Below are 55414 nucleotides of genomic sequence, written 5' to 3'. Positions count from 1 at the left end.
GGCTTTCCAATCCGATCAGAATCTGGCGACATCCGGCCGCGTACATCAGGTCCAAAAGCTCGGCGTCCTCGGCAACCGATATGTCGGTTTCGGTGAACCAGCGCAGCCCCAACGGCATCATTTTGCGTAGCAGTTCTTTGCCCCATTTTTTGTTCACGAATGTATTGTCGTCGGCGAATTCGACAAAGGGAATGTCGACCGCCTCGGTCACCCTTTTCAGCTCGTTAATCACACAATCCACCGGTTTTTGTTGAAAGCTTGATGTAATCCGCAGACTTGCGGCGCAAAACTCGCAATTGATCGGGCACCCTCGCGACGTCTGAACCGTGACCCGATTGTAAGGTCGCCCAGCCAACAAGTCGAAACGAGGCGTCACGTAGTTATCGGGCGCGAAGACACCCTTGCGCAACCCGTGATATCTGCGCTTCATTCGCCCGGCCCGAAAATCAGCGACGAGTTCGGGCCACGCGCCCTCTGCCCCGTCAACGACGATGGCATCTGCATGGTGTAGGGCTTCATCCGGCATCAGCGATACATGCAACCCGCCCAGAACCACTGGAACGCCCATGGCGCGGTATCGGTCGGCCAACCGATAGGCGGCGTCAATCCGTGCGGTGAAGGAAGAGATGCCCACCAGATCGAAATGCTCAAGCTCTGCATCATCCGATTCTGCATCATACTCGATATAGGAGACATCAATGTCGGGCGGCGTCAGCGCTGCGACGGTCAGCAGACCAAGACTTGGCAAAGAGGCAATAACCTTCCCGCGGCTGACGAATTGCGGCAGCGTCACGCCCAGCTCTGCAAGTTCGCGCGTGCGCACCCGCACGCCACTCATGGCGATCAGACCGATCCGCATCAGGCTGTCTCCTTGATGTCAGGCACTATGTGGTGCAACGCAACTTCGATCAGGTCAGCGATGGTGTTCGTATCTCCGACCTCGAAATCTTCCAGAAATGTGTCATAGATCTCCTCCAACTCAGCGATCAGTTCCAGTCGGCCCAGGCTGTCTAGGCCGACAGCCTCTGATAGATCAGCGTCGATCGGGATAGCGCTGACATCCTGAAGCGTGATTTTTGTCAAAGCATCACGGATTTCATATTCGAGTTCGTGTTTTGTCATGGGGTCCTCCCTGAAAATAACGAAGTGACGAGTACGCCATCGTGCAAAAGGCAAATGTGAGCGACAGTGCCGGAAACGCGGCCAAATATTTGAAGGGTTCCCAAAACGCCGCTGCGATCAGGATCGGCGACATGGTGATATTGCCGAAGACCATCGCGCGCAGCGCGTGTCGGTTCAGTTGCGGCGGGGCAGGAGCGGTCCGAACCTGACGCAGTACCATCAGGTGAAGCATCCCCAACGCGAAGAACGCAATATGAGCCAGCCGCAGAAAGCGGCGTGGTAACGCATCATAGGCACCGATCACTTCGGGCGCCGGGAACGGTCCACCAAAGGACCAGAGCCCCATAATCAGGCCACTAATTGCCCCCAGCGCAATTGAGGTCCATGCGACGATTGCTGAAAATGCCTCGGCCTTTGTCTGCGAACTGGTTTCGGAAGTTTGTATTGCGTCAGAACGGTCCCAATGGGTCGCGCCTAATCTAATTTCACGCAGTTTGGTGTGGGCTCTCGAGCTGGGCATGGCCTGATGGCTCCTTACAGATCGGATTCGTGTCTTTATCTGAAACATTGATGTTTAAATCGGAAATCCAAAGGCATCCGCGTTTCCTAAGCTGTAGTCGCAGCAGGCATATCGAAGCCGGTCATCGCGAAATTCGTCTCTCTTTGGATTTCCTGCCCAGCCCCCAAAACTACTGACCTGCAGACAAACCGGCGCAGAGATTGCGGTTAGCCTTCAAAATCACTTAACGCGCTGATATATAAAGGAATCTAAAGATGAAAAATGTAACCCTACTGATAACTGCATCGTGTTTCACGATTTCAGCCTGTGCAAAAGACCCAGAGAAAATCGCCGCCGTCACCATGGATGACACAAGCTATTCAGGTTATTCATGCCAACGGCTCTCCCAAGAAGAAACCCGCCAATGGCAACTGCTACAAGCCCTATCCGCCGATCAAAAGAAGGCACAGAACGGAGACGCATTAGGTGTATTCCTCTTGGGCTTGCCGATTTCCAGCATGTCAGGATCTGATAAAGAAACAGAAATCGCCGTCGCCAAAGGCAGGCTAGATGCGCTGGACCGGCGACAGGTTGCGAAAAACTGCCCTGAAACGGCCGTGGATGTTGAGCGGCGGGCCGTAGTAGTTGCAACCGCAGCGGCTGAGGACGATGATGCATAGCATAAACGTCTGTTTACTCGTCAGAACCCGGGTGCTGACAATCGGGTTCTGATACGCTCGGTTGAAAAGCTGTTAACATCGGATTGGGCTGGACTTATGTTCAGCCCAATCTCACTTGTGAACATCTGAAGGTATCGCCTCTACGCCGTCTCAAGCAGATTTGTTTGGCGCGGTGAGAGCCTTTCTTCGCTGCCCCCAAAAAGGCCATGATCTGACGTGCAGAACATTCCGTAACGGTGTTTTCACCACAAGGATCAGAAATCCGATCGACAGAAGACACCAGACCGCCGGCATCTCATTGGGGTCATTGGTTGTGAGGCTCGCCAAAAATGGCCCCATCAACAGATGGTACAGTACCAACTTCCACGACCCGATCAGGGCGGGCACAACGAACATAGCAAAGACATATGTGCCAAACCCGTGCCCAACCAGAAGTCCGATAGCCCGGTTTTCGTTAACAAACACGCTGTTGATCTCACCCAAATTGTTCAGAGGAACCTGCCAGGCGATATGCCAACTGCCGGAGACAGAACACATCTGATCTCCGCACAAAATGCGCCCGGCCAGACAGGGCCCGGTCCAATCAAACGGGTAAAGCTGTATCAGCATGAATGCTGCCGATATACCGGCAGCGGCAAAAGCAATGCTCCCCATTTTTCTGCGTCTCTCCGGCGGAATGAAATACAATGCCATCGCAACGCCGAAAAATGGCTGAAAGCAAATGTGCAGATATCCCAGCAGCGTCGCCACCTGATTTTGCGGTAATCCGCACTGATCGATGACTGTATAGGTGTATCCCTGCAAGAGCTCCATCAACGAAAAATATGCGAGAGGAGACCAAAGCAGCGGGCTTTCCTTTTTCGAGGCAGCATACACTGTGGTTCCCATCCCGACCGCGGCCAGAGTGAAAGAGGCTTCACCGCTCCAGCACATGCGGATGCTCCTCTGTTCTGTATGTTTTCAAAATGTTGTGGGGCTCGAGAGGTTCGATTCCCCAACCTAGGGTCTCTTTGCAATCGTATATGGCGTGCAACAGGAGGTGATTATGAAGTCGGAACATTTGAACGAGCCTATGAAAAAGTGCTGTTTCCTAGCCATCAAAGTTGAATAGTGTCTCAGGAAGTTCAAAGCCCTATGGATTTCAAGGAGCGTAAAAAAAACCTTATTCAGATGTACCAATTCCACTCCGTCAAACGCAGACACGCTCTTCGATCCGTACGGTGGATCATGGCCAGCGATGTGTCGCTGTCATGGAATACAAGCAAGCATTGGTGCCATTAGTAGGGCATTAGTAGGGGAGGGGCGTCAAAAGCATTCCTGCCCAATCCAACTCCTTCCAATAGAGCGTAATGATTTTGTGCTTCAATCATAAAAGGTTATCCAATATTGGATGAGCTCATCCAGTCTTGTCCAACTCACGGACCTTAAAATTCGTAAGAACAAGGTCGGGGGTTCGAGTCCCTCTTGAGGCACCATTTCTCTCAGCAAAATCAACACCACTTGATTTCTGCGGCTGGCACAAATCGCCAAGCATGCGGCTTATTGCAGGAACAGGTTAAAAACAGAACGGATTGCGCGCACAAATCCCGTACAATTGCTTCTCCTAATGTTCACCACTAGCAGATTGATCCTCAGCCCTACCAAAATCAACAGGTGCAAGACCTATGTGGATAGGGCCTTTTTAAGGAGAGGTTGATGTTCGTTCACAGTTTTTGATGTGAACGTCCGAACGAATTTTTCGAAAAACCACTGCCATTCATGTCCTTAAATCTGACGGGTAAGATTGGACATTGGACACGGTCACTTATGAGTTTCAGGCATGAGTTTCGTGGCAATACGCAACTGATCCATCTTTGATAATCATGTAATACTTCGCCACAGGCATCGGCATCTCAGCGCCGTCGCTTCAGATTAGATTTCAGGATTGTCACGATCATGACCCAAACGAACCCGCCCGCAGATGGGCCCTTATCAGGCATTCGGGTTCTGGACTTGTCCAGAATCTTGGCGGGGCCGGCTTGCACGCAGTTGCTGGGGGATTACGGGGCCGATGTCATCAAAATCGAGCGCCCGGGAACAGGCGATGACACCCGTCAATGGGGACCACCTTTTGTGATGGGAAGCGATGGAAAACCCACAAGTGAAAGCGCCTATTATCTGTCTGCCAATCGGAACAAGAGGTCCCTGGCCGCCGACATTTCAACGCAGGCAGGCGCGGATACGATCCGCGATCTGGCCCGGCATTGCGACATTATTGTTGAGAACTTCAAAGTTGGGGGGCTAAAGAAATTTGGCCTTGATTATGACAGCTTGTCGGCGATCAAACCTGACCTGATCTATTGTTCGATCTCGGGGTTTGGGCAAACCGGCCCCAATGCGCATCTGCCCGGATATGACCTGATGGCGCAGGGATATGGCGGGATCATGAGCCTGACCGGAGAGCCCGATGGTGATCCGATGAAAGTGGGCGTTGCCGTCGCCGATGTCATGTGCGGGATGTATGCCTGCACAGCAATTCTGGCCGCACTGACCCATCTGCGAGCCACAGGCGAGGGGCAGTATATCGATATTGGTCTGGTCGATACACAAATTGCCTGGTTGATGAATCAGGGCGCCAACTATTTGACATCAGGGAAAAATCCGGCCCGTCATGGAAACCAGCATCCGAATATCGCCCCGTACCAGGTGTTTGAAACCAGCGATGGCCATGTGATCGTTGCGGTGGGCAATGACGCGCAGTTTCAGCGATTTTGCGCAATCCTAGGGCAGCCGGGCATGGCAGAGGAGGCCCGGTTCGCCACCAACACAGCCCGGCTTGAAAACCGCGTGACATTGACCGACACGCTACGCGGCTTGATTTCAAACTGGACGAAAAATGATCTGTTGGCCGCCATGGAAGCAAAGAATGTTCCAGGCGGTCCGATCAACACGCTTAGTGACGTTTTTGATAGCGAACAATGTACTGCACGCGACATGAAAATCTCTGTCCCACACAGCCAATCCGCAACAGGTCAGGTTGATCTTATCGGCAACCCGGTCAAATTCAGCAAAACACCGGTCACCTACCGCAATGGTCCGCCGACCTGTGGGGAACATACACTGGAAATTCTGGAATGGCTTGGTGAGACTGAGGAATGAAAGATCGGGGATATGGAGCTGAGCCTCGCCCCTGCATCCGCTTTCCGGCGGTGCAGATGGTACGGCAGTTGGGTAAGATCGGGGCGGTAAGAGCCGCCCTGAATGCACAGATTTGGCTGTCTGTGCAACGTCGGTATTTTGTCGGTATTGCGGTGGTGGGCGAAAGGTTAAGATTACCCGATGCAGATGTGTGCCTGCCTTGAGTCTATTTCGCCAAGTGCTGCATACTGTTCAAAGGTCCGCTGCAAGCTATCGAGTTAAACTCGTTTGTGGACCAATGTTTGCGCTATGACATCTTCTTTATTTTATCGCGAAGTTCGTTTTTCCGTATTTTTCCGGTTGTTGTTTTTGGCAACTCGCCAAAGATGATTTTCTTTGGTCGCTGGAAGCCGGCCAGATTGGACCTTGCGTGGCTGAGAAGCGCCTCTTCTGTGACTGTGGCGCCATCGACGACCTCGACAAAGCCGCAGGGGACTTCGCCCCATTTCTCGTCCGGCATCGCAACGACGGCGGCGAGGCTTACGGCGGGGTGGGAATAGAGCGCTTTTTCCACCTCGATAGAGGATATGTTTTCCCCGCCGGAAATGATGATGTCTTTGGCGCGATCGCGAATTTCGATATACCCGTCGCGATGCTGCACGGCGATGTCGCCCGACCAGAACCAACCGTCCCTGAAGGCCTTATCGGTCGCTTCGGGTTGTTTCAGGTACCCTTTCATCACGATGTTGCCGCGAAACACAATCTCACCAAGTGTTTCACCGTCCCAAGGCACCGGCTGACCTGTCTCTGGGTCTAAGACCAAGACATCTTCTTCCAGCTCATAGGCGACACCCTGCCGCGCCTTAAGCTGTGCTTGTTCGTCCAATGGCAAATCCGCCCAGACAGGCTTCTCGGCACAAACGACGGCGGGCCCGTAGACTTCGGTCAGGCCGTAGACATGGGTTATGGAAATTCCCATCTTTTCCATGCCTTCAATGACCGAGGCCGGCGGCGGGGCAGCGGCCGTCATCATCCTGATGCTTTGGGGAAACTCGCGCCGTTCTTCTGTCACGGCCCCGGCGATCATCGACATGATGATCGGGGCACCACACAGATGGGTGACACCGTGATCGGCAAAGGCGTCATAGATCGCATCCGCCCTTGGAGACCTGAGAAAAACATGAGTGCCGGCCAGCAATGTAATCGTCCATGGAAAGCACCAGCCGTTGCAATGAAACAGCGGAAGCGTCCACAGATAGACGGGGTGATGCTGCATCTCCCATGTGACAACATTGTTGACCGCATTGGTCCAGGCCCCGCGGTGTGAATAGACCACACCTTTGGGACGCCCAGTTGTCCCGGACGTGTAATTCAGGGCCAGCGCATCCCATTCATCAGCCGGTAAGGTATAGGCGAAACCGGGATCGCCCTCGGCCAGTAATTCGTCATAGGTCAGTGTGCCAATCCGGGTGCCGCCGGGCCCCTCTGAATCTTCGATATCGATAATCAGAATTTCACGACCGGATTGCCTGACAGCCTCTGACGCCATTTTTGAAAACTCTGTATCGACCAGTAGAACTTTGGCTTCGCCATGGTCCAGAATGTAGGCGATCGTTGCCGCATCCAGGCGAACATTATTGGCGTTCAGCACGGCCCCCAGCATTGGGATCGCAAGTGCGCATTCCAGAGCCTCTGGAATGTTTGGCGCGATCAGGGCGACGGTATCGCCCGCACCGATACCTCTGCCAGCCAAAGCAGAGGCCAATCGCCTGCATCTTTCGGCCACTTCCCCCCAATTGCGGCGGATGGAGCCATGAATTTGCGCGGGAAGCTCTGGATGAACCCGTTCGACACGTTTGAGAATGGAAACCGGCGACAAGGCCGTGTGATTGGCTGCACATTTGCCAAGCTCAGGCCCATCGTAGATCATTCGCCTGTCCAATCCGGCATCGGTTCTTTGCGAATAAAGGCGCCAATGCCCGCATATGCATCCATCGCCATCATGTTTTCCGCCATGATACGCCCTGAATAGGCGTAGGCCTCTTCCAATGGCATTTGCGCCTGTTCGTAAAATCCGCGCTTCCCGATCTTGATGGCCGCCGGGGATTTATCGGCAATGATGCGCGCCATTTCCATCGCGGTGCTTTCCAAATCTGCACGTGGGACAACCCGATTGATCAGCCCGAGTTCGGCAACACGCGCAGCGGGCAGAAATTCCCCTAAAAGCAGCATTTCCATGGCATGTTTACGCGAAATATTTCGGCTAAGCGCGACCATCGGGGTCGAACAGAAAAGGCCGATATTCACACCGGATGTTGCAAAGCGCGCGTCGTCGGACGCGACGGCCAGATCACATGACGCGACAAGCTGGCAACCCGCCGCCGTGGCGATGCCTTTGACCTCGGCAATCACGGGCTGAGGCAGATGCACAACACGCAGCATCATGGCCGAGCATTTGGCAAACAGATTCTGAAAATATTGAAAACCGCCATCCGCGTCTTTTCGCCGTTCGGTCATTTCTTTCAGATTGTGGCCCGCGCAAAAATGATCGCCGGCGCTGCGAAGAATCACGGCCTTGACGGTTCGGTCCTCTGCAATTTCGTCAAACGCGCCGGACAGGGCCGCAAGCATGTCTTCGGACAGCGCATTGATCGACCGAGGGGCATTCAGGGTCAAGACACAGACGCCTTCGTGGTTTTCGCGCATTAACAGATCAGTATTTGACATATCACTCTCTAGGGGCAGTGGCAGGATCACCCGGGCTGAGATCCTGACGTGAAGAATTGGTCACAATGACAATACCCGAATTGATCGCCGGACCGTCAGGTTTTATCGAGCGCGCCGTCTGCTTTTTTCCAGGCGCTCACCCCGCCTGACAGGTTTAACACCGGCGACAGGCCCATTTCCATGGCCACCTGGGCAGCCATCGCCGATCTGCCACCAGATGCGCAGTAAAAAACATAGGTTTTGTCTTGATTGAATTCGGGTTTGTGGGCCGGGCTTTCCGGATCGACATGAAATTCCATCATGCCGCGCGATGATTTGACGGCCCCCGGGATGATGCCTGTAAGGGCCTGTTCTGTGCCATCTCGCAGGTCCACAAATACATGATCCGGCGAACCGACCAAAGGCAAAGCCTCCTCGACACTTATGGACGGGACGGCGGATAGGGCCGCTTTGACAATTTCGCGGGAACTTTTGGTAATGTATTGCGTCATCGGGTTTCTCCTGTTCCGGAACTCTTCCAGCTTTGCCAATATGGCGCTAATCGGCCAATCTATCGCGTTGGCGGAACACCCGCAGCCACACGCAACGGGACCACGCGCATCAGGACGGATTGATTTCATATCGTAAGGTCAAGCCGAGGTTTCCAGAAAGGCCGGAACAGCTCGATCTTGGGGCAACGGTTCATTACTACCTTCAGCCCCGCATCCTCGGCCAACTTGGCGGCAGCGTCGTCGTAAACACCGATCTGCCCCCAAAGCACTTTCGCCCCAATTGCGATGGCCTGCTCGGCAATGCCGTATAATTCTTCGGCGCGACGGAAGACCTGAACCATATCAACCGGCCGGTCAATTTCCTGAAGCGAGTGATACACTTCAATCCCGCGAATTTCAGTTAGCTCAGGGCGCGGGTTGACCGGAATCATGTCATACCCGGTTTCGTGCAGAACACGCAGCACCCCGTAGCTGAACTTTGTCTCATCGGGGCTTGCGCCTACCATGGCGATGGTTTTGACCGATTTCAGGATGTCAGCCAGATAGGCCTGATCGTAATCATAAAGGTCGTCAAGTGCAGTGACTGGCATGATCAAATGTCCTTAGGTAAGGCGATATCCGCCTTGAGTTCATGAGGTTCCAGCGGGTCGAGAAAGGGATTGCGATACAGTTTGTCATGGCTTTCAACGCCAATCTCGATCGTGCAGTCAGATACCGGCCGCGCCACACAAAGAATGACATAACCATTTTTGATCTGCCGATTGTTCAGGGCAACCTGTCTGCGCTGATCAATCTCCCCTGCTGTCAGCTTCGCCGCGCAAGTGATGCACCCGCCGTATTTACAGCCATAGGGAAGATCCAAACCATGTTCGCGCAAAGTATCCAGCAATGGCCGCCGTGCATCGACCTGATACGTCGCGCCGCCACGGTTGGCGATGGTTATGGTCCGGGTCTCTATCACAGCCAAATATCGCTGGTGCAATCGCCACCGGGATAGCGGGTTTCATGACATCGGCTGGGGCCGTTTGGTTCCTTGCCAAAATCAACGATGAAATCTTCGTTGATCTTCATGCCGCCATTTTCAACGTCACAATCGATCATCACCATCACGCCGCCCTGTTCGCGGATTTCGGGGTAGAACTGGTTGTCCCAGGTCGAGAACAGCGATGTGGTGACATAAAGCCGCTTGCCATCCAGGCTAAGCTGGAACATCTGCGGCCCACCCGCCATTTTGACCCCGTTGACCTCTGGCGCCTTGCCCAGCAAGCCACCCATAAAGACCTGGCCGGTCAGCTTTGGATTATGCGGGTCGGTGATATCATACTGGCGCATATCGCCATGCAGCCAGTTATTGAGATAGAGATATTTATCATCCATCGACACCAGAATGGCCGACATGACCCCGGGCACGGGGATTGGCCATTCGGGATGCGGTTCATTTTCCACATCGATGATTTTTTCCCATTCCCATTTTCCCGCTTCAGATTTCCAGAAATGGATGACGTTTGATGATAATGCAGCGCCACAGAACCCATGGGTGCTGTCAGGATCGTGCAGGAATTTGACCTCTAGCGGGATCAGCCCGTCCTCACCCAGATACATGGTCTCAATCGGTTTACGCTTTTCAAAATCCCAAATGTGCAGACGGCGTCCGTATTTCAGGTGCCCGACCTCTTCCAGATCAAAGCCCGGCATAAATGTGTTTGGCGCAGCCCATTCCGAACTGACCATCACATTGTGCCTTGGCTGATACCAGAAGTCGTAGCCGAACGGGATATCACCCATCGACTCTTCCCATCGTCCGATTATTTCGAAATCTTTGTTCATATGCAGGTAACCGCCGGGCGCCTCACCCTTGGCATCCCCCAGAAACGAAATGATGATTTCGGAGCCCAGACAATGAACCGTATGCGGCCCAGACAGGTTGGCTTTGGATTTTATCTCCGCGCCTTCGATGACTTTGTGCAGGCGCGGCGCGCGCGGATCCGTTGCCGTGTCCACAACGTGAATATTGTTGGAACGCACGCCAGGAACCAACAGATACTTGCGGGACATGGAACTGTCGTCATGGCAAGACGAACAGGCATTCCAACCCATATGGTGCAGCTCATCGCCGATGCCGGGCATTTCCAGCCGGTGGATGACCTGCGAATAGGTTGGGCTATCGGGATCGGCATCAACAGTGGCCAGATAGTCCGGTTTTTGAATACCCGTGCCCGTGTAAATCGCAATCGTGTAAAGCAGCTTCTCCCGAGGTGCTTTGATGGCCTCGGCTGGGCTTGCATAGCCCGGTCCGCAGCAAACTCCGTCCATCATCACGTTCCTCCCTTGCGATGAGTTAATATATCTCATATAACGATAATTGAATTATCACAAGGTAAGAATATGCATCTTGAACGCCTTACATTGATTTTAGAGATTGTCGCACAGAAAGGCGAAACGACCGTTGCGGACATTTGCAAACATTCGGACCTGCCGAAACCCTCTGCATATCGGTTGGTGCAGGATTTGGTGTGTGTTGGGTTGCTCGAACCTGTTGGGCGCGGTCGTTTTTCTGTCGGCGCACGTTTGAAAAGATTGTCGCAAACCGATCAATCCGATCTCGCTTTGGTGGAACTGATCGGCCCCATGCTGAAACAGGCCGCAATTGATCACGGGGCGACGTTCTTTCTGTCTCGGCTGCGGGGCCGCGCTGTGGAGATCATTCATGTCGAGACACCAGAAACCGGGGTCTCCTATCTTCATCCGGGTCTGGGAAGACGCCCTTTGCATGCCTGTTCTTGTTCAAAGGCGATCGTTGCGTTCAATCCAAACCTTGAGGTCATTCAAGACCTCGAAGGCCGGTTAAAGGCCTATACCGAATTTACGCTGACAAACGTCAAGGACCTTAACGAGGAGCTCAAACTCATCCGCCGGAAAGGCTACGCAGAATGTGTAGAAGAGATAGAGCGCGGCATGTGCTCTGTCGCGTCGCCCCTTGGCACTACCGGGATCGGTGCAACCCTGTCGATCGGCGCAACCGGATCCGTGCGGGTCTTTACATCAGATTTTCGGTCAAAAATCGGTGCAGAGTGCATAGATCTGGCCGAAAGAACTTTGCAGAAGCTAGGCTGGGATAAAGTCGTTGCAGATCAACGTAGATCGGTTTCATAAGCGCGTTCAGCGATTGCCTTGATAATCCCGGTGCCAGCCATCCCCACAAATCCATACGCGGGCTGTTCAAAAGCAGCCGCATTCCGTTAGCTCCGCCCATTCTGGTTCAACGTGAATCTGTTGTGTTTCAGGCTCTGGGCTCTTCATGCCTCGTCCCCTTGATACTTCCAAATTTGAAGATACGGGCGTAGAAATCACGCGGCCATTCAGTTATTTCTTTGCGCTGAAGGGCCTCCACAAACTTCTGTGGTCATAATGCGTAATGGACTGCATAGACATGCCAGTGCTGAGACCCCGCGATATCTGCCCGCGCTGCCAAACACTCTATCTTCGCTCAAGGATTAAAGTGTTGTGCTCACCTGTTGAATGTATCCCCGCGAAGTAGACACCTGGTGATCAAAACAACACCGACGTAATACTGCCAGAATACCGACGTGATACAGCCTGTCCGAATCCCGTTTACCCGGGATGTCCATTGGCATAGTTTTGCCCCATGCAAGAGTCGCAGGATTTCCATCACCTGAAAGCCATGTTGGAATGGCAGGTCGCGCTGGGCGCGGATGAGGCGATATTGGATGCGCCGGTGGATCGCTATGCGGCGGCGGTAGTGCCAAAACCCGCCAAGCAGCCCGCGGCCGAACCGGCCCAGCCGGTGGGCATGAGCATTGATCCAGTGACCCAGGCGCAGACGATGGCGGGTGCGGCAGACAGTCTGGAGGCGCTTGCCGATGCGCTCAGCCGCTATGAACATTGCGAGTTGAAGAAGGGTGCGCGCAATCTGGTCTTTGCCGATGGCCGGTCAGAGGCTCGCGTGATGATCATTGGTGAGGCCCCGGGCCGGGATGAGGATATTCAGGGTCGCCCCTTTGTCGGGCGGGCCGGGCAGTTGTTGGATCGGATGTTTGCTGCCATCAACATGGGTCGCGACGAGGCCGACGCCAATGCGGCGCTTTACATCACCAATATCCTGCCCTGGCGGCCGCCGCAAAACCGCGATCCCAGCTCTGATGAGATCGCCATGCTGCGCCCCTTTGTCGAGCGCCATGTTGAACTGGTCGCGCCGGATGTGATTGTTTTGATGGGAAATATCTCTTGCGGCGCTATATTGGGGAAACGTGGCATCACCCGGATGCGTGGCAAATGGGCGGAGGCCTTTGGCCGCCCGGTCCTGCCGATGTTTCATCCGGCCTATCTGCTGCGCAACCCACAGGCCAAGCGCGAGGCCTGGCATGATCTGTTGATGCTGCAGGCCCGGCTGAGGGATCTGGGATGAAAGTGCTGGCCTTTTCCGACCTGCATCATTCGCGTGCCCGGGCGGCGGATATTGTTGCAGCCAGTGCCGGGGCTGATCTGGTGATTGGGGCCGGGGATTTTTGCAACATGCGCCAAGGGCTGGAGGATGCTTTGGCAATGCTGGGCGCGATCAAGGCCCCGATGGTGGTGGTGCCGGGCAACGCGGAAAGCGCGGATGAGCTGCGTCAGGCCGCCCATGCAGGAACCACAGTGTTGCATGGCGATGGGGTGGAAATTGACGGCGTTTGCCTGTTTGGCCTTGGCTACGGCGTGCCGGTCACGCCTTTTGGCGAATGGTCTTGTGATATGAACGAACAGACCGCTGCGATGATGCTGACCCCGTGTCAGCATGCCGACATCTTGGTCACCCATTCCCCGCCCAAGGGGACCGCGGATGTCACCTCTGTGGGGATGTCCGTTGGGTCCACCGCGATCCGTGCGGCGATTGAACGCATTCAACCCGGGCTGGTCTTATGCGGTCATATCCATGACTGCTGGGGGCAAGAGGGGGCGATTGGCGCAAGTCGTGTTGTCAATCTGGGCCCCACGGTGAACTGGTTCGAAATAAATTGAAATCAGAGGCTTAACATGAGCGATAAAGAGTTCATCCCGGTTCGGATCGCGGTTTTAACGGTCTCTGACACACGGAAAATAGATCAGGACCGGTCCGGTCAGGTGCTGGTGGATCGGATCGCGGCTGCCGGGCATCATCTGGCCGATCGCAAGACTTTGCCGGATGAACGGGACCAGATCGCCAGCCGGTTGCGTGACTGGTGTGCAAACCCCGAAGTTGACGTGGTGATTTCCACCGGCGGCACCGGCCTGACGGGACGCGATGTGACGGTCGAGGCGCATCGCGATGTTTACGAGAAGGAGATCGAGGCCTTCGCCACAGTTTTCACCATGATTTCGTATGAAAAGATCGGCACATCGGCGGTACAGTCCCGTGCCACGGGCGGTGTGGCCAACGGAACTTATCTCTTTGCGCTGCCGGGCAGCCCCGGGGCCTGCAAGGACGCCTGGGATGGAATTTTGCGGGCGCAGCTCGATTATCGGCACAAGCCTTGCAATTTTGTTGAGATTTTCCCAAGGCTCGACGAACATCTGCGCAGAAAGTAATCTGTGATACCGAAAGCAATCGTGACCTGCCTGATCTGAATTTTCGAGTAAAGTCAGGTGGATCGATAGAAAGGGGCCCCATGCGGTTTCTGACTCGCAGTCTGACCGGTCTGTTCCTGCTGTCTCTGACAGTGGCGTTGTTGACCTTGTCGGGCCATGTGATCTGGACAGCGGTGTCGGAACGACTGAATGACGGCGGACTTCAGCGCGAGGTGCGCGAACGTGTTTTTGCTGTTCATGTGGTGACCTATGAGGCCCAGACCATTGCCCCGGTTCTGTCCGCCTTTGGTCAGGTGCGCAGCCAGCGGATATTAGAGCTCCGCGCCCCGTCGTCGGGGACGATCACGGCGCTGTCGGACCAGTTTGTTGATGGGGGCCGCGTTCAGGCGGGCGAAATCCTGATGCAGGTCAACCGCGCCGAGACAGAAGCGACCGTCGCCCGGGCCAACGCCGATCTGGCCGACGCAGAGGCCGAAAAAACCGATGCCGCCATCGTCCTGGCCCTGTCGCGAGAGGAGCTTCTGGCGGCAGAAGAACAGATGCGACTGCAACAGGCGGCGCTAGCGCGTCAGTTGGACCTGCGATCGCGTGGGGTCGCGACAGAGGCCGCGATTGAGGCTGCGGAACTGGCATTGTCTTCGGCCCAGCAATCTGTCCTGTCGCAGCGAAGGGCAATCGCACAGGCCGAGGCGCGGCAGGCATCGGCAGAAACCGGGATTGCCCGCGCCCGAATTGATTTGTCAGAGGCAGAACGCGCCTTGGCCGATACGACGTTAGCGGCGGCTTTTTCAGGCACATTGGGAGAGGTAAATGTGGTCGAGGGCGGGTTGGTCTCTACCAATGAACGGCTGGCCATCCTGACCGATCCCGGCCAGTTGGAGGTATCGTTTCGTATTTCGGCGGCGCAATATGCGCGGCTTTTGGACAGCGCCGGACAGCTGATTGCGGCCCCGATCCAGGCGCGGTTGGGGGCCTCAGGGTCAGACCTGATCGCCATGGGTCAGTTAAGCCGCGAGAGCGCCACTGTGGGCGAGGATCAGACCGGGCGGCTGTTGTTTGCGCGGCTGGAGGGCACGCCGGCCCTGCGCCCCGGCGATTTTGTCGAGGTTGAGGTTCAGGAGCCTGAACTCACAAATGTCGCCCGCCTGCCCGCCACGGCCTTGGGGCCGGAGGGCACCGTGCTGATGATCGGCGAGGATGAGCGCCTGAGCGAGATGCGTGTCACCCTGCTGCGCCGGCAGGGGGATCAGGTATTGGTACGGGGTGAAGGGCTGGAAGGTGTCCCAATAGTCGCTGCTCGCACGCCGCTTTTGGGGGCAGGGATCAAGGTGCGCGCGATCCGGCAGGGCAGCGAAGCGGCAGGGCAGGCCGGGGATCCGCAGGCGACAGAGTCCGAGGGATAGGATGATCGGACCGCGCAGCATATTGGGATATTTCGTGCGCCACAAAACGGTGGCCAATCTGCTGTTGGTTCTGATGATGGTGTCGGGGCTGATGGCCATCCCGAATATGCGCGCCCAGTTCCTGCCCGATGTCATCGTCAACACCGTAACCGTCACAGTCCCGTGGGAGGGTGCGGGTCCCAGCGATGTCGATAACGGGATCGTGCAGTTGCTGGAGCCGGCTTTGCAGGCCGTCGAAGGGGTGGCCGAAACCACTGCCCGATCGACCGAGGGGCGCGCCAACCTGACACTGGAGTTTGAACCGAGCTGGGACATGTCGCGCGCCACAGATGAGGTGCAGGCCGCCGTTGATGCTGTCACCACCCTACCCGAAGGGGCCGATGAACCCGAAATCCGTCAAAACAGGTGGCGTGACCGGGTGACCGATGTGGTGATCACTGGTCCGGTCGGTGTCGAACAACTGGCCCGACTGGCGGATGAGTTTGTGGCCCGGCTTTATTCCGCGGGGATCACCCGCACCACCATTCGCGGCCTGACCGCCCCCACAACCATTGTCGAGGTTTCGGGTGCCAGGCTTTTTGAACATGATCTGACATTGGCAGAGATCGCCACGGTGATCCGGGGGGCGGCTGATGTCAGCCCGGCGGGCGATGTGACCGGGGCCAATGCCCGGGTCCGAACCGGGGCCGAAAAACGCTCTGCCGATCAGATCGCGGGATTGGCACTGCGCAGCGATGATCAGGGTGGCAAGCTGTTGATCGGGGATATCGCGACGATCCGGGTGGAGGGCGCGGCCAGCCAGCGCGCCTATTTCGTGGATGACAATCCGGCGATTTCAATCCGCGTGGACCGATCGGAATCCGGCGATGCCATCGGCATTCAGCGCACGGTCGAGGATGTCGCCGCCGACATGCGCGTCACCTTGCCCGAAGGGGTGCGTCTGGATCTGATCCGCACAAGGGCAGAGGCGATCACCAGCCGTTTGAACCTGCTTTTGGATAATGGTCTGGTCGGGCTGGGGCTGGTTGTCTTGCTGCTTTTCCTGTTTCTGAATGCGCGCACGGCGTTCTGGGTGGCGGCGGGTATCCCCGTGGCGATGCTGGCGACGATTGCGATCATGTATATGGCCGGGCTGACGATCAACATGATCTCGCTCTTTGCGCTGATCATTACGCTGGGCATCGTGGTGGATGACGCGATTGTAGTGGGCGAACATGCCGATTTCCGGGCGCGGCGTCTGGGCGAGGGCGCGGTTGAGGCCGCCGAGAATGCCGCCATTCGCATGACCCAACCGGTGTTTTCGGCCACCATCACCACGGTCATCGCCTTTTTCGGCCTGACCGCCATCGGCGGCTGGTATGGGCGGCTGATATCCGACATGCCCTGGACGGTGATTGCGGTTTTGCTGGCCTCGTTGGTGGAATGTTTTCTGATCCTGCCCAACCATATGTCGCATGCGCTGGCCCATGTCGGACGTGGGCATTGGTATGACTGGCCCAACCGTCAGGTAAACCGCGGATTTGGCTGGCTGCGCGACGGGCCGTTTCGTGTGTTCCTGCGCTGGGTGATCGTGGGGCGTTACGCGGTTCTGGCCGGGGCGCTGTTGCTGCTGGCGACACAGGCGGCGACCTTTATCCGGGGGGATCTGCAATGGCGGTTCTTCAACGCACCGGAACGGTCATCGGTGACGGGGAATTTCGCCATGGCTTCTGGCGCGGGGCGGGCAGAATCGCTGGACATGCTGCGCGAGTTTCAGCGCGCCACCAGTACCGTGGCTGATCGCTATGCGCAGGACTATGGCCAGTCACCGCTGGCCTACGTGATTGCAGAGGTCGGTGGCAATGCCGGGCGCGGCCTGTCGGGCACCGATCGCAAGGAGCCTGACCAGCTTGGCGGGATATCTATCGAATTGATCGATGCAGACTTGCGCCCCTATACCGCCTTTGATTTCGTGGCCGATCTGCAGACAGAGGTGCAGACCCATCCCTTGGCAGAGGTCGTCAGTTTTCGCCGCTGGCATACCGGGCCACAGGGTGGATCACTGGTGGTGACCTTCAGTGGATCAAATGTCGAGACATTGAAAGCCGCGGCAGAGGCGCTGAAAACCCGGCTGGCCCCGTTCCCGGAAATATCCGCGCTAGAGGATGACCTGTCCTATGACAAGGACGAGCTGATCCTGGAACTGACCCCGCAGGGGCAGGCGCTGGGATTTGACATTGATAGTCTGGGACGGGTTCTGCGCAACCGATTGGCCGGGATCGAGGCCGCAACCTATCCTGATGGCCCACGCACGGCAGAGATCCGGGTGGAGCTGCCGGCATCAGAACAAACCGCAGATTTTCTGGAACGCAGCCAGATGCGCACACCAATGGGCACTTATGTGCCACTTGCCGATATCGTGTCGGTGCGAAACCAATCGGGATTTTCTGCGATCAATCGGCAAAACGGCGTGGCGGTTGTCGAGGTCAGCGCCGATCTGTCCCAGGATGATGCCGAACGCGCCAACGAGGTTGAAGCGTTGATCGAGGCGCGCCTTTTGCCTGACATCCAAAGCGAGTTTGGCGTCGACTGGCAGTTGCGTGGCCAATCCGAAGAAGAAGACCGTTTTCTGTCTGATGCAAGCTTTGGTTTTGTCATGTGTCTGGTGGGGATTTATCTGGTATTGGCCTGGGTCTTTTCCAGCTGGACCCGCCCATTGATCGTGTTGGCCATTATTCCCTTTGGTCTGATCGGGGCGATCTGGGGGCATAATTTCTGGGGCGTGCCGCTGTCGATGTTCAGTGTCGTGGGGCTGATCGGGATGTCCGGGATCATCATCAACGATTCCATCGTTCTGGTCACCACAGTGGATGACTACGCGCAAAGGCGCCCGCTGGTTACGGCCATTATTGACGGCACCGCCGACCGCTTGCGCCCGGTCCTGCTGACCACACTGACCACCGTCTTTGGGCTGGCACCACTACTGGCCGAGGGCTCGGTTCAGGCAGAGTTTCTGAAACCCGCTGTCATCACGCTGGTCTTTGGATTGGGTTTTGGTTTCGTGCTGGTTCTGATCATCGTCCCGGCGCTGTTGGCCATGCAAGAGGACGCCCGGCGTCTGATCCATGCGGCACGGCGCGGGCTTGGACGTGGCTTGTGGCGGCGCGCCCGTTCTGTGTCTCAGATGATCCTGACGGCGTCTTTGGCGCTGGTCGTGCTTTTCGCGGTGACATTGGTGCCGGCAGTGTTGAACGGTGCCTTGCCTGCGCTTTGGTTGGGGCTGTTTCCGGTGCTGTCAGGCCTGTCTGCCGTTCTGGCGGGGGCGGTTCTGTTTACCATGGGCAGTGCCGTGGTGCTGCTCCTGGCCTGGGCCCTGTCCCTTGGCCTTGTCCACCCACGCAGGCGTTGATGCGTCAGCCCGTACAGCCCTGAATGTCATAGGCCCGATCCCCTGACAGCAGGGTGATCCGAATGTCTGACCGGCTGAGGCTGAAGGGCTGCGCGCTAGGCGGCACCATCTCTGCGGTCGAGGTTAGGACGCTTCCGGCCTGATGTGATTCTGACGGGCTGATCCAGATCATTGGATCGGGCAATTCAAAGACCGCGACCGTGTCAGATCCCATATCCGCCATCGCGATATTCGCGGTTACGCGCAATCCGTCCGAGATCGGTTCAAATTCGCAGCGTGCCGGGCCAATGCCGGCCTCTGACGCGGGGCGGGGGTGATCTGCCATGGCGGCGACGATCCGGCTGTCGCGATCGCTAATAGCGCCGTTCAGCTGGGCATCAAATTGCAGATTGATCGGCACACAGACCGTTTCGCACACACCCATGGATACGGTCGCCTTCAGCCGCAGGGGGCTGTTCGCGTCTGCGACCGTCAAAGACAGCGGCAGAATGAACTCATCACTATAGCCATAAGATTGCAGGCCATTGATTTCAAACACTTTGGGTGTGGGCCAGTGAATGTCGACGTCGCGAATATTTTCGGAACCCGACCAGTCAAATTGCGGGGGAATGCCGCCTTCGCCCGGAACCCGCCAATAGGTCTTCCATCCGTCTTTCAGCGTGATTTTCAACGCGGCGATGTGTTGGGTGCCCCCGTCGCGCCAACCGGGCAACATTTGGACCGTGATAATGTCATCGGCCATCTGCGCTGGCGCCTGGGACGCCAACACACCCAGGGTGCAAATGGCACCCGCGATCATGTGTTTCAAATTCATGGGGCCATCATAGTCTGGCGGCGCGGGTTGAAAAGTCACATTCAGCCGACTTTTTCGTGATCACATCACCGCACCTTGCACAGCACAGTTGCAACTCCCATTGTTGAGATATGAAACAAACAGACGACACACTGCATCTGACAGGCAAACTGTTGATTGCGATGCCCGGTATGGGCGACCCCAGATTTGATAAATCTGTTGTTTTTCTGTGTGTTCACTCCGAAGACGGGGCGATGGGCCTGATCGTCAACAAACCGACAGAAGAGATGAGTTTTCCCGAGCTTTTGGAACAACTGTCCATCGAATCAGGCGAAATTGATCAGATTCCCAGCGTCTATTTCGGTGGTCCGGTGGAACTGGGGCGCGGATTTGTGCTGCATTCTGGCGATTATCAGCAACCCGACAGCACGTTGAAGGTGGATGCCGGATTTGGCATGACCGCATCATTGGAAGTGTTGGAAGATCTGGCGCAGGGCACCGGCCCGGACAGGGCCATTTTGGCACTGGGCTATGCCGGTTGGGGCCCGGGTCAGTTAGAGGGCGAGATTGCCCAAAATGGTTGGCTGATCGCGGATGCAACCCATGCGCTGGTCTTTTCCGAGGATGATCAGGGGAAATGGGCCGCCGCGCTAAAGCATCTGGGGATTGATCCACTTTTGCTGTCCTCTGCCGCTGGTCGGGCCTGATCAGAAGAAATACAAGCCCACATACAGCGTCGCCAGCCCAGACAGCACGGATATCGCGACATTGCGCGTCCACAACCCGATGGCAATCGTCACAATGGCTGCTGCAGAACGAACCGGATCGGGCTGGCCCCCGGTTGCGGCGGGCCACAGGATCAGTGGCGCCACCAAGCCCGGGATCACCGCAACCGGCGTATAGCGCAGCAATCTTAGCGCCCAAGCCGGTAGCTCGCGGGCGCCAATCAAACCGATAAAGGAAAAGCGGAACAGGTACGACCCGATGCCCAGGGCCGCAATGACCAGCCAGATAGAATAATCGCCCGTGATCATGCCGTCCGCCTTTCCATATAGATTTCTACCAGCGCGCCCGTGGCCATCGCCAGACCAGCAGCCACCAGCAGGCCCAGACTGTAGGGCAACCCAGCGAACACCAGCGCCGCAATGATCGAACACAATGCTGCGGCCAGATGTGCGACAGAGCGGATGGCGGGCGCAATAAGTGCCAGAAAGGTGATCGGCAGGGCGAAATCCAGCCCGTATTCCGGCGGGATCTGCGTGCCCAGCAGGGCGCCCACGATCGTCATGACATACCAAAGGGGCAGGATCGGGACCATAACCCCAATGAAAAACAAGATCTTATGACCCAAAGGCAGCTCTGGTTCTGCTTCGAACCGGGTGGCTGATACGGCATAGCTTTGATCCACCAGCAGATAACACAAGAATGCACGTTTCCACATTGGGGCCGGCCCCAGATGCGGCGTCAGCGCTGCCGAATACATGGCCATGCGCAGGTTCACAGCCAAAGATGTGGCAATCACAATCACCGTCGGCGCGTTTTCGGTCATCAACTGAATGGCGGTGAATTGCGCGGCTCCGGCAATCACCAGCACGCTAAAGCCCATGGTTTCATAGACGTTCAGCCCGGCCTCTGTCGCGACCACACCAAAAAGCATGGCAAAAGGCCCGATGACCAGAACAAAGGGCGCGCCGCCGCAGATTCCCTGCCAAAAGATTGATCGTTTGCTGGGTGTAGCCATGCCGTTTTCCTCATCCCATCGGGGGAAGTTTTGCCTGCTTTGTCATGCAAACGCAATCCACGCTCAGATGCAATGTTGGTCAGTCGAATGTTCCGGCGACCCGGCCCAGTAACATAAAAGCCCGTGCCGATCTGGTGTTGGCCAGGGCAGCCATTTCGCCATCGCCCGCGCGCTTTTCAAAGCTGGCCAAAGTCTTGTCAAACTCGCGCAGAAAATGATGCGCGGCGTCGCGGAATATCTGATCTTGTTTCATCCGTCCGGCGCTAAGTGCCAGCGATGACCGATCCCGGATCCCCCCGATTGCCGCGATATCGGGTCCGCGTGTGCCGGTGGCAAATTTGCGCCAGATATCAGGCCGCGCCCGGTCGGGAATCAGATCGTCTGTGTAAATCCCGTCCTGGCTCATCAATGTCAGCACATCCTGAGCGGCACGCACCAGCTTGGCCGTTTGGCGGTCTTTCAAGGCGCGACGCAGGGCGGCAAAACCTTCGGCGTCGTTTTCTGTGTCGGGGAAATTCAGGGCCCGAATGAAATCATCGTTTGAGATCGGGTCCCGTAACTCTTCGGCGGGGGTCCCCAAGGCCAGTGCCGCCTGACCATCGGCGGGTTTTGCCGCTGGTCCGGCACTGGCAGCTGACCTAGCTGTGTCGCGGGTGGCAAAAGTAGCAATAGTGTTTTCGGTCTGGCGCTGGGCGGCAACGATTTCTTCGAGCTTGCGTTCGACCGTTGGCCGAACCCCGAGCCCGCCGGTTTGCACTTGCGTCAGATAGGCCCGGCGCATGGCATCCAGGGCCAGTTGCAGGCGCGCGCTTTCCTGCCGCATCACGCGGGCATTGCGCGCTGCAAGCGCCCCGATCCAGATCACCGCAACCGGCAGGAAGATCGACATCACCACCATGACAAAGGTCAGCGCATCCGCACTTTCGCCCACACCGCCGAGAACGGTGAAAAACAGCACAACGGCCAGCAGCCAGCAGCCGCTCAGCACCAATGCAATGATGTCAGAGGGTTGAAGCTCGGACATGCTGGATTTGCCGAAAACCCCAAAACTGACCGGGGGCTCTTTTTTGTCCTGTGCCATGGGTCTGATCCTCTTGGTCAGACGAAACTGATTTTTAAAACTTCGTAGCTGCGTTCGCCGCCCGGGGTTCTGACCTCGACACTGTCACCTTCGTCCTTGCCGATCAAGGCACGGGCAAGGGGGGATTTGATGTTCAGGCGGCCGCTTTCAATATCGGCCTCTGGCTCTCCAACGATTTGATAGGTCTTTTCCTCGTCCGTATCTTCGTCAACCAAGGTCACGGTCGCGCCAAATTTAATGGCTCCGGACAGACGGGTTGGATCGATCACCTCGGCCCGCGAAAGCGTGCCTTCGAGCTCCTTGATCCGACCTTCGATAAAGCTCTGTTTTTCACGGGCAGAATGGTATTCGGCATTCTCTGACAAATCGCCATGCTCGCGCGCCTCGGCAATCGCCTTGATGATGGCAGGCCGTTCGACGGTCTTCAGCGTTTTCAGTTCCTGATCCAGCGCAGAATGGCCTGCGCGTGTCATCGGTATCTTGTCCATAGTTGCCCTATTGTGCCGGAAAAAGAGTGCAGCAATCCTGCTGTTAACTCAACTGGCGCCGGAAAAGTCAATAGCATGCGGCGGGTGAACTATCGCAGAGCACGCTATTCGCCGGTTTGTACCTGTATTTTGCCGTGAATCGACCGGTTTCATCCATTTTGTTGCGTCATAAAGTGGCACCCGAAGTACCAATTAGGAAATTATTGTGCGCTTCGCATTGACCGGGAAAGGTCGGTTCGGATAACGGTGCCTGAACCGATTCAGTGAGCTATGCCGCAAGGTGCCAAATGAGGGAAAAGAATGTCTGAGATCGAACGCGAATCCATGGAATACGATGTCGTCATCGTGGGCGCCGGTCCGGCCGGTTTGTCTGCCGCGATCCGATTGAAGCAACTGGATGCTGACGTCAACGTCGTTGTGTTGGAAAAGGGCTCTGAAGTGGGCGCGCATATCCTGTCGGGCGCCGTGTTGGACCCGTCAGGCATCGACGCCCTGATCCCCGACTGGAAGGAAAAAGGCGCGCCGATCACGGTGCCGGTGAAAGAAGACAACTTTTATGTTCTGGGCGAGGCTGGCAAGGTCCGCATCCCCAACTTCCCGATGCCACCCCTGATGAACAACCACGGCAATTATATTGTGTCGATGGCCAATGTCTGCCGCTGGATGGCCGAACAGGCCGAAGAAATGGGTGTCGAGATCTTCCCCGGCATGGCCTGTTCCGAACTGGTTTACGGCGACAATGGAGAGGTCAAAGGCGTCGTTGCCGGTGAGTTCGGCAAGAACGCGGATGGCACCCCGGGCCCGTCTTATGAGCCCGGCATGGAGCTGCACGGCAAATATGTCTTCCTGTCCGAGGGCGTGCGCGGATCGCTGTCCAAAGAGGTGATCGCCAAATACGATCTGGCCGCCAATTCCGATGTGCAGAAATACGGCATCGGGATGAAAGAAATCTGGGAAATTGATCCGGCCAAGCACAAAGAGGGCACCGTGACCCACACCATGGGTTGGCCCTTGGGTGGCAATGCCGGTGGCGGGTCCTTTGTCTATCACCTGGACAACAATCAGGTTTACGTGGGCTTTGTGGTGCACCTGAACTACAAAAACCCACACCTGTTCCCCTATATGGAATTCCAGCGGTTTAAGCATCATCCGATGATTGCCGACCTGTTGAAAGGCGGTAAGCGCGTGGCATATGGTGCCCGTGCAATTACCGAGGGCGGCTGGCAATCCCTGCCGAAAATGGTCGCACCTGGCGTGGCTTTGCTGGGCTGTTCTGCGGGTCTCGTGAATGTGCCGCGGATCAAGGGCAACCACAACGCAATGTTGTCGGGCAAAGCCGCGGCAGAAGCCGCGTATGCCGCCATTCAGGACGGTCGCGGCGGTGACGAACTGACCGCCTATGAGGCTGACGTGCGCGGCGGTGCCATCGCTAAGGACTTGAAGCGCGTGCGTAACGTCAAACCGCTATGGTCCAAGTTTGGCATGGCGGCCTCTCTGGTTCTGGGTGGGTTCGACATGTGGGTCGCAAACCTGACCGGTTGGAACCCGCTGGGCACGATCAAGCACGGCAAATCCGACGCGGCAGCAACAGAGGAAGCGTCCAATCACAAGGCCATCGATTATCCGAAACCCGATGGAACGCTCAGCTTTGACCGTCTGACCAATGTCAGCTTCTCGATGACCAATCACGAGGAAAGCCAGCCCGCGCACCTGCAATTGACGGATGACAGTATCCCGATGTCGGTCAACATGCCGAAATTCGCGGAACCGGCTCAGCGCTACTGCCCGGCGGGCGTTTACGAAATTGTCGACGACAAGTTCGTCATCAATTTCCAGAACTGCGTGCACTGCAAAACCTGTGACATCAAGGACCCGAGCCAGAATATTACCTGGTCTACGCCGCAAGGTGGCGACGGGCCCAACTACCCGAATATGTGATCAGATCAGGCGGGCCATGTGCCCGCCTTTTTTTGTCAGCAAACGGGTGCTGACGTGAACGTCAGCAACAGTGATCACAAATCATCCTGCGGCTATTGCGTGGTTGGGGGCATGCCGCTAGGCTCCTGCGGACCTTGGAGGAGGCAAAGATCGCATGATGTTCAGACGGACCACCGCTGTCGCTATTTCCGCCCTGATGCTCTTTGCTGGGCAAACCGCGCTGGCCGAAGGTTTAGCCGGGTCCTATCTGGCCGCGCGTCACGCCAGTCAGTCCTCTGACTACGAGGCAGCGTCGCGTTACTACGCATTAGCCTTGGCGCGCGATCCCTCCAACCCTGAACTGTTGGAATCCGCACTAGCGGCCTATATCGGCTTTGGCGATTTTGACCGTGCGGCGGTGATTGCCAAATCGATGCATGACATCGGCGTGCCCAGCCAAATCGCAGATTTGGTGGATCTGTCGCAAAGTTTTGTGTCAGAGGAATTCGACGCGGTCCTCCAGACTTATCAGGCGGGCAATGCCATCAGCCCCTTGGTGGATGGATTGATCAAGGCCTGGGCGCAGATGGGGGCCGGGCAAGTATCAGACGCGGTTGCCGAGTTTGACAAGGTCATCGCCACACAAGGAATGGAAAGCTTTGGCCTGTTGCACAAGGCCTTTGCGCTGGCCATGGTCGGCGATTTCGAGGGCGCTGATTACATCTTTTCCGGCGCGTCTGGCAATCCGATCCCGGCAACTCGATCAGGCATTATTGCGCATGCCGAAATCCTCAGCCAACTGGATCGTAACGACGCCGCGATTGAGCTGATTGAACAGACCTTTGGCGGGCGTTTCGACCCCGAAGTGTCGCGGCGGCTGGAGATTTTGAAAGAGGGGCAAACACTGCCCTATACGTTAATCCCAACGGCGCAGGCCGGTCTGGCAGAGGTGTTTTTCGACGTCGCCGGAATGCTGCAGAGCGAAAATGAACCTGCCTATTCGCTGCTCTATACCCGTATCGCCGAAAGTTTGCACACCGATAACGTGGATATCCTGTTGCTATGCGCGGCCCTTTTGGAAGATCTGGAACGCTATGAGCTGGCCACGTCAGTCTATGACAAGGTACCGCAATCGGACCCGTCCTTCTATATCGCGGAACTGGGGCGTGCGGATGCGCTTTATGCCTCGGACAAACCGGATGCGGCGATAGAGGTTTTGCGCCGTCTTTCCGAAACCCATGCCGATCTGCCCACGGTCCACACCGCATTGGGTGACACGCTGCGTCGCGAAGAGGAATTTTCCGCAGCAACAGAGGCCTATGATCGGGCGATCGCGCTTTATGATCAACCGGCCCCCACACAATGGCCAGCCTATTATGCCCGTGCCATCACCCATGAACGCGAGGGCAACTGGGATCAGGCAGAGGCCGATTTTCGCCACGCGCTGACCCTGTCCCCGGATCAGCCTTTCGTGTTGAATTATCTGGGCTATTCGCTGGTTGAACGGCGCGAAAAGCTGGATGAGGCGCTGGATATGATCGAAACGGCGGTCCAAGCGCAGCCGGATAATGGCTATATCACCGACTCTCTGGGCTGGGTTCTGTACCGTCTGGGTCAGTATGAGGATGCGGTGAAATACATGACCCGCGCCGCCGAACTGGAACCAGCCGATCCGATTATCAGCGACCATCTGGGCGATACGCTGTGGGCCGTTGGCCGGTTCAGAGAGGCAGAGTTTCAATGGCGCCGTGCCTTGTCTTTTATGACGGAGGACACCCCTGATGCCGACCCTGACCGGATGCGCCGCAAGCTGGAGGTGGGCCTTGATCAGGTCCTAGCCGAAGAAGGTGCAGAGCCCCTGAAGGTGGCCAATGGCAACTAAGGTCTTTGCCCCGGCAAAGGTAAACCTGACCCTGCACGTCACCGGCCAGCGCAATGATGGCTATCATCTGCTGGACAGCCTGGTTGCCTTTGCCGACATTGGCGATTGGTTGACGATCGAACCAGCTGATGAAATCTCTTTGACGGTCAGCGGCCCCTTTGCCGAGGGTGTGCCCACAGATCATCGCAATCTGGTCTGGCAGGCGGCTGCGCAGTTTGCACAACCCATTGCTATCCATCTGGAAAAGAACCTGCCGCATGGTGCGGGGATTGGCGGCGGATCATCGGATGCGGCGGCGATGCTAAAGGCGATGTCAGACCTGACTGGCCAGCCCGCGCCCGACGCAACCGTATTGGGCGCGGATGTGCCTGTCTGTATGCGCCGCCGCGCGACACGCATGGGCGGAATTGGCGAAGAGCTGCAGGATATCCGTGACCTTCCACGGCTATGGGCGGTGCTGGTCAATCCCGGCTGTCATGTGCCCACGCCCTCCGTGTTCCGGGCGCTGACCCAGAAAGCCAACCCGCCGATGCCGGACCCGCTACCGCGCTTTGAAAATACGCGCCAACTGATGCTGTGGCTAGCCGATCAACGCAACGATCTGGAGGTGCCCGCCACCGTACAAGCCCCTGTTATCGCAGATGTGTTGAAAACACTGTCGGTGCAATCCGGCGTGTTCCTGACCCGGATGTCTGGGTCAGGGGCAACTTGTTTCGGCCTGTTTGATGACCCTGGATTGGCAGAGATAGCAGCCCGACAAATCAAGGCCGACCACCCAGAGTGGTGGGTTCAGGCGTGCTGTTTGAACGGGGATATGCCGTAGGGAAAATGTAGGGTGGGCATTTTGCCCACCAATCGGTGTCGCAACACATGGTGGGCAAAATTGCCCACCCTACGGATCAACTTACCCGCGCCACCACGTAATCGGCGATATCGCGCAGCATCTCTTTGACCGGATGATCGGGTAGGGCGGTTAGCGCGGATTTCGCTTTTTCGGCCCAATCCAGTGCTTCGGCCCGGGTGTCTTCCATCGCTTTGTGTTTTTTCAACAGTGCCAGCGCAAGGTCCAGATCGCCATCGCGCTGGTCGCCCTTTTCAATCACCCGGGTCCAAAAGGCGCGTTCATCTACATCCGCCTTGGCCACGGCCTTGATCACTGGCAATGTCAGTTTGCGTTCGCGGAAATCATCACCGATGTTTTTGCCCGTGGCGTCAGATCCCCAGTAATCCAAGAGGTCATCAACGATTTGAAAACTGATCCCCAGCGCATCGCCGTAGTCATAAAGCGCCTGCACCTGATCGTCGGGCGCACCGGCAATCACGCCGCCGACCTCTGTCGCCGCAGAAAACAGCGCTGCCGTCTTGCCGCGCACGACTTGGCGGTAAATATCCTCATCCGTGGTCAGATTTTGCGCGGCGGTCAGTTGCAACACTTCGCCCTCGGCAATCGTGGCCGACGCATTGGCGAGGATATCCAAAACCCTGAGCGATCCGGTTTCCACCATCAACTGGAAGGACCGCGAAAACAGGTAATCGCCCACCAGAACGCTGGATTTATTGTCCCATAACAGGTTCGCCGTGGGTCGTCCGCGCCGCTGGGCGCTTTCATCCACCACATCGTCATGCAGCAGCGTCGCGGTGTGAATGAATTCAACCGTTGCGGCCAGATGGATATGATAGGGGCCGGAATAACCACACATCTTTGCCGCGGCCAGCGTCAGCATCGGGCGCAGGCGTTTGCCGCCGGCCTCTACCAGATGGGCGGTGACCTCTGGAATGCGCGGCGCGTGTTTTGACGCCATCCGGGTGCGGATCAGGCCGTTCACCTCGGCCATTTCATCGGCCAGATAGGCGGCCAGCGCGTCATGCGGTTTAACAGCAGTTTCGTCCAGACTCATCACGGTCTCGTGCCTTCATCGCGGCGTGGCTCGACAAATGCCCAGCGATGCCGTTATGTCCCCATTATGAAAGAGCTTCTCCGCACCAACGATCCAACAGTGATCGCCTATGCCAGCGCTTTGCTTCAGGGCGAAGGTATAGACTGCTTTCAAATGGACGTAAATATGAGCGTGCTGGAAGGATCGATTGGCATATTGCCGCGGCGTCTGATGGTCCGGCAGGCAGATTTGTTTCGCGCCCGCGCCGTGCTGCGCGACAACAAGATCGAAGCAGAGGGCCTATGAGTTTTGCCGATCACGATCTGACCCAAGATCAGTTTCTGGGCGGTCGCCTGACGATTTTCCAGCCCAGATCAGGCTACCGTGCCGGGGTGGATCCGGTTTTATTGGCCGCCGCCACACCGGCGAGGCCCGGCCAATCGGTGCTGGAACTGGGGTGCGGGTCTGGAGTGGCCAGCCTGTGCCTGTCGGCCCGTGTTGATGGGGTGTCACTCACCGGGGTCGAACTGCAACCCGATTACGCGGAACTGGCCCGGAAAAACGCAGAACACCTGCGCGTGGATATGTCTGTTGTCACATCGGATTTGCGTGATCTGCCGTCAGGGTTGAGGACCCGCAGCTTTGATCATGTCATCGCCAACCCACCCTATTTTCAGCGCCAGACAGGGACAGCAGCGGCAGAGCCCGGGCGCGAAACCGGGCTGGCTGGTGATACCCCGTTACAGGATTGGATGAGCGTCGCGGCAAAACGGTTGCACCCCAAGGGGGTCGTAACGATGATACAGGATATGCGCCGCCTTCCTGATATGTTGATCGCAGCTGCCAAGACCGATCTGGGCAGCGTAGAGACCTTGCCGATTGCATCACGCGTGGGGCGGCGCCCGCATTTGTTGCTGTTTCGGGCCCGCAAGGGCGGACGGGCGGCTTTTGTCATGCACGCCCCCCTGATCATGCATGAAGGAGCCCACCACACTGTTGACGGCGAAAGCTACTGTGCAGACATCACTGCCATATTGCGTGACGGCGCGGCCCTGAATTTTCCGAAATGACAGGGCCCTGCTGATCGGCGCTTTACCGCATGTCAACAATTTTTCCGTTTCAAGAGGTGACAGACAGAAAAATCTGTGCTGCACTGTAGAGGCAATCAACAAATAGGAGGATGGGTATGAGCGTCAGCGCGCATGTCGTAGAGCTTCAGAAGAAGCACCAGAATTTGTCGGCACAGGTCGAAGAGGCACTGAAACATCCCGGAATTGATGACCTGGAAATTGCAACGCTCAAGAAGCAAAAGCTTAAGATAAAAGAAGAAATATCAAGATTGACCGACGCATAGCGTCAGCGGGCGCTGGCCCGCGCGGCCAGCGCCGCACCGCCCGTGATCAATAGTGCAGCGAGGATCAGGGCCGGGGTTGCTTGTGCAATCCCAAAGAGAATCAGTACCAGTGTCGACAACAACGGCGCGGCGTAGGATGCGACGCCCAACAGTTGAATATTGCCCTGCTTCATCCCGATGTCCCACACGTAAAATGCCAGACCCACGGGCCCCAATCCCAAGGCGACGATGCTGATCCAGCCAATTGCGCCGTTTGGCCATGTGGTATGTTCAAACACCAGATGCGCCGCAACGGACAGCGCCGCAGTCAGGGCGCAGAACACGGTGACGCTGGTTGTGGAAACTTTTCCCAGCCGTCGTGACAAGACCGAATAACCCGACCATGTCAGCGCGCAAAGAACGGCAAACCCGTAACCTGGTAGCGCCTCTACCGAGAATCCACCGCCACCCCGCAGGATGATCAGGGCCGCCCCGCCAAACCCCAGGGCCGCACCGATCAAGTGCCCCTTTTTCAAGCTTTCACCGGGCAATAATCCGGAGAACAGCACGATCAGCAGGGGCCACATATAGGCGATCAGCCCAGCCTCTGCCGCTGGGGCCAGCCGGAGCGCTGTGAAATAAAACAGGTGATAGCCAAAGAGCCCCGCCGTGCCAAAGGCGTAGACCTTCCACGACACGTGCCGCAGCTCCGCCACACGACCGGACTGAAGCGTCCAGATCACCCCGACGCAAGTGGCAATGGCAAAACACATGGCATTCAATTGCAGGGGAGGGACTGGTTCACTGCCGACGGTGAACAGCGCCAACAAAGACCATAGCAGGATGGCAAAAAACCCAATTAACGTGGCGCGTTTGCGTGTCATGAATGTCCCTTTTCCATGACCAAATGCTATTCAAGATAGGGGACGCCCTGTCAAACAAAAAGGCCGCCCCACTGGGACGGCCTGTGTTGTTCTTTGGCGCAGGATCAGGCGAAGAATTGCGCGCCGTTGGCCGAGATAGTCGAACCATTGATGAACTGAGAGTCATCAGAGGCAAGGAAGGCCACACAACGCGCGATTTCTTCTGGCTCGCCCAGTCGGCCCGCTGGGATTTGGCCGATGATGCTTTCGCGCACCTTCTCTGGCACCGCCATCACCATTTCGGTGGCGATATAGCCGGGACAGATGGCGTTGGCGGTAATGCCGGCGCGCGCGCCTTCCTGGGCCAGGGATTTCACGATGCCCAGATCGCCAGCCTTGGTTGCGGCATAGTTCACCTGTGCGAACTGGCCTTTTTGACCATTGATCGAGGAGATCACGATCACGCGGCCGAACTTGCGTTCACGCATGCCGGGCCAGACCGGATGCACGGTGTTGAAGACGCCGGTTAGGTTGGTGTCGATCACCTGTTGCCACTGATCCGGGGTCATTTTGTGGAAGGGTGCATCGCGGGTGATGCCGGCATTGGCAACCACGATGTCGATGGGGCCCAGATCGGCCTCGACCTGGGCGATGCCTGCCTGGCTTTCCTCATAGCTGGCGACGTTCCATTTATAGGTTTTGATGCCGGTCTCTGCGGTGAACGCACCGGCGGCTTCGTCATTGCCGGCATAGCTGGCAGCGACGGAATAACCGGCGTCTTTCAGGGCTTTGGAAATGGAGGCGCCGATGCCGCGCGATCCTCCGGTGACGAGTGCAACTCTGGCCATATGGTGTGATCCTTGTCGTAATGTTTTTAATGTTTGATAGGCGGTGCGCGGCTTGACCGCGCACCAAATGTCGTCAGTCGCGTTCCACGCAGAGCGCAACACCCATGCCGCCGCCGATGCAAAGCGTGGCGAGGCCCTTTTTGGCGTCGCGGCGCTGCATCTCGAACAGAAGCGTGTTCAGAACCCGGCAGCCAGAGGCGCCAATCGGGTGGCCAATGGCAATCGCGCCGCCATTGACGTTCACGATGTCAGGGTTCCAGCCCATATCCTTGTTCACGGCGCAGGCTTGGGCGGCGAAAGCTTCGTTGGCTTCGACCAGATCCAGATCGCCAACGCTCCAGCCTGCTTTGTCCAATGCCTTGCGGCTGGCATGGATCGGGCCCACGCCCATGATCGACGGGTCCAGTCCGGCGGTGGCGTAGGAGGCAATCCGGGCCAGTGGTTGAATGCCGCGCTTTTCGGCGTTGTCGGCAGACATGAGCAAAACCGCAGCAGCACCATCATTGATACCCGATGCGTTGGCCGCCGTCACCGTGCCGCCATCGCGCACAAAGGCCGGGCGCATTTTTTGCATCGCTTCAATCGTTGCGCCGTGGCGAATATATTCATCCTTATCGACCACGATATCGCCCTTGCGGGTTTTCACAACGAAAGGCACGATTTCGTCGTTGAACTTCCCGGCGTTTTGCGCGGCCTCGGCCTTGTTCTGGCTGGCCAGAGCAAATTCATCCTGCATCTCGCGGCTGATCTGCCATTTTTCGGCAACGTTTTCGGCGGTCTGACCCATGTGATAGCCGTTGAACGCATCCCACAGCCCGTCCTTGATCATCGAGTCGATGAACTTGGTATCGCCCATTTTGGTGCCGGCCCGCAGGTGGGTCACATGCGGCGACATTGTCATATTTTCCTGACCACCGGCGGCAACGATATCCGCGTCACCCAGCATGATGTGCTGCGCGCCCAATGCAACAGTCCGAAGGCCCGAACCACAGACCTGGTTAATACCCCAGGCGGCGGAATCCTGCGACAGGCCAGCCTTGATATGGGCCTGACGGGCCGGGTTTTGGCCCTGACCGGCGCTCAGCACCTGGCCCAGGATGGTTTCCGAAACTTCGCTCTTTTCAATTCCGGCGCGTTTGACGATTTCTTCCAATACGGCGGCACCCAGATCATGGGCTGGCGTGTTGGCGAAAGAGCCGCTGAAGCTGCCAACAGCAGTCCGGGCAGCAGAGGCGATAACGACATTGGTCATATGCAGGTTCCCTAGCAGACAAGCAGGGAATTCCCGTCCCACCCGTCGGATGGCGATTCGGGAAATCCCCATGGATTATGCGATAGTGATAGGGGGAAAGCTGCAGTGCAGCAACCGTCAGAATGTCACAGCAAGGTAATAAAATTGCGCGATCAGGCCGAAATTGTCACATTTTGTTCGCGATCATAAACTAATTCCGGCGCGCCGAACAAATATCCCTGCAAACAATCCATGCCCATCTGGGTGACCATTTCTGCATCGCGGCGCTGTTCTACCGCCTCTGCCACGGTGAACATATCGAAATGTTCTGCAATGGAAACCAGCGCCCGCGCCAGAACCTGATTGTCAGGAAGGGTGCTGATGTTCTGGATAAACTGCCCGTCGATTTTGATGATGTCGAACAGAAAGTCGCGTAAATAGCGGAAAGATGTGTATCCGGCACCGAAATCATCCAGCGCAAAGCTGACCCCGCGACCACGCAGATCACCCATGAAACTGGTCACAACCTCTGGCATGACCATGGCAGAGCTTTCGGTGATTTCCAGGATCAGCCGTTCGGCAATCTGGGGGGCATTCTCGGTGCCTTGGTTCAAAATCTCTATCCAGCGCCGATAGCCGATGGACCGCGCCGACATGTTGATGGACAGTCGCAGGTCGGGGTCTGCCGCCAAGGCGCTCAACCCCATTTCCAGCGACAGGCAATCCAGAATGCGGCCAACCTCTGTGTCCTCTACCACGGAAATAAACTCTGCTGCCGGAATGGCGCGGCCGGATTGATCCAGAATGCGCAATAACCCCTCGCGAAAGACAACCCGATTGGGGTTCTTTGCGGACACGACAGGCTGATAGGCCAGAACTGCGTCTTTGCGCAAAAGCGCCTTTCGCACCAGATCGATTGTGTCGCGATCCCGCCCATTGATCGCGACATTCAGCGGGCTGGAAAGCTCTCTGGCGATTTCGGCGCCGATTGAGGACAGATCTGGTTGCATCGTGATCCTCTGCTGCAGATAGTCCCTAGTATGAGGTGAGTTTGCTAACAGAGTGTAAATGACTCTATAAATACACGCTATAAGGGAATTTTAAAATGACAGAACGGTGTGGCTGGGTGGGTCTGGAACAAATCTATGTGGATTATCATGACCACGAATGGGGTGTGCCGGAATATGACAGCCGCGCCTTGTGGGAAAAGCTGATCCTTGATGGGTTTCAGGCCGGGCTTAGCTGGATCACCATCCTGAAAAAACGCGAAAACTTTCGCGCGGCCTTTCAGGGGTTTGATCCCAACGTGATTGCCGGATGGGGTGAGGCGGATGTTCAACGGCTGTTGGGCGATGCCGGCATTGTGCGCCATCGCGGCAAGATCGAGGCCACGATCACCAATGCCCGCGCCTGGCAACAGATCGAGGCGGCGCAGGGATTTGACCGGTTTCTGTGGGATTATATGGGCGGCTCACCCTTGCAAAACCAATGGCGGCAGTTGTCAGATGTCCCGGCAGAAACGGATTTGTCACGTCAAATCTCTAAAGATCTGAAGAAGGCCGGGTTCAAGTTTTGCGGCCCTACGATCGTTTATGCCTTCATGCAGGCGGTGGGTATGGTCAATGATCACCTGCTGGACTGCCCCTGTCATCAGTCGATCCGGGATTTGTCGTCCTAGTATTGTTTCCAAACCCGACATATCGGTAGAGTCCAGAATCCCCCTAAAATTGCATTGTTTCGGGATATCTGCGCGACACTGAATTGTGCCGAACGTGGACTTTAAGCGTCTTAATTTCAAAAACTGTTTCTGAATCGGAAATCAAAAATTAAATAAAATTGTTTAATTACAATTATTTCCATATAAAAATCACAATTCAGATCAATTTCGAACGCAATGCTCAGCGAAGTTCGCCGCAAGTTAAGTGTCGCCGTCAATCAATTTGATTGCGCTGACGCTAGGGAAATTAAGATGCAATCTAGGGGCGTTTGACTTGCGGATCGGATTAAAAGCTATGGCAAAGGTTTCTTCATTTAAACGCGATGAGAGCGGATCGATGAGCGTGTTTAGCCTGTTCATCTTCACCACCACATTGATCATCGCGGGTTTGGCTATTGACGTTGCCAATCTCTACTCTGCCCGGACGCGCCTGCAGGTGGCCGCTGACAGTGCCGCCCATGCCGCACTTTACATGCGGGAAACCAAGTCAGAGACAGAAGCCAAAGCCGCTGCGCTGGCATTGGTGTCAAACACCATGCGGCAAAGCCTTTATGGCATGGTGCTGACATCTGATGATATCGAATTTGGTGATTGGGATGAGGATGCGCTCAGCTTTACACCGCGCTCTGGCTCCAGAACCGCTGTGCGCATTGCGACCCGCCAGATTGCAGATCGCAACAACGCCGTTGGAAACTATCTTCTGAAACTGGTGGGTGTGCCGACATTCAACGTCAACACCCCGTCTGTGTTTGTCACCCATCAACCACCGTGCATGTCCGAGGGGATGGTTGCCCAGGAATTGGTCGATATGCAAAGCAACAATTACTTTTACGCGGGGTTCTGCATCCATGCCAATGGCCATGTCGAGATGAATCAGAACAACATATTCGAGGCTGGTGTTCACATTTCCATGCCGGATGAAACCGAATTGACCCTGCCCGGCCGGACCCCGACCAATGCGGCCGAAGGCAACAATACTGGCGTGAACCGGGCCTTGGGTGAAGGCGTCTACATTATTCGCATTCTGGCGAAGGTCCCGACGATCATAAACAGCTTGTCAGATGTCGATTATGAGTATTTGCCCGATTACATCACGTCGGGCTTTCCCGTCAGGCTGGGCGGCGGACAGGATGTTAAGGCTAATTTTCAGTCGAAACAGCCGCGCAAGCAGATGCTGGCCAAGAATGACAATGCCAATGGTGGTAACGGTAATGGCGGCAATGGCGGAAACGGCAATGGCGGGAACGGTGGTGGCGGCAATAACGGCCTAAGCCCGGACGATTTTACCCAAGGCCGGGTTCACACCTATAGCTGTACTGGGAATTCGTCGCTGACGATGAATGGCGGCACCTACAGCAGTTTTGTGCTGGTCACGAATTGCGATATCACCTTTGCCCAAGGTGTCGTGCTGGAGGATGTAGCCATCGCCACCACCAGCACCAGCGATCAGTCGATCAAGTCGCCATCGGGCTTTGTGATTGGCAAGGATGATGATTGTTCGCCTGGTGGCGGGGCCCAGGTGATTACCATGGGCGGGTTCAAAGCTGCGGCCAAGATGGAATTGCATGGCGGCCAGATCATCGCCTTGGGCGACGTGGATTTCGCGGCCCAAGGGGTTGGGGGCAATGGGGCGTCGATCATCTCTGGCGGCGCAATCGATGCACGCAGCAATAACGAAATGGGATTTTGCGGCGGTTCAGGAACCGAAGGTCACTTCGTCGCCGATTATTTCCGGCTGGCCGCATAGATCGGGCCAACCGAGATGAGATCAAAACACGATGTTCAGCATCACCATCGACACGATCAGGAACAGCACGGTCATGATCCCGCCGGATCGAACGAAATCCATCACCTTGTACCCCGCGGGTCCCATGATCAGCGCGTTGACCTGATGGGTCGGAATGATGAAAGAGTTCGAGGTTGAAATCGCCACCGTCAGGGCAAAGACAGCTGGATTGGCCCCTGAGGCGACGGCAATTGATACCGCCAGTGGCACCAACAGCACCGTTGCCCCAACATTAGACATCATCAGCGAAAACGCCGTGGCCAATATGGCGATGCCAGCCTGTAAGGCCCAGACCGGCCAGCCGTCCAGCAGGATCAAAATCTGTTGTGCAATCCATTCCGCCGTGCCGGTATTTTGCACCGCCTGGCCCAACGGGATCAGGCAGGCCAACAGGAACACAGTGTTCCAGCCCACCGCATTATAAGCCTCGTCAATCGACAGGACCCGGCTCAGCAGCATGCCAACCGCCCCGGTCAGCAGACACAGGGACAGGCGCACATCAGTGAACAGGATCATCGACAGGGAAATGGCGAAAAACAGCAGCGCCCAGCCGACCTTTTGCGGGCGCAGTTCCTCTTGCGGAAAATCGGCGGTGACAACAACGAAATTGCGGTCTTGTTTCACGCGGGTCAGGTTATCCCAACGAGTGTGCGCGACCAACATGTCGCCCGCCTGAAATGGCACCAGCCCAATCGCCGTAGGTTTGTGATCGCCGTAATCCACATGGCTCAGGGTTTCTTCTCCGCGGTGAATGCCCAAAAGGCTCAACCCGTAGACTTTGCGCAGGGTAAGATCCCGTGGTGACTTGCCGATCAGCTTTGAATCCGGTGGGATAACCACCTCTGCGATCCCAGCATTTGTGGGCGCGAATTCTTCTGAAAACACATCCAGTTCGGGACGAATGGTCAGTCCGTATTTTTCGGCGAACGCCTTGACCACGACATCCTTGCCGATGATGGCGAGCCGGCACGGCGCGGCGATTTCTGCCGTCAATATCTGCACCATCGACACTTTGCCGCGATAGAAGGTGGAGATGATATAGAGGTTATTTTCCAGATTGATATCGGCCAGGATTTGGCCAACCAATGGGCTGTCCTCGGGTACATCAACCTCAAACACCGCAGCTTTCAGCCCGTAAACCCGTTGCAGATATTCAGATGTCCCTTGGCCAGAGGACCCATCGACCTTGTCCGTACCGCCCGGCAATACCCACCGACCCAGGACCAGAAAGTAGGCGATCCCGGTCAGGATCAGCGCCGCACCGATTGGCGTGACGGAAAACAGGCTAAAGGGTTCCATCTGCGCATCAGGGGGAAGCCCCTGATTGGCCGTCGCGATCAGATCATTGAGCAGGATCAGGGGGGAGGAGCCGACCATTGTCATTGTGCCGCCCAGAATGGCGCAAAACCCCATCGGCATTAAAAGCCGCGACAGCGGTATTCCGGACCTTGCCGAAATCCGGCTGACCACGGGCAGAAACAGCGCCGCCGCGCCCACGTTTTGCAGGAAGGATGAAATCACCCCGACCGTGCCCGACACAATGGGAATGATCCGCCCCTCTGTCGTGCCGCCGCGTTTCAGGATCACCGCCGCGACCTTGTTCATGATCCCGGTTTTATCGAGCCCCGCGCCAACAATCATCACGGCGATGATGGAAATCACCGCGTTAGACGCAAACCCGTCAAACAGATGGTTCACATCCGCCAAGTTTTCGAGGCCCGGCAGATAGCTGAGGATGCCAATAATCACCAACACCAGAATGGCGGCGAGGTCGATCCGAATGATTTCAGAGACGAACAAAAACACGGTGAAGGCAAGCGCCCCGACAACAACGGCCATTTCGGTGTTAAAAGCAATCTCTTGCATGTTGTCCCCCCGGGTTTTCCACCACCCTGCGATGAAAATGATCGGGGGTCAAATGCGCAGCGCTGCGCGCGTCACATCTGCGTGGTGGCGCATTCGCCACAATAGCAAATAATTGTCGGCGACAACTTCCAGTATCCTGTGACGGCGAATAGTTCGATCAAAGCGCAACAGATTAACGAGGATAGAAAATGTTCAGGTACACAGCTCTTTTAGCCATATTAGCGGCGACACCCTAAGCCCAGGCCGAAGGCATCGGTCAGATCACGCTGGAATATCAGAATGGCCGCTATGGCGGGCCGGACGCGAATGTAAGTGGCGAGGACGCGACAGAGGCCGAAACCTTCGGCCTGTTGGGTCTGGACGGCAGTTGGTACAACACCCTGTCCAGCGCGTGGTCCTATCAGGTCAACGCACAATATTACGACAATATTGACAAAGATGAGCGTCAGATCGAAGACGCGCCAGCTGGCTTTACCCGCAATGACAACCACATGTCCTATGGCTTGTTGGAACTTCATCTGGCCAATCGCGGCGCAGATCGTGGATGGGGTGGCTTCGCAGGGCTTTGGGCTGGCGAATTGGACGATGGCGAACCTGGCCGTCCCATCAACATAGATGAGGCCGAAAAATACTATCTGGGTGTCGAAGGATTCAAGTCCTATAGGGCAACCGACCTTTTCGCTCAGATTGGATTTACCGACACGATCGGTTCGGATTACAGCAACATTCCCAGCGAAGGCACCGATTTCCGCCAGATTCGCGATGGTGTTTTTCTAACTGTTGGGGGCAATCATTATGCCTCTGACGCAATGGTGTTAAGCGGTCGCCTTGCCGCATTGTTTGGCAAAAGCTCTGATAGCAGTAGTCAAATTAGATCTGTCGATTTCACTGGCCTGAACGCAGAGTTCGGCGTTGAATATCAACCATCCTCGCACCCCTATTCCCTGTCTGGCGGCGTGGGCTACAGCTATGGCGAATTCAGCGGGTCCAACAGTGACAACGAACAGGTGAACTCTGCCTATGTCTATGTCTGGCTGACCTATTGGTTTGGGGGCGACTCCGCTGTCAACAACCGTCGCAAGATGCTGCCGACACGCGCGGCTGACTTCCTGGTGTCGGCGGAAAGCATGGCGATCGGCAACCTGAACTAAAGGGTGACACCAGCCGCAGTGAAAGAAACCGCGCCCCAGTGGCGCGGCTTTTCTTTGTCCAAAGATCAGAGTTAAACCCCGTCAGCCTCTTCAATTCCGGCCAGTTTGCGAATGATCGCCTTGGCGCTGTCGCTATCCCATTCAGCATCCCCGATCAGGCGGCCAATTTCCTGGCCAGCGGGGTTCAGGATCACCGTCAGGGGCAGGCTGATCGTGCCGTATTCTGCGGCCAACGTGGATTTCGGGTCCAGCAGGATCGGCAGGTTTTGAATGTTTTCTTCCTCAAAGAACCGGTTGATCGCGGGCATCGGGTTGCGGGACGTGGCGATGGTCACGACCTCGAACGCATCCCCCCCAAGTTCTGCCTGCAGCCGGTCCAGCGATCCCATTTCCTTGCGGCAGGGCGCACACCACGTGGCCCAGAAGTTCACCAGAATGTATTTGCCCTGATAGTCTGACAGGGTGCGCTCGCCACCCTCGGGATCAGTATAGGGGACATTGGCGCGGGTCTTCGGGGCAGGGTGCAGGATCAGCTTGCGCAATTGCCCCTCGCGCAGATCGCGCAACTCTGCCAGCTCGGTCTCTGACAGCTCATAGGTGGCAATAGCAGTTTGTGCGGCAATCCCGCCGGAATGGGGCGCAAAAACGAGGCTCGCAATTGCGCCAAGGCCAAGGGCCGTATAAACCAGCGCGGAACGTTTCATATTTACTTCCCTCCGAAGGGCATATTGATGACCAAGACCACCTCCAACGCCATGTGGGGCGGGCGCTTTGCCGCCGGGCCAGACGCAATCATGGAAGCCATTAACGCATCCATCGGATTTGACAAGCGTATGGCGGCCCAAGATATTCAGGGCTCCCGTGCACACGCTGCCATGCTGGCCGCAACCGGTGTCATTAGTGATAAGGACGCCGAGGCGATCCGGGAAGGGCTGCTCACGGTATTGTCAGAGATCGAGGGTGGAAAGTTCCAGTTTTCCACCGCGTTGGAAGACATTCACATGAATGTGGAGGCCCGCCTGAAGGATATCATCGGCGAACCGGCAGGCCGTCTGCACACAGGCCGGTCGCGAAATGATCAGGTCGCCACCGATTTTCGCCTGTGGGTCCGCGATCAGGTTGATGCCGTGATCGCCGGTCTGGAGGCCCTGCAAAAGGCGTTTTTGCGCCAAGCAGAGGACGGCGCCGATTGGGTGATGCCCGGGTTTACCCACCTGCAAACTGCCCAGCCTGTGACTTGGGGCCACCATATGATGGCCTATGTCGAAATGCTGGGCCGTGACGTCAGCCGCTTTCGCGATGCCCGTGCGCGGATGAACGAGTCGCCCTTGGGGGCTGCCGCATTGGCCGGTACATCCTTCCCGATTGACCGGCAGATGACGGCGGAGGCCTTGGGTTTTGATCGCCCCGCCGCTAATTCGCTGGATGCGGTTGCTGATCGCGACTTCGCGCTGGAGTTTCTGTCTTCGGCCACGATCTGTGCGATGCACCTGTCCCGGTTCGCCGAGGAGTTGGTGATCTGGTCCTCGGCCCAGTTCCGGTTTGTCGTGTTGTCGGATCGCTTCTCTACCGGTTCGTCAATCATGCCGCAAAAGAAAAACCCCGATGCGGCAGAGCTGATCCGGGCCAAGATCGGCCGGATTCTGGGGGCTACTGTTAGCCTGTTCACTGTGATGAAGGGGCTGCCGCTGACCTATTCCAAGGACATGCAGGAAGACAAGGAACAGGTCTTTGACGCTGCCGACAACCTGATGCTGGCCATTGCCGCGATGGAAGGCATGGTCAGCGATATGTCCGCCAATGTCGACGCGCTAGAGGCCGCCGCTTCCAGCGGGTTTTCCACCGCTACGGACCTCGCCGACTGGCTGGTGCGGGTGCTTGGCATGCCCTTCCGCGATGCCCATCACGTGACCGGATCGCTGGTCGCGTTGGCGGAGAGCAAAGGCTGTGATTTGCCGGAGCTGAGCCTTGCCGACATGCAAAGTGTGAACGATCAGATTACTGACGGCGTCTTTGACGTGCTAACGGTCCAGAACTCTGTCGCCAGCCGGGTGAGTTACGGCGGCACCGCGCCGGATCAAGTCCGCGCCCAGATCAAACGCTGGAAGGACATCCTGTCATGATCCGCCTGATCACCATCGCCGCCCTGATCGCGCTCACCGCCTGCGGGGCCGACGGCCCGCCAGAACGGCCGACATTTGTGGCGGCGGAATAGGGCAGCGCCTGACCGCGGGTGGGCGAACTTTGGTTCCTGTCAGGCAGTTTATCTAGCCGACTGCGTCCGTCCTGACCTTCATCACAACCTCACCGAAGAGCCCGCCCATCGGGGTGGTCGGGCTCTGCCCGGCGGGCTGACGCCCTTGTTCCGGGCGGGGTGTGGCGCACCCCGACGCAGGCACATTAGCTAAGTTAGATGACAATAAACGAAACTGGAGTTGATCAAATCGAGTGGGATCACATAGAACTTGAAGTCTGTGTTAAAGAATAGACTGTAGAGATCATGCGCAAACTATCGTCATTTCGTGATATCGCCGACGCATTTGCGACCTTCGACAAAGGTGAAATTAATCCTGAACTATTCGATGATGTGCTGCATATTGTGCTGAGTTATCATCTTGGAAGTGTATCTGACCTGCTTTGTGCACCGCGACCAGTGGCGCTGTTTTATGCTGCTCGTACCATCGAGTTTGATGTCGGAAACGGAGGTTTTTCGCAAGCTGCGTATAACTATCCGGATTGGTTTGAACTGGCGTCAGAGGGATACCGCGCATTTGGGTTACCGGAAGCTGCGAAACTCATAGATAAAGCCGCGATATTGATTCCGAGCGAAGGTCGCTTATTCTCTGCAACCAAGATTGGTGAACTGTTCGCGCAGTTCCAAGAGTCCCGGCTTGCAAAACTCGATAGTAATTTGGATGCCGTCGGTTGGTGGGCGGGAGAGCAACGTATCGCCTATGCATTGGCTAACCGCGAAACATTTCTGGAGCCTGAATATAGAATCCCAGACTAAATCGCATCAGCCAACACCAACGCCCGACCCATCAACCTATACAAACCGTATACAATCCACACCTCCGCGTTACAGCTGTGATACCGACGCAATACCGACGTTGGATTTTGTGGTTAACGGCAGCGGATCAAATCACCTCCCCCGTATCATACTCCCGCATCGAGACCAGCGATTTGTAACCCGTGACTGGCGCGTCGTTGAAATGCGCTTCGCAGAATTCGGAAAAGTCTTCCATCGACGCGCAGCGCAAGATGGCGACAAGGTCATCTTCGCCGGTGATCCATGTCAGGCGCCTGACCTCTTCCATATGACGCAGCCGATGGCAAAACTCATCCATCGCCTTTGGGTTATGCCCTTCAAACCGCACCAGTACGATAACTGTTGTGCCTTTGGTTTTGTATTCGGGGGCAATGATGGCGACCTCACGCTCAATCGCGCCGGTATTGCGCAGTTTCTGCACCCGGCGCAGACATGCCGCAGGTGACAACCCGACAAGTTCAGACAGTTGTTCACCGGTTCTGCGGCTGTTGACCCTCAGCAGATCCAAGATGCGGCGGTCAAAACTGTCTAGGTCCTTCATAAAGTGCCCCGATCAATGTGGTGTTTCCCGAAAATGCGTGATTGTCGCATAAAATATCAAATAATGCGAGAAATTGCACCTATTCACGTAATTATAGCGAAAAATTCATCCCCAGAATGGGCAACACTATTGGTGTCACGACGAAAGGATGACCCGATGAGAACCGGAAAACCACAGAAAATCCGCTGATCTGACAGACCCTTTGCGGTCGTGACCTGCCGCCCCGATGACCGGGGCACGGCGGAGAACCCAAACCAAACTGCACCCGTTTCGCCCTGGCGCCCCTCTTTCAGAGGTCAGCCTCTTGCATCCCATGCACAGTCGCGGAACCACCGAAAGGATACTGACATGCGTAGAGAAACTTTTGAGGCCTTCCACCCCATTAAAATCCCACCCCTGCCATCCGTACCGAAACCAGAGCCGAAACCAGAACCGTCGCAAAAGCGTGGGCTGATCCATACTGCGATTTCCACCGTCAGGGCGTTGCGGGAAACTTGGCGGCGGCGTCGGCAGCAGGATGCCACAACCGATGCCGTCAACGCCCTGTCGGATCATCTGCGCCAAGACATCGGGGCGCAACACAATGAAATTGCACAGATCCGCTTGCAACCCCTGATCAAAGATTTTGGCCGGTGGTCATAAAGATCACCGCGCAACCCGGGCCATCCCGTCCCCGGATGGCCCGTAATTGTCTTGCAATCAGGTCGGCCCTACGGCTGGACCCGTCCCCAGTGATGCACTAGGCTTTATCTGTCTGATAATAGCGCGTTCACGCAAGACGCGATGAAACGACCAATGGGGAACAATCATGGCCATCACAAGTCTGGAAAGCCTGCGGACACATCTGCAATGGGCGATAGAGCTGGAACACGCAACACTCGCACCTTATCTGTCCGCGCTCTATTCGATCAAAGACGGGACCAATGTCGAATCCGCAGAGGTCATCAAAAGCGTCTTTCTCGAAGAGATGCTGCATATGGCGCTGGCCGCAAACATCCTGAACGCGGTCGGTGGCACGCCCCGGTTCGACTATGATGGGTTCATCCCGACATTTCCCACACCACTTCCGCATGGCGACGGGTCCTTCCTTGTCCATATTGGCAAGTTTTCTGCCGAAGGGGTGAAATCGTTTCTGAATATCGAACGCCCCGCCGAAACCGATGCTGAACCGCTCGAAGAAAACTACCATTCAATCGGTCAGTTCTATTCCGCCATTATCGAGGGATTGAAAGCCTGCTGTGATGCGATGGGAGAAGAGGTGGTGTTTTCAGGCGACCCGGCCTGGCAGTTGACGGCGGAAACCACTTATTACGGTGGCGCGGGGCATCTGTTAGCGGTGACAGATCTGGCCTCCGCCCTGGCCGCGATGGATGAGATCGTGGAGCAGGGCGAGGGGATGGATCACGCGTCGATCTTTGATGGTGACAAAAACATGTTCCACCCTGAACGCGACGAGGTTGGCCACTACTTCCGCTTTCAGGAAATTCTCTTTGGCCGCAGTTATCAGGCCGGGGATACACCAGAGTCTGGCCCGACGGGGGAGGCGTTTACCGTCGATTGGGACGCCGTGCACAACATGCGTACCAACCCGAATATCGACGACTATCCGGCAGACAGCCCCCAGCGCGAAAAGATGGAGGCCCTGGCCCAGGGCTACAGCGACATGCTGCGCATGATGGAACGCTCCTTTGCCGGCGATCCCCGGCTTTTTGCGGAAACCGTGGGCACGATGTTCGAATTGCGGCATCTGATCCTGGACCTGATGAAAATGCCGTCTGGCGATGGCGAAACCACCGTGGGCCCCTATTTTGCCTACCGTCCACCGGCCCATGATCATGACAGTTGGATCGAAATTCGCGAAAACGGACCCTATGCCGTTCACGGTGAAATCCCCCTGGTGCGCAAAAGGCGCGTGACCAGCGAGAATGGCGAGGCACTGACCTGGGCCACCACCGAAACCCTGCCCGCCGATGAGGGCTATGTCCTGTGCCGCTGTGGTCAGTCCAGCACCAAACCCTTTTGTGACGGCACCCATGACCGCATCGATTTTGACGGGACAGGGCCAGATCGCTCCACCCCGGTTTCTGAAACACAGGAAATTGTCGACGGCGACGGCATCAGGATAAAGGTGGACAACTCCTTCTGTGTGCACGCGAAATACTGTTTCAACAAGTCCAGCGGCATTCGCAAATTGATGCCCGACAGCGCTGATGCCAATGCCAAAAGCCAGATCATGGCCATGGTCGATCGCTGCCCGTCTGGCACCTTTGTCTATGAGTTGCCTGTGGACGGAGAGATGACGGAAATAGAGGCGGAACTCCCCCGCGAGGTCGCCGCGATTTCAGAGGACGCTCACACCCACTATGCCGGGCCACTCTGGGTCACCGGGGGCATACCGATCATGAAATCAGACGGCACCTTTCTGGAGACGCGCAACCGCGTGACCCTGTGCCGATGCGGGCAATCGAAAAACAAACCTTTCTGTGATGGATCACACGCCAAGATCGATTTTAAGGATTAACCCAAAGCGAAACAGCATTGTGCGGCCACCGCTTATTCCGGTCGCACAATATCCCCCACAGAGATCACACCGCCGCTGACGATCGAACAGTTCAGCCCGGACCGATGATGCAACAAGTCATAGGTGGATTTTTGGGTGACAAGATCAAGGTAACGGCACGGCGTGTTCAGGCGGCCACCTAACAGAACGGTTTCGCCCACCCGAAAGCGTTTGCCAACCAGATGGTTGAGCGGCACATCTGACGTCGTCAGGTTCCGTCGGTGCTCATTCGGGAGGAGCGTAATGCCGTGATCCCGTTCCAGTGCGATCAGGGTTTCATTTTCAATCAAAGTCACTTCACGGATGTCAGGAAAATCCGAATATTTGCCGCGCCCGGTCATATAGCGGTCACCCTCCAGACCACGACCCGGGATCAGGCGAATTTCCGTATGTGCAATCATCGGTGCACGCAGCTCGACCGCGGTGTGAATGTTCAACAATTTTCCCTGCCACATTGGTTTATCCCCAACCTTCAATCACTTACGGCCCGCTCAATTCCTGCCTCTGTGGGTTTGCGCTGTCAATAGGATACGGGCCCTCAAAGCACGCGCTCTGTCCAATCGGGGCAATTGGCCCAAGGGGAAGCGACACAACACAACCCAATCATTGTCGCGTCAGACACATATAGCCGGGCCATCGATGCGGCGCTTTCCCCGCACCGCGGTTTTCAACGCTTTGCGTGCGTTTCGGAATGCGCCCGCAAAACAGGCTCGCCTTGAAATGCTTAAAATACTAGTGGACTTACCTGTAAATGCCTTCATATAGGGCAGATGCTTACCAGATCTGCCAAGTATGTCTGGCAACACCTTCGCTACATTCCATTGTGGTCCGCGCTTACCTATTCAAAATGGCGCGGGTTTGACGCGCGCGCGCGCAGCCTTGGCAATGTCTTTGGCTGGACCATGCGCTGGATCCCCATTGCGCGGCGACGGTTTGATCGGGAAATTTTGCGCATCTACCCGGATATGTCACGCGCCGAACGCCTGAGCCTTAGTCGCAAAATGGGCCAGAACATGGGCCGGACCTTGTTCGAGATTTTCCACAATACCAAGTTTCAGGCAGGGCAGGAAAATTTCCATATCTCTGGCCCCGGGCTGGCGGTGTTGGAAAAGGCACGGGCAGACGGTAAGGGCGCGATCCTTGTTTCAGGGCATTTTGGTCAATGGGAGGCAGTGCGCGCCGTGTTGAAACACCGCGGCATGGAAACCGCGGGGGTTTACCGACGTCAGAGCAACAGGCACTACCAACGCCTGCTTGTGCGCGGGATCGAGCAGGGGGGGCAGCCTGCCCTGACCACCGGGCATAACGGCACCACAGCCTTGATCCGTCATCTGCGTGCCGGTGGGTTTGTAGCGATCTTGCTGGACGAAAAAACCGTAGACGGCGAGATGATGCCATTTCTGGGATTTGATGCGCTTACGTCTGTCGCCCCGGCGCGCCTCGCGTTGAAATATGACGTACCTTTCGTGCCGGTTTTTGGCACGAGGCGCGACAACAGCAGTGATATAGATGTGGAATTCGAAGCCCCGATCAAACCCTCTGATCCACGTACTATGACCCAAGCCTTCAACGATAACCTATCCGCGCGTATCCTGGAAAAACCCGACCAATGGTACTGGCTTTTGCGGCGTTGGAAGGACATGCGGCGCTAAGACAGGGTTGCCGCGCGCTTCGCTTCTAATGACGACAAGTTTGGTTTTGATCGGTCGAAATGCTGCCGGGATAACCCGCCCGAACCTATTCCAGCCCTGCCTCTTTGGCGATCTGCTTTTTAGATTTCCGCGCGCGTTCGGTTTCAGACTTCAGCTGGCCACAGGCGGCCATGATGTCTTCGCCACGCGGGGTGCGGATCGGGCTGGCATATCCGGCCTTGTAGATGATGTCGGCAAAGCGGTGGATGCGGTTGTTCGATGACCGTTTATAGGGCGCGCCGGGCCATTCGTTGAACGGGATCAGGTTCACCTTGGCCGGGATGCCCTTGATCAGTTCAACCAGACGGCGCGCATCATCTTCGCTGTCATTCACATGATCCAGCATCACATATTCGAAAGTGATGCGTTCGGAATTTGACACTTTGGGATAGGCCCGCAGCGCATCCAGCAACGTGTTGATGTTCCAACGTTTGTTGATGGGCACCAGCTGATTGCGCACCTCATCGGTGGTGGCATGGAAACTGATTGCCAGCAGACATCCGATCTCCTCAGCCGTGCGGGCAATTTCCGGCACCACGCCGGATGTCGACAGGGTAATCCGCCGCCGCGACAGGCTGATCCCTTCCGGGTCCATCGCGATCTTCATCGCGTCGCGAACGTTTTCAAAATTATACAAAGGCTCGCCCATGCCCATCAGCACGATGTTGGACAACAGCCGTGTTTCATCCTTGGGGTGGCGCCCCGGTTTCGGCCATTCGCCCAGATCGTCACGCGCCACCATGATCTGGCCCACGACCTCTGCCGCAGTCAGATTGCGCACCAGTTTCTGGGTGCCCGTGTGGCAAAAGGAACAGGTCAGCGTGCAGCCAACCTGGCTGGAAATACAAAGGGTGCCGCGCCCCTCTTCGGGGATGTAGACCACCTCGACCTCATGGCCGCCGGCAATCCGTACAAGGTATTTGCGCGTGCCATCCTCCGACACCTGCCGGGTCACGACCTCTGGGATTTCAATGACGAAATGCTCTGCCAGCAGCGCCCGGTAATCCTTGGCCAGATTGGTCATGCTGTCGAAATCACGCACGCCTTTCTGGTAGATCCACTGCCAGACCTGACCGACCCGCATCTTGGCCTGTTTTTCCGGTGTCCCGGCGGCGATCAACGCCTCGCGCAACCCATCGCGGGTCAGACCCACAAGGTTGGTCTTGCCGCCCTCGGGCAGCTTGCGGGGGATGGTCAGAACATCCTGGGTGATTGGTGCGGTTGCGGTCATGGTTCATTCCGAAAATATCAGACGCGGTTCCTACACTAAAAAAACGCGGATGAGAACCACCCGCGCTTCAATTCTGTCATGCGTATAACGATTAGCTGCTACAGCGTTTTTCCGCATCTTCCAGTGCAGCGGTGAAGCCGTAGAGAGAAAACGTGTCTTTGGTGGTGGTTCCGCGCGCTGACCGGGCGGTGATCACAGCCGACGTGCCACGTTTCATCGCCAGCAGGATTTTCGCGTCCTCGCTTGCGTCAGGCCAGGCAAATTCATCATCCTTTGCCGACGTTGACGGATCATCCTCTGGCAGGGTGAAAAATTCAAAAGTATTGTCACCAATTGCCACCGACACGGTGGAACCATCCGCATAGGAATAGCCACCCGTTATTGATATCACCGGCGCTGAACCACGTCCGGGCTCAAAGGTGACGAACATCATGATCTCGCCCCGGTTTACCGACACCGCGCGCCCGTCACGGGTGTTTTCGACCTTTTCCGGGACGGCCACGATCCAGCACTGTGTCGGGTTGGAATCGACAAATACATTCCACGCCGTATGAACGCCCACGCGATTATCAGACGATTGCTGCGCCGATGCGGTACAGGCGGCAAACGCGATTAATGCGGCCCCGCAACTCCGAAGGAAGGATGGTTTCATAGTGATGCAGCCTCCAGCTGTCTGTTGCCTCTGCCCATCAGCATTCTTGCGATTTTCTGGTGCTGATCGGGATTTGAACTCGATACCCGGACAATAACGTAATAATGCTGTCAGGGGAAAGCCCCGTTGGCGGAAAATTGCACAAAGTGAAGAGCGGAGTACACAATGACAGCCCCAGCCCTGTTTGTCGAAGATTGGCGTGGAGATTTGGTAGAAAACACCCATTTCGGTCACGCAGTGATCTGCGATGAAACAGGCGATATTGTCGAGGCTTGGGGAAACCCGGATCAGGTGATCTTTCCTCGCTCTTCGTGCAAGATGGTGCAGGCGCTGCCCTTGGTGGAAAGCGGGGTCGCGGATGAGGTCGGGCTGACATCTGAACATCTGGCACTGGCCTGTGCATCGCATAATGGTGCCTCGATCCATACTGACAGGGTAGAGGCCTGGCTGGGCGATTTGGGAATAGGGGAACGTGATCTGCGCTGCGGCTATCAGGTCCCCGATGACCGCGCTGAAAGAGAGGCGCTGATCCGGTCAGATACAATGCCCTGTCAACTGCACAACAACTGTTCGGGAAAACATGCCGGGTTTTTGACCCTCAACCGTCGCCTTGGCGGCAGCGCAGAATATATCGATCCTGATCACATCGTTCAAAAAACCGTGCGCACGGCTTTTGAAGAGGTGACCGGCCTGAACAGCCCGGGTTTTGGTATTGATGGCTGCTCCGCCCCGAATTTCGCGACCACATTGCATGGGCTGGCCAGGGCCATGGCCGGTTTTGCGGCAGCACAAGAGGGCACCGGCGCGCGGCAGGATGCCAAGGTCCGGCTGCGCAACGCAATGATGACCCATCCAGATCTGGTTGCCGGGGAAAAACGTGCCTGCACAGAGTTGATGCAGGCCGCAGGTGGGCGCGCGGCCATAAAAACCGGGGCAGATGGCGTTTTCACTGCGATTTTGCCCGATCGCCGGATGGGCGTGGCGCTGAAAATCGCTGATGGTGATACCCGGGCGGCGGAATGTGTGATTGCCACGCTGTTGGTGCGCTTGGGTGTTCTGGACGAACAAGACCCGGCGGTTCAACGACGCATGCGGCCCCCAATCCTGAGCCGGTTGGGCTTGCCAGCTGGGTCAGTCCGACCATCTGCCGCTTTGATCCGCTAAGACCGCGTCAGTCCGCGCTCAGCGGATAAATGGCCAACGCCTCATAGCGCGGGCCATCCGGCTGCAGATCAGAACGGTAAAGCGCAAATGAGCTGACCTTAAACGCGGGCAGGCTGACCGGCCCCACCTCTTGAATGAACCGGCCTAGTTTCTGCGCGTCGCCCCGGATCGGCCGCCTGCCGAACCTGACCAGCGTCACATGCGGGCGAAACCGGCGGCGGTCCAGTTGAATCCCGGCCTTGCGGATGGCAGAGGCCACTTTGGACTGCAACCCCCGCAACTCGTCCGACAGCTGGGCCGGCAGAAACAGGACAGACGGGGATTTGCCCCCGAACACATCCAGCCCGCTCAGCGACAGATCAAAGGACGCCATCCTGATATCAGACAAGGTCTCATCCAAATGTTGCAGATCCTGGGCTGACTGATCCCCCAGAAATGACAGCGTCAGATGCAGGCTGTCCTCTTCCACCACCCGGCCAGCCGGGACAGTTTCGGCAAATTGGTAGATCCTGCTTCGCACATCGTCAGGCAAAGTCAGGGCAACAAAGCTGCGGATCATTGGGCGAATTCGGTGCGGCTATAGCCCTGAATGTACAAAAGCGCGGACAGATCGCCGTGATTGACCCGGATATCACATTCGGCCGCCACCACCGGTTTGGCATGGAGCGCGACACCCGCGCCCGCCAGCCCCAACATGCCCAGATCATTGGCTCCGTCGCCCACGGCCATCACCTCTGACAGGGCGATGTCTTGTTGAGCCGCGATTTCATAAAGCGCCTGAACCTTGGCCTCGCGCCCTAAAATTGGGGTGCCGACAGTGCCGGTCAGTTTTCCATCTGCCTCGATCAGCGTATTGGCCCGGTTTTCATCAAACCCCAACGCGGCGGCAACACGGGTGGTAAAGGCGGTAAAGCCGCCCGACACCAACGCCGCATGGCCGCCATTGGCCTTCATCGTCTGCACCAATTCGCGCCCACCCGGCATAAAAGTGATGCGATTGTCATAGACCTGGTCGATGACCGAGGCATCCAATCCCTTCAGCAATCCAACCCGTTCGCGCAGCGCATCCTCAAAATCCAGCTCACCATTCATCGCCCGTGCCGTGATCCCGGCCACATGGTCGCCGACCCCGGCCTCTGCCGCCAGTTCATCAATGCATTCCTGCTGGATCATGGTCGAATCCATATCTGCCAGCAGCATCCGTTTACGCCGACCTTCGGCGGGCTGCACGATCAGATCCACGTTTAGTTTCTGCAGATCCTCCCAGACCTGCCAGCGGTTGTCGGGCATGGTTTCAAAGGCAAATTCCGCCGCAATATCCGGGGCCAACCAATCAGCAGCACCGCCCCCCCAGGCATTGCGCACCGCCTCGACCAGTGATGGCTCTAACGCAGGTTGGGCGGGATTACACAGCAGGGTCGCAACAAACATGGCAGGTTTCCGATGGTGAATAAAAGTGTCGTTTTTTTAAGCTCAAGCGGCGGATTAGCGCCTTTTTCCGGGTTGTGCCAGCCGAAATTCCCCCTTAACCCGACCAGTGGGACACCCCTCCCCAACGAGGGGCATATATCTGGAAGGATATCATGATTGATATTGAAAAACCGGCAACGCAGCCGGCCAATCCGCGCTTTTCGTCTGGCCCTTGCGCCAAACCCCCCACATGGACTCTCGACGCACTTGCCGACGCGCCCTTGGGCCGTTCGCACCGCGCGGGCATTGGCAAAGGCAAGCTAGAGGCCGCGATTGAGGGCACCCGCGAAATTCTGGGCATCCCGGCAGAGTACAAGATCGGCATCGTTCCGGCATCGGATACCGGCGCCGTTGAAATGGCGATGTGGTCGCTTCTGGGCGAACGGCCTGTGGAAATGCTGGCTTGGGAAAGCTTTGGCAAGGGCTGGATCACGGATGTTGACAAGCAACTGAAACTGGGAGCCATCCGGCACGAGGCCGATTATGGCCAACTGCCCAAGCTGAACGCGGTCAATTTTGACCATGATGTCGTGTTCACATGGAACGGCACGACCTCTGGCGTGCGGGTGCCAAATAGTGATTTCATCCCGACAGATCGCAAGGGCCTGACCATCTGCGATGCGACCTCTGCCGCCTTCGCCATGGACCTGCCGTGGGACAAGCTGGATGTCACCACCTTCAGCTGGCAAAAGGTTCTGGGGGGCGAGGCCGCCCATGGCATGATCGTTCTGTCGCCCCGGGCTGTTGAACGGCTGGAAACCTACACTCCACCCTGGCCGCTGCCCAAAATCTTTCGCCTGAGCAAGGGTGGCAAGCTGATCGATGGCATCTTCAAAGGCGCCACGATCAACACGCCCTCCATGCTCGCGAACGAAGATTACCTCTTTGCGCTGGATTGGGCGCGCTCTGTCGGCGGTCTTGCCGGTCTGATCACCCGCGCCAATGCCAATGCGGGCGAGATTGCGAGTTTCGTGGCCCAACATGATTGGATCGACCATCTGGCCGCGGATCGCGAAACACGCTCAAACACCTCTGTCTGCCTGAAATTCACTGACGACCGGATCAAGGACGGCGCGAGTTTCGCCAAGGCGGTCGCCAAACGGCTGGAACTGGAAGGTGTGGCCTATGACATCGGCGCTTACCGCGATGCCCCCCCGGGCCTGCGCATCTGGTGCGGTGGCACGGTAGAGGCCTCGGACGTCGCGGCATTGATGCCGTGGATTGAATGGGCGTTTCACACGGAACTCGCCGCGCAATCCGAACACGCATGACAGGGGCCGGGGCAGATCCCGGCCACCCCCCCAATATTATTCAAAGGACCACGAACATGGCTCCCAAAGTACTCGTCTCTGACAAACTTTCTGAAACTGCGGTGCAGATTTTCCGCGACCGCGGGATCGAGGTTGATTTCGAACCCGGCCTTGGCAAGGACAAGGATCGCCTGCTGGAAGTGATTGGCAAATATGATGGTCTTGCCATCCGGTCGGCCACCAAAGTCACGGCAAAAATTCTGGACGCCGCTGAAAACCTGAAAGTCGTCGGTCGCGCCGGGATTGGCGTCGACAATGTCGAAATCCCGGCCGCATCGAAAAAAGGTGTGATCGTGATGAACACGCCCTTTGGCAATTCCATCACCACAGCCGAACATGCCATATCGCTGATGATGGCGGTTGCGCGCCAAATCCCCGACGCCAATGCCTCCACCCACGCGGGCAAATGGGAAAAATCCCGCTTCATGGGGGTGGAACTGACCAATAAAACGCTCGGTCTGATCGGTTGCGGCAATATCGGTTCTGTCGTGGCGGATCGGGCGCTGGGCCTGCGGATGAAGGTGATCGCCTTTGATCCCTTCCTCAGCGAAGAACGCGCCAAGGAACTGGGCGTGACCAAGGTCGAATTGGAGGAGCTGCTGCCGCGCGCTGATTTCATCACGCTGCATGTCCCGCTGACCGATAAAACCCGCAATATTCTGTCGGCAGAGGCCATCTCTAAGACCAAACCCGGTGTGCGCATTGTCAACTGCGCCCGTGGCGGTCTGGTCGATGAGGTGGCCTTGGCCGAGGCCCTGAAATCCGGCCATGTTGCCGGCGCAGGTTTTGATGTCTTTGCCGAGGAACCTGCCACGGACAATGCGCTCTTCAACCTGCCCAACGTGGTTGTCACCCCGCATCTGGGCGCCGCCACGACAGAGGCACAGGAAAACGTCGCCGTGCAGGTCGCCGAACAAATGTCGGATTATCTGCTGACCGGGGCCGTGCAAAACGCCCTGAACATGCCGTCGGTGACAGCTGAAGAGGCCGCAACCATGGGCCCATGGTTGAAACTGGCGCAGCACCTGGGCGCCTTCGTCGGCCAGATGACGGATGAACCCATTCAGGCGATCAATATCCTTTACGATGGTAAAGTGGCGGAAATGAACCTCGATGCGCTGGGCTGCAGCGTCATCGCCGGGATTATGAAGGCGACAAATCCAGAACTGAACATGGTTTCCGCCCCGATCGTGGCCAAGGAACGCGGCATCCAGATATCACGCACCACACAAGGCAAATCAGGTGTGTTTGACGCCTATATCAAACTGTCTGTGGTCACCAAAAACCGCGAACGTTCCATCGCCGGGACGGTGTTTTCCGATGGAAAACCACGGTTCATCCAGATCAAGGGCATCACCATCGATGCCGAGATTGGCGAACATATGCTTTACACCACCAATCGCGATGTGCCGGGGATCATCGGAACCTTGGGCCAGACCCTTGGCGCCAATAATGTCAACATCGCGAACTTTACCCTTGGTCGGAAAGACGTCGGCGGCGAGGCGATTGCGCTTCTCTATATCGACCAGCCCCTTCCTGAAGGGGTGCGCCAGCAACTTTGCGAAACGGGACATTTTCAATCCGTCAGCCCTTTGGAATTTGAGGTGGCCTGATCCCCGCCAATATGGTTCAACTAAGACGTCGCCCTACCGGGCGGCGTTTTTTCATGCGGATTCAAATGACCCAACGCGTCTATGCCATCGGAGACATTCACGGCCACCTTGATAAGCTGGAAGGCATCCACCTGTGGATCGAGATGGATCGTGAGCGCACCGGTGACGAAAATGCACCCGTCATCCATATCGGGGATCTGGTGGATCGTGGCCCAGATGCGCGCGGCGTGCTGGATTTTCTGATCCGGGGGCAGGCGCGGGGCGAACCCTGGGTGGTTCTAAAAGGCAATCACGACCGCATGTTCGAGGGGTTTTTGACCGGCCCAAACTATCGCGACCCGATGTTGCGCAGTGAATTGAACTGGCATGACGAGATCATGGGCGGGATGGAAACGCTGACCTCTTACGGGGTCGCTGTCCGCTCTGGTTTGGGAGAGACCGAAATCTTATCTCAAGCGATTGCCAAGGTGCCGCAAACCCATCGCGATTTTCTGGCAGGCTTGCCCTATAGCTTTACTTTGCCCGGCTTGTTCTTTGCCCATGCGGGCATCCGCCCGGGCATGGGGT

At 56.8% G+C, this 55414-nt stretch carries 56 protein-coding genes (2 of these 56 running past the window's edge); 28 read left to right on the top strand and 28 right to left on the bottom strand.

Annotated features, from left to right (window positions below; genetic code table 11):
* The 3 genes in view from AC2D8P_RS08835 to AC2D8P_RS08825 are tightly spaced (each overlapping or abutting the next) and all read right to left on the bottom strand, a layout consistent with a single transcriptional unit that may run on beyond the window.
* Nucleotides 1–859, bottom strand: partial view of a B12-binding domain-containing radical SAM protein gene (locus AC2D8P_RS08835; RefSeq protein WP_484702064.1) — the 5' portion only. 485 nt of this gene lie to the left of the window's left edge; 859 of the gene's 1344 nt are visible here — the first part of the coding sequence; its start codon is at nucleotides 857–859; its stop codon lies off the left edge, out of view.
* Entirely contained in the window at nucleotides 859–1122 is a 264-nt protein-coding gene (locus AC2D8P_RS08830; RefSeq protein ID WP_484702061.1) for an acyl carrier protein, read from the bottom strand. The genes AC2D8P_RS08835 and AC2D8P_RS08830 overlap by 1 nt, the downstream gene beginning before the upstream one ends.
* Complete coding sequence (locus AC2D8P_RS08825; RefSeq protein WP_484702060.1) at nucleotides 1097–1642, bottom strand: hypothetical protein; 546 nt, start codon at nucleotides 1640–1642, stop codon at nucleotides 1097–1099. The genes AC2D8P_RS08830 and AC2D8P_RS08825 overlap by 26 nt, the downstream gene beginning before the upstream one ends.
* 254 nt (nucleotides 1643–1896) lie before the next feature.
* Between AC2D8P_RS08825 and AC2D8P_RS08820 the strand changes: the two genes are divergently transcribed.
* Nucleotides 1897–2301 carry a hypothetical protein gene (locus AC2D8P_RS08820; RefSeq protein ID WP_484702058.1) on the top strand — a complete coding sequence of 135 codons (405 nt, stop codon included), beginning with the start codon at nucleotides 1897–1899 and terminating at the stop codon, nucleotides 2299–2301.
* 150 nt (nucleotides 2302–2451) lie between these two features.
* Here the strand turns inward: AC2D8P_RS08820 and AC2D8P_RS08815 are convergent, their stop codons facing one another.
* Nucleotides 2452–3234 (bottom strand): DUF5765 domain-containing protein, encoded by a 783-nt coding sequence (locus AC2D8P_RS08815; protein ID WP_484702057.1) that lies wholly within the window; start codon nucleotides 3232–3234, stop codon nucleotides 2452–2454.
* 1002 nt (nucleotides 3235–4236) lie between these two features.
* Between AC2D8P_RS08815 and AC2D8P_RS08810 the strand changes: the two genes are divergently transcribed.
* Both AC2D8P_RS08810 and AC2D8P_RS08805 read left to right on the top strand, forming a co-directional pair.
* Nucleotides 4237–5439 (top strand): CaiB/BaiF CoA transferase family protein, encoded by a 1203-nt coding sequence (locus AC2D8P_RS08810; RefSeq protein WP_484702056.1) that lies wholly within the window; start codon nucleotides 4237–4239, stop codon nucleotides 5437–5439.
* The gene (locus AC2D8P_RS08805) at nucleotides 5436–5642 is read left to right on the top strand and encodes a hypothetical protein (protein WP_484702055.1); all 207 of its coding nucleotides are present in this window, start codon (nucleotides 5436–5438) and stop codon (nucleotides 5640–5642) included. Before AC2D8P_RS08810 ends, AC2D8P_RS08805 begins: the two co-directional genes overlap by 4 nt.
* An 83-nt stretch (nucleotides 5643–5725) precedes the next feature.
* On the opposite strand, the gene AC2D8P_RS08800 is transcribed toward AC2D8P_RS08805, so the two are convergent.
* The 6 genes from AC2D8P_RS08800 to AC2D8P_RS08775 all read right to left on the bottom strand — a co-directional run bounded on the left by AC2D8P_RS08800 (nucleotide 5726) and on the right by AC2D8P_RS08775 (nucleotide 10952).
* Nucleotides 5726–7348, bottom strand: a complete 1623-nt coding sequence (locus AC2D8P_RS08800) for an acyl-CoA synthetase (RefSeq protein WP_484702054.1) — start codon at nucleotides 7346–7348, stop codon at nucleotides 5726–5728.
* Nucleotides 7345–8145: an enoyl-CoA hydratase gene (locus tag AC2D8P_RS08795; RefSeq protein WP_484702052.1), complete on the bottom strand. Its 801-nt coding sequence runs from the start codon at nucleotides 8143–8145 to the stop codon at nucleotides 7345–7347. The genes AC2D8P_RS08800 and AC2D8P_RS08795 overlap by 4 nt, the downstream gene beginning before the upstream one ends.
* Nucleotides 8146–8240: 95 nt before the next feature.
* The gene (locus tag AC2D8P_RS08790) at nucleotides 8241–8636 is read right to left on the bottom strand and encodes a rhodanese-like domain-containing protein (RefSeq protein WP_484702050.1); all 396 of its coding nucleotides are present in this window, start codon (nucleotides 8634–8636) and stop codon (nucleotides 8241–8243) included.
* A 125-nt stretch (nucleotides 8637–8761) separates the two neighbouring features.
* Nucleotides 8762–9226: a CoA-binding protein gene (locus tag AC2D8P_RS08785; RefSeq protein WP_484702047.1), complete on the bottom strand. Its 465-nt coding sequence runs from the start codon at nucleotides 9224–9226 to the stop codon at nucleotides 8762–8764.
* Between the two features lie 2 nt (nucleotides 9227–9228).
* Nucleotides 9229–9597, bottom strand: a complete 369-nt coding sequence (locus tag AC2D8P_RS08780) for a 2Fe-2S iron-sulfur cluster-binding protein (RefSeq protein ID WP_484702046.1) — start codon at nucleotides 9595–9597, stop codon at nucleotides 9229–9231.
* Entirely contained in the window at nucleotides 9594–10952 is a 1359-nt protein-coding gene (locus tag AC2D8P_RS08775; protein WP_484702045.1) for a selenium-binding family protein, read from the bottom strand. Before AC2D8P_RS08775 ends, AC2D8P_RS08780 begins: the two co-directional genes overlap by 4 nt.
* A gap of 69 nt (nucleotides 10953–11021) precedes the next feature.
* Between AC2D8P_RS08775 and AC2D8P_RS08770 the strand changes: the two genes are divergently transcribed.
* The 6 genes from AC2D8P_RS08770 to AC2D8P_RS08745 all read left to right on the top strand — a co-directional run bounded on the left by AC2D8P_RS08770 (nucleotide 11022) and on the right by AC2D8P_RS08745 (nucleotide 18992).
* Nucleotides 11022–11789, top strand: a complete 768-nt coding sequence (locus AC2D8P_RS08770; protein ID WP_484702044.1) for an IclR family transcriptional regulator — start codon at nucleotides 11022–11024, stop codon at nucleotides 11787–11789.
* Nucleotides 11790–12282: 493 nt separating this feature from the next.
* Nucleotides 12283–13062, top strand: a complete 780-nt coding sequence (locus tag AC2D8P_RS08765; RefSeq protein ID WP_484702042.1) for a uracil-DNA glycosylase — start codon at nucleotides 12283–12285, stop codon at nucleotides 13060–13062.
* Entirely contained in the window at nucleotides 13059–13655 is a 597-nt protein-coding gene (locus AC2D8P_RS08760) for a metallophosphoesterase family protein (protein WP_484702040.1), read from the top strand. Before AC2D8P_RS08765 ends, AC2D8P_RS08760 begins: the two co-directional genes overlap by 4 nt.
* A gap of 15 nt (nucleotides 13656–13670) precedes the next feature.
* The gene (moaB, locus tag AC2D8P_RS08755) at nucleotides 13671–14201 is read left to right on the top strand and encodes a molybdenum cofactor biosynthesis protein B (protein WP_484702038.1); all 531 of its coding nucleotides are present in this window, start codon (nucleotides 13671–13673) and stop codon (nucleotides 14199–14201) included.
* A gap of 80 nt (nucleotides 14202–14281) precedes the next feature.
* The gene (locus tag AC2D8P_RS08750; protein WP_484702037.1) at nucleotides 14282–15604 is read left to right on the top strand and encodes an efflux RND transporter periplasmic adaptor subunit; all 1323 of its coding nucleotides are present in this window, start codon (nucleotides 14282–14284) and stop codon (nucleotides 15602–15604) included.
* Between the two features lies 1 nt (nucleotide 15605).
* Nucleotides 15606–18992, top strand: coding sequence for an efflux RND transporter permease subunit (locus AC2D8P_RS08745; RefSeq protein WP_484702036.1), 3387 nt, complete (start codon nucleotides 15606–15608; stop codon nucleotides 18990–18992).
* A 4-nt stretch (nucleotides 18993–18996) separates the two neighbouring features.
* On the opposite strand, the gene AC2D8P_RS08740 is transcribed toward AC2D8P_RS08745, so the two are convergent.
* Nucleotides 18997–19806 (bottom strand): protein-disulfide reductase DsbD domain-containing protein, encoded by an 810-nt coding sequence (locus AC2D8P_RS08740; RefSeq protein WP_484702034.1) that lies wholly within the window; start codon nucleotides 19804–19806, stop codon nucleotides 18997–18999.
* 110 nt (nucleotides 19807–19916) lie between these two features.
* Here AC2D8P_RS08740 and AC2D8P_RS08735 point away from each other — a divergent pair, with 110 nt between their 5' ends.
* Nucleotides 19917–20492, top strand: coding sequence for a YqgE/AlgH family protein (locus AC2D8P_RS08735; protein ID WP_484702032.1), 576 nt, complete (start codon nucleotides 19917–19919; stop codon nucleotides 20490–20492).
* On the opposite strand, the gene AC2D8P_RS08730 is transcribed toward AC2D8P_RS08735, so the two are convergent.
* From AC2D8P_RS08730 to greA, 4 genes are all read right to left on the bottom strand, one after another.
* Complete coding sequence (locus AC2D8P_RS08730; protein ID WP_484702030.1) at nucleotides 20493–20819, bottom strand: AzlD domain-containing protein; 327 nt, start codon at nucleotides 20817–20819, stop codon at nucleotides 20493–20495.
* The gene (locus AC2D8P_RS08725; protein ID WP_484702029.1) at nucleotides 20816–21526 is read right to left on the bottom strand and encodes an AzlC family ABC transporter permease; all 711 of its coding nucleotides are present in this window, start codon (nucleotides 21524–21526) and stop codon (nucleotides 20816–20818) included. The genes AC2D8P_RS08730 and AC2D8P_RS08725 overlap by 4 nt, the downstream gene beginning before the upstream one ends.
* A 79-nt stretch (nucleotides 21527–21605) precedes the next feature.
* Nucleotides 21606–22607 carry a hypothetical protein gene (locus AC2D8P_RS08720; RefSeq protein ID WP_484702027.1) on the bottom strand — a complete coding sequence of 334 codons (1002 nt, stop codon included), beginning with the start codon at nucleotides 22605–22607 and terminating at the stop codon, nucleotides 21606–21608.
* Nucleotides 22608–22624: 17 nt separating this feature from the next.
* A complete protein-coding gene (greA, locus tag AC2D8P_RS08715; RefSeq protein WP_484702025.1) occupies nucleotides 22625–23095 on the bottom strand; it encodes a transcription elongation factor GreA in 471 nt (156 codons plus the stop codon).
* A gap of 300 nt (nucleotides 23096–23395) precedes the next feature.
* On the opposite strand from greA, the gene AC2D8P_RS08710 reads away from it, so the two are divergent.
* The 3 genes from AC2D8P_RS08710 to AC2D8P_RS08700 all read left to right on the top strand — a co-directional run bounded on the left by AC2D8P_RS08710 (nucleotide 23396) and on the right by AC2D8P_RS08700 (nucleotide 27717).
* Entirely contained in the window at nucleotides 23396–25033 is a 1638-nt protein-coding gene (locus AC2D8P_RS08710; protein WP_484702024.1) for an electron transfer flavoprotein-ubiquinone oxidoreductase, read from the top strand.
* A 154-nt stretch (nucleotides 25034–25187) separates the two neighbouring features.
* Nucleotides 25188–26894, top strand: coding sequence for a tetratricopeptide repeat protein (locus tag AC2D8P_RS08705; protein ID WP_484702022.1), 1707 nt, complete (start codon nucleotides 25188–25190; stop codon nucleotides 26892–26894).
* Nucleotides 26884–27717 carry a 4-(cytidine 5'-diphospho)-2-C-methyl-D-erythritol kinase gene (locus AC2D8P_RS08700; RefSeq protein WP_484702020.1) on the top strand — a complete coding sequence of 278 codons (834 nt, stop codon included), beginning with the start codon at nucleotides 26884–26886 and terminating at the stop codon, nucleotides 27715–27717. The genes AC2D8P_RS08705 and AC2D8P_RS08700 overlap by 11 nt, the downstream gene beginning before the upstream one ends.
* Nucleotides 27718–27793: 76 nt before the next feature.
* Here AC2D8P_RS08700 and AC2D8P_RS08695 read toward each other — a convergent pair whose 3' ends face one another.
* The gene (locus tag AC2D8P_RS08695; RefSeq protein ID WP_484702018.1) at nucleotides 27794–28792 is read right to left on the bottom strand and encodes a polyprenyl synthetase family protein; all 999 of its coding nucleotides are present in this window, start codon (nucleotides 28790–28792) and stop codon (nucleotides 27794–27796) included.
* 66 nt (nucleotides 28793–28858) lie between these two features.
* Between AC2D8P_RS08695 and AC2D8P_RS08690 the strand changes: the two genes are divergently transcribed.
* The 3 genes from AC2D8P_RS08690 to AC2D8P_RS08680 all read left to right on the top strand — a co-directional run bounded on the left by AC2D8P_RS08690 (nucleotide 28859) and on the right by AC2D8P_RS08680 (nucleotide 30125).
* The gene (locus AC2D8P_RS08690; protein ID WP_484702016.1) at nucleotides 28859–29077 is read left to right on the top strand and encodes a putative signal transducing protein; all 219 of its coding nucleotides are present in this window, start codon (nucleotides 28859–28861) and stop codon (nucleotides 29075–29077) included.
* A complete protein-coding gene (locus AC2D8P_RS08685) occupies nucleotides 29074–29841 on the top strand; it encodes a tRNA1(Val) (adenine(37)-N6)-methyltransferase (RefSeq protein ID WP_484702014.1) in 768 nt (255 codons plus the stop codon). The genes AC2D8P_RS08690 and AC2D8P_RS08685 overlap by 4 nt, the downstream gene beginning before the upstream one ends.
* A 116-nt stretch (nucleotides 29842–29957) precedes the next feature.
* The gene (locus AC2D8P_RS08680) at nucleotides 29958–30125 is read left to right on the top strand and encodes a YdcH family protein (RefSeq protein WP_484702012.1); all 168 of its coding nucleotides are present in this window, start codon (nucleotides 29958–29960) and stop codon (nucleotides 30123–30125) included.
* A 2-nt stretch (nucleotides 30126–30127) separates the two neighbouring features.
* On the opposite strand, the gene yddG is transcribed toward AC2D8P_RS08680, so the two are convergent.
* The 4 genes from yddG to AC2D8P_RS08660 all read right to left on the bottom strand — a co-directional run bounded on the left by yddG (nucleotide 30128) and on the right by AC2D8P_RS08660 (nucleotide 34056).
* Complete coding sequence (gene yddG / locus AC2D8P_RS08675) at nucleotides 30128–30988, bottom strand: aromatic amino acid exporter YddG (protein ID WP_484702011.1); 861 nt, start codon at nucleotides 30986–30988, stop codon at nucleotides 30128–30130.
* Nucleotides 30989–31092: 104 nt separating this feature from the next.
* The gene (phbB, locus tag AC2D8P_RS08670) at nucleotides 31093–31815 is read right to left on the bottom strand and encodes an acetoacetyl-CoA reductase (RefSeq protein ID WP_484702010.1); all 723 of its coding nucleotides are present in this window, start codon (nucleotides 31813–31815) and stop codon (nucleotides 31093–31095) included.
* 73 nt (nucleotides 31816–31888) lie between these two features.
* A complete protein-coding gene (locus AC2D8P_RS08665) occupies nucleotides 31889–33067 on the bottom strand; it encodes an acetyl-CoA C-acetyltransferase (protein ID WP_484702008.1) in 1179 nt (392 codons plus the stop codon).
* Between the two features lie 152 nt (nucleotides 33068–33219).
* On the bottom strand, nucleotides 33220–34056 hold the full coding sequence (locus tag AC2D8P_RS08660) for an EAL domain-containing protein (protein ID WP_484702007.1): 837 nt from the start codon (nucleotides 34054–34056) through the stop codon (nucleotides 33220–33222).
* A gap of 95 nt (nucleotides 34057–34151) precedes the next feature.
* On the opposite strand from AC2D8P_RS08660, the gene AC2D8P_RS08655 reads away from it, so the two are divergent.
* Nucleotides 34152–34724 carry a DNA-3-methyladenine glycosylase I gene (locus tag AC2D8P_RS08655; RefSeq protein WP_484702005.1) on the top strand — a complete coding sequence of 191 codons (573 nt, stop codon included), beginning with the start codon at nucleotides 34152–34154 and terminating at the stop codon, nucleotides 34722–34724.
* A gap of 334 nt (nucleotides 34725–35058) precedes the next feature.
* Nucleotides 35059–36510, top strand: a complete 1452-nt coding sequence (locus tag AC2D8P_RS08650; protein WP_484702004.1) for a pilus assembly protein TadG-related protein — start codon at nucleotides 35059–35061, stop codon at nucleotides 36508–36510.
* Nucleotides 36511–36531: 21 nt separating this feature from the next.
* Here AC2D8P_RS08650 and AC2D8P_RS08645 read toward each other — a convergent pair whose 3' ends face one another.
* Nucleotides 36532–38415 carry an SLC13 family permease gene (locus AC2D8P_RS08645; protein ID WP_484702003.1) on the bottom strand — a complete coding sequence of 628 codons (1884 nt, stop codon included), beginning with the start codon at nucleotides 38413–38415 and terminating at the stop codon, nucleotides 36532–36534.
* A gap of 350 nt (nucleotides 38416–38765) precedes the next feature.
* On the opposite strand from AC2D8P_RS08645, the gene AC2D8P_RS08640 reads away from it, so the two are divergent.
* The gene (locus AC2D8P_RS08640) at nucleotides 38766–39566 is read left to right on the top strand and encodes a hypothetical protein (protein WP_484702001.1); all 801 of its coding nucleotides are present in this window, start codon (nucleotides 38766–38768) and stop codon (nucleotides 39564–39566) included.
* 71 nt (nucleotides 39567–39637) lie between these two features.
* Here AC2D8P_RS08640 and AC2D8P_RS08635 read toward each other — a convergent pair whose 3' ends face one another.
* A complete protein-coding gene (locus AC2D8P_RS08635) occupies nucleotides 39638–40270 on the bottom strand; it encodes a TlpA disulfide reductase family protein (RefSeq protein WP_484702000.1) in 633 nt (210 codons plus the stop codon).
* A 27-nt stretch (nucleotides 40271–40297) separates the two neighbouring features.
* Between AC2D8P_RS08635 and argH the strand changes: the two genes are divergently transcribed.
* Nucleotides 40298–41689, top strand: a complete 1392-nt coding sequence (gene argH / locus AC2D8P_RS08630; RefSeq protein WP_484701999.1) for an argininosuccinate lyase — start codon at nucleotides 40298–40300, stop codon at nucleotides 41687–41689.
* A gap of 377 nt (nucleotides 41690–42066) precedes the next feature.
* Entirely contained in the window at nucleotides 42067–42576 is a 510-nt protein-coding gene (locus tag AC2D8P_RS08625) for a DMP19 family protein (RefSeq protein ID WP_484701997.1), read from the top strand.
* A 127-nt stretch (nucleotides 42577–42703) separates the two neighbouring features.
* Here the strand turns inward: AC2D8P_RS08625 and AC2D8P_RS08620 are convergent, their stop codons facing one another.
* Nucleotides 42704–43156 (bottom strand): Lrp/AsnC family transcriptional regulator, encoded by a 453-nt coding sequence (locus AC2D8P_RS08620; RefSeq protein ID WP_484701996.1) that lies wholly within the window; start codon nucleotides 43154–43156, stop codon nucleotides 42704–42706.
* 348 nt (nucleotides 43157–43504) lie between these two features.
* Here AC2D8P_RS08620 and AC2D8P_RS08615 point away from each other — a divergent pair, with 348 nt between their 5' ends.
* Nucleotides 43505–43798 (top strand): hypothetical protein, encoded by a 294-nt coding sequence (locus AC2D8P_RS08615; protein ID WP_484701995.1) that lies wholly within the window; start codon nucleotides 43505–43507, stop codon nucleotides 43796–43798.
* Nucleotides 43799–43964: 166 nt separating this feature from the next.
* Entirely contained in the window at nucleotides 43965–45677 is a 1713-nt protein-coding gene (locus AC2D8P_RS08610) for a ferritin-like domain-containing protein (protein ID WP_484701994.1), read from the top strand.
* Nucleotides 45678–45709: 32 nt separating this feature from the next.
* On the opposite strand, the gene AC2D8P_RS08605 is transcribed toward AC2D8P_RS08610, so the two are convergent.
* Entirely contained in the window at nucleotides 45710–46171 is a 462-nt protein-coding gene (locus AC2D8P_RS08605) for an MOSC domain-containing protein (protein ID WP_484701993.1), read from the bottom strand.
* A gap of 315 nt (nucleotides 46172–46486) precedes the next feature.
* Between AC2D8P_RS08605 and AC2D8P_RS08600 the strand changes: the two genes are divergently transcribed.
* Nucleotides 46487–47368 carry a lysophospholipid acyltransferase family protein gene (locus AC2D8P_RS08600; RefSeq protein WP_484701991.1) on the top strand — a complete coding sequence of 294 codons (882 nt, stop codon included), beginning with the start codon at nucleotides 46487–46489 and terminating at the stop codon, nucleotides 47366–47368.
* Nucleotides 47369–47453: 85 nt separating this feature from the next.
* On the opposite strand, the gene rlmN is transcribed toward AC2D8P_RS08600, so the two are convergent.
* Complete coding sequence (gene rlmN / locus AC2D8P_RS08595) at nucleotides 47454–48638, bottom strand: dual-specificity RNA methyltransferase RlmN (protein ID WP_484701990.1); 1185 nt, start codon at nucleotides 48636–48638, stop codon at nucleotides 47454–47456.
* A gap of 91 nt (nucleotides 48639–48729) precedes the next feature.
* Complete coding sequence (locus AC2D8P_RS08590; RefSeq protein WP_484701988.1) at nucleotides 48730–49290, bottom strand: invasion associated locus B family protein; 561 nt, start codon at nucleotides 49288–49290, stop codon at nucleotides 48730–48732.
* Nucleotides 49291–49455: 165 nt separating this feature from the next.
* On the opposite strand from AC2D8P_RS08590, the gene AC2D8P_RS08585 reads away from it, so the two are divergent.
* A complete protein-coding gene (locus AC2D8P_RS08585; protein ID WP_484701987.1) occupies nucleotides 49456–50454 on the top strand; it encodes an asparaginase in 999 nt (332 codons plus the stop codon).
* A 7-nt stretch (nucleotides 50455–50461) separates the two neighbouring features.
* Here the strand turns inward: AC2D8P_RS08585 and thpR are convergent, their stop codons facing one another.
* Both thpR and serB read right to left on the bottom strand, forming a co-directional pair.
* Entirely contained in the window at nucleotides 50462–51013 is a 552-nt protein-coding gene (gene thpR, locus AC2D8P_RS08580; RefSeq protein ID WP_484701986.1) for an RNA 2',3'-cyclic phosphodiesterase, read from the bottom strand.
* Entirely contained in the window at nucleotides 51010–51885 is an 876-nt protein-coding gene (gene serB, locus AC2D8P_RS08575; RefSeq protein ID WP_484701985.1) for a phosphoserine phosphatase SerB, read from the bottom strand. Before serB ends, thpR begins: the two co-directional genes overlap by 4 nt.
* A 155-nt stretch (nucleotides 51886–52040) precedes the next feature.
* Between serB and AC2D8P_RS08570 the strand changes: the two genes are divergently transcribed.
* The 3 genes from AC2D8P_RS08570 to AC2D8P_RS08560 all read left to right on the top strand — a co-directional run.
* The gene (locus tag AC2D8P_RS08570; protein WP_484702076.1) at nucleotides 52041–53195 is read left to right on the top strand and encodes a phosphoserine transaminase; all 1155 of its coding nucleotides are present in this window, start codon (nucleotides 52041–52043) and stop codon (nucleotides 53193–53195) included.
* Nucleotides 53196–53251: 56 nt separating this feature from the next.
* A complete protein-coding gene (gene serA / locus AC2D8P_RS08565; RefSeq protein ID WP_484701984.1) occupies nucleotides 53252–54847 on the top strand; it encodes a phosphoglycerate dehydrogenase in 1596 nt (531 codons plus the stop codon).
* A 65-nt stretch (nucleotides 54848–54912) separates the two neighbouring features.
* Nucleotides 54913–55414 carry the 5' portion of a metallophosphoesterase gene (locus tag AC2D8P_RS08560; protein WP_484701982.1) on the top strand. 242 nt of this gene lie beyond the right edge of the window, so the window shows 502 of its 744 coding nt (coding positions 1–502); it begins with the start codon at nucleotides 54913–54915; its stop codon lies off the right edge, out of view.

It is taken from the genome of Roseovarius sp. YIN77 (assembly GCF_057219155.1).
Note: the sequence above shows the minus strand (reverse complement) of the source record. Positions and strands in the feature narration are given on the sequence as shown.

Bases quoted from the DNA above. Each gene is read 5' to 3' on its own strand.
- moaB (WP_484702038.1), top strand. From the start codon at position 13,671: ATGAGCGATAAAGAGTTCATCCCGGTTCGGATCGCGGTTTTAACGGTC.
- AC2D8P_RS08635 (WP_484702000.1), bottom strand. From the start codon at position 40,270: ATGAAACGTTCCGCGCTGGTTTATACGGCCCTTGGCCTTGGCGCAATT.
- phbB (WP_484702010.1), bottom strand. From the start codon at position 31,815: ATGGCCAGAGTTGCACTCGTCACCGGAGGATCGCGCGGCATCGGCGCC.
- AC2D8P_RS08790 (WP_484702050.1), bottom strand. From the start codon at position 8,636: ATGACGCAATACATTACCAAAAGTTCCCGCGAAATTGTCAAAGCGGCC.
- AC2D8P_RS08605 (WP_484701993.1), bottom strand. From the start codon at position 46,171: ATGTGGCAGGGAAAATTGTTGAACATTCACACCGCGGTCGAGCTGCGT.
- greA (WP_484702025.1), bottom strand. From the start codon at position 23,095: ATGGACAAGATACCGATGACACGCGCAGGCCATTCTGCGCTGGATCAG.
- AC2D8P_RS08660 (WP_484702007.1), bottom strand. From the start codon at position 34,056: ATGCAACCAGATCTGTCCTCAATCGGCGCCGAAATCGCCAGAGAGCTT.
- AC2D8P_RS08705 (WP_484702022.1), top strand. From the start codon at position 25,188: ATGATGTTCAGACGGACCACCGCTGTCGCTATTTCCGCCCTGATGCTC.
- AC2D8P_RS08750 (WP_484702037.1), top strand. From the start codon at position 14,282: ATGCGGTTTCTGACTCGCAGTCTGACCGGTCTGTTCCTGCTGTCTCTG.
- AC2D8P_RS08785 (WP_484702047.1), bottom strand. From the start codon at position 9,226: ATGCCAGTCACTGCACTTGACGACCTTTATGATTACGATCAGGCCTAT.
- AC2D8P_RS08795 (WP_484702052.1), bottom strand. From the start codon at position 8,145: ATGTCAAATACTGATCTGTTAATGCGCGAAAACCACGAAGGCGTCTGT.
- AC2D8P_RS08600 (WP_484701991.1), top strand. From the start codon at position 46,487: ATGCTTACCAGATCTGCCAAGTATGTCTGGCAACACCTTCGCTACATT.
- rlmN (WP_484701990.1), bottom strand. From the start codon at position 48,638: ATGACCGCAACCGCACCAATCACCCAGGATGTTCTGACCATCCCCCGC.
- AC2D8P_RS08710 (WP_484702024.1), top strand. From the start codon at position 23,396: ATGTCTGAGATCGAACGCGAATCCATGGAATACGATGTCGTCATCGTG.
- serA (WP_484701984.1), top strand. From the start codon at position 53,252: ATGGCTCCCAAAGTACTCGTCTCTGACAAACTTTCTGAAACTGCGGTG.
- AC2D8P_RS08770 (WP_484702044.1), top strand. From the start codon at position 11,022: ATGCATCTTGAACGCCTTACATTGATTTTAGAGATTGTCGCACAGAAA.
- AC2D8P_RS08775 (WP_484702045.1), bottom strand. From the start codon at position 10,952: ATGATGGACGGAGTTTGCTGCGGACCGGGCTATGCAAGCCCAGCCGAG.
- AC2D8P_RS08665 (WP_484702008.1), bottom strand. From the start codon at position 33,067: ATGACCAATGTCGTTATCGCCTCTGCTGCCCGGACTGCTGTTGGCAGC.
- AC2D8P_RS08805 (WP_484702055.1), top strand. From the start codon at position 5,436: ATGAAAGATCGGGGATATGGAGCTGAGCCTCGCCCCTGCATCCGCTTT.
- AC2D8P_RS08725 (WP_484702029.1), bottom strand. From the start codon at position 21,526: ATGGCTACACCCAGCAAACGATCAATCTTTTGGCAGGGAATCTGCGGC.
- AC2D8P_RS08825 (WP_484702060.1), bottom strand. From the start codon at position 1,642: ATGCCCAGCTCGAGAGCCCACACCAAACTGCGTGAAATTAGATTAGGC.
- AC2D8P_RS08615 (WP_484701995.1), top strand. From the start codon at position 43,505: ATGCGTAGAGAAACTTTTGAGGCCTTCCACCCCATTAAAATCCCACCC.
- AC2D8P_RS08590 (WP_484701988.1), bottom strand. From the start codon at position 49,290: ATGAAACCATCCTTCCTTCGGAGTTGCGGGGCCGCATTAATCGCGTTT.
- AC2D8P_RS08625 (WP_484701997.1), top strand. From the start codon at position 42,067: ATGCGCAAACTATCGTCATTTCGTGATATCGCCGACGCATTTGCGACC.
- AC2D8P_RS08830 (WP_484702061.1), bottom strand. From the start codon at position 1,122: ATGACAAAACACGAACTCGAATATGAAATCCGTGATGCTTTGACAAAA.
- thpR (WP_484701986.1), bottom strand. From the start codon at position 51,013: ATGATCCGCAGCTTTGTTGCCCTGACTTTGCCTGACGATGTGCGAAGC.
- AC2D8P_RS08655 (WP_484702005.1), top strand. From the start codon at position 34,152: ATGACAGAACGGTGTGGCTGGGTGGGTCTGGAACAAATCTATGTGGAT.
- AC2D8P_RS08740 (WP_484702034.1), bottom strand. From the start codon at position 19,806: ATGAATTTGAAACACATGATCGCGGGTGCCATTTGCACCCTGGGTGTG.
- AC2D8P_RS08820 (WP_484702058.1), top strand. From the start codon at position 1,897: ATGAAAAATGTAACCCTACTGATAACTGCATCGTGTTTCACGATTTCA.
- AC2D8P_RS08745 (WP_484702036.1), top strand. From the start codon at position 15,606: ATGATCGGACCGCGCAGCATATTGGGATATTTCGTGCGCCACAAAACG.
- AC2D8P_RS08800 (WP_484702054.1), bottom strand. From the start codon at position 7,348: ATGATCTACGATGGGCCTGAGCTTGGCAAATGTGCAGCCAATCACACG.
- AC2D8P_RS08730 (WP_484702030.1), bottom strand. From the start codon at position 20,819: ATGATCACGGGCGATTATTCTATCTGGCTGGTCATTGCGGCCCTGGGC.
- AC2D8P_RS08685 (WP_484702014.1), top strand. From the start codon at position 29,074: ATGAGTTTTGCCGATCACGATCTGACCCAAGATCAGTTTCTGGGCGGT.
- AC2D8P_RS08700 (WP_484702020.1), top strand. From the start codon at position 26,884: ATGGCAACTAAGGTCTTTGCCCCGGCAAAGGTAAACCTGACCCTGCAC.
- AC2D8P_RS08620 (WP_484701996.1), bottom strand. From the start codon at position 43,156: ATGAAGGACCTAGACAGTTTTGACCGCCGCATCTTGGATCTGCTGAGG.
- argH (WP_484701999.1), top strand. From the start codon at position 40,298: ATGACCAAGACCACCTCCAACGCCATGTGGGGCGGGCGCTTTGCCGCC.
- AC2D8P_RS08610 (WP_484701994.1), top strand. From the start codon at position 43,965: ATGGCCATCACAAGTCTGGAAAGCCTGCGGACACATCTGCAATGGGCG.
- AC2D8P_RS08810 (WP_484702056.1), top strand. From the start codon at position 4,237: ATGACCCAAACGAACCCGCCCGCAGATGGGCCCTTATCAGGCATTCGG.
- yddG (WP_484702011.1), bottom strand. From the start codon at position 30,988: ATGACACGCAAACGCGCCACGTTAATTGGGTTTTTTGCCATCCTGCTA.
- AC2D8P_RS08815 (WP_484702057.1), bottom strand. From the start codon at position 3,234: ATGTGCTGGAGCGGTGAAGCCTCTTTCACTCTGGCCGCGGTCGGGATG.
- AC2D8P_RS08765 (WP_484702042.1), top strand. From the start codon at position 12,283: ATGCAAGAGTCGCAGGATTTCCATCACCTGAAAGCCATGTTGGAATGG.
- AC2D8P_RS08735 (WP_484702032.1), top strand. From the start codon at position 19,917: ATGAAACAAACAGACGACACACTGCATCTGACAGGCAAACTGTTGATT.
- AC2D8P_RS08645 (WP_484702003.1), bottom strand. From the start codon at position 38,415: ATGCAAGAGATTGCTTTTAACACCGAAATGGCCGTTGTTGTCGGGGCG.
- AC2D8P_RS08760 (WP_484702040.1), top strand. From the start codon at position 13,059: ATGAAAGTGCTGGCCTTTTCCGACCTGCATCATTCGCGTGCCCGGGCG.
- AC2D8P_RS08690 (WP_484702016.1), top strand. From the start codon at position 28,859: ATGAAAGAGCTTCTCCGCACCAACGATCCAACAGTGATCGCCTATGCC.
- AC2D8P_RS08720 (WP_484702027.1), bottom strand. From the start codon at position 22,607: ATGGCACAGGACAAAAAAGAGCCCCCGGTCAGTTTTGGGGTTTTCGGC.
- AC2D8P_RS08650 (WP_484702004.1), top strand. From the start codon at position 35,059: ATGGCAAAGGTTTCTTCATTTAAACGCGATGAGAGCGGATCGATGAGC.
- AC2D8P_RS08585 (WP_484701987.1), top strand. From the start codon at position 49,456: ATGACAGCCCCAGCCCTGTTTGTCGAAGATTGGCGTGGAGATTTGGTA.
- AC2D8P_RS08695 (WP_484702018.1), bottom strand. From the start codon at position 28,792: ATGAGTCTGGACGAAACTGCTGTTAAACCGCATGACGCGCTGGCCGCC.
- serB (WP_484701985.1), bottom strand. From the start codon at position 51,885: ATGTTTGTTGCGACCCTGCTGTGTAATCCCGCCCAACCTGCGTTAGAG.
- AC2D8P_RS08680 (WP_484702012.1), top strand. From the start codon at position 29,958: ATGAGCGTCAGCGCGCATGTCGTAGAGCTTCAGAAGAAGCACCAGAAT.